This window comes from Vibrio sp. 10N (assembly GCF_036245475.1).
Taxonomy (GTDB): Bacteria; Pseudomonadota; Gammaproteobacteria; order Enterobacterales; family Vibrionaceae; genus Vibrio.
In genome coordinates this window covers 1,557,130-1,614,800 of the sequence record NZ_BTPM01000001.1, presented here as the reverse complement: position 1 = coordinate 1,614,800, position 57,671 = coordinate 1,557,130, and the positions used below count along the sequence as shown (strand labels likewise).

The window sequence follows — 57,671 nt, the reverse complement described above, 5'->3', positions numbered from 1 at the left end:
GTCGATGATCGGGTGGTGGGTAGAAAACACAAAGATCCCCCCCATTTTCAAGACACGTTGAACTTCTTTAAAAAACGGCACCAAATCTTCTAAGTAGTGAATCATCAGCGGACAAACAACGACATCATACTGATTAGCATTTTCGTTGGGCAATCCTTCGGTCAAGTCTTGCGAGTAACTTGTGACAGCGTCACCAATACGACGTTGGGTCAACTCTACCATTTCTTCTGATAAATCAATCGCTGTGACAGTCGCGCCTTGCTTAGTGAAGAGTTCCGCATAAATACCAGGGCCACAGCCCAAATCCAGCACACGTTTATTACTCACTTCTCCAACAAGCGCAAGTGTAGAGGGACGCTCGTACAGTGCATTATAGGCGTTGTTTTCAATCGCTTCGGCATACTTGTCCGCATGCTTGGTGTACATCTCACCCATCAGAGGCTCCTAGTTTCACTTCTATCAATGGCGGTAATCGTGAGCAATCTACCCCGCACACTCTGGACCGTCAATGACTCAAATACGATATTACTCAAACTTAACGGCGCCACACCAGACGAAGCATATCCTTATGTTGAATACCTTGTTCAAAGATTGGCTCATCATAGTTATCGAGAAAGAAATCTTTCACAATACTGTCGACTCGAAAGCCATGTTTTTGATAGAAAGATAGCTGATAACCAAACGTGCCCGTACCAAGTTCAACTTGCTTGATCCCAGTTTCAGCGAGCATTTTCAGGGTCTCATCTAACAGCACGCCACCAAACCCCCTGCCTTGATATTCACTGTAAACGGCGATATTAAACAGCTCTGCGGTCTGACGGCTGTTATCAACTTCCACTAACAGCGCCGCAACAATCTTATCTTGTAAAAAGGCCGCATAAGCCTGACAACGCTGACGATAGACATTGATAGCGGCTTCTTCAGGGTCGGCAATCAGCAATATGTCCAACGGTAACTCATCTTGCTTCAATGCTTTAACTTCAAACATATTTTCAATCATCAACGGAGTTCTTTTTCCATCAAATAGTTTTGTAACAACACACCACGAATATTCGCTTCATTTTCCCTTACGACATGAAAACCGAAATGAAGATAAAACGGTTTCGCAGTGACACTAACAAATGAGTAAAGCTTAGATATCCCCAACTCGCTCGCTTTAAGATGGATGGCGTTCATTAACGCACGTCCGACACCTTGCCCCTGCGCTTGATAATGACAATAGAAGTGATCGATGAGGCCATCGGGTTGGAGGTCACTATAACCTAAGATACTTTCGCCATCTGTGGCCACCAAAGGCTGTTTCGAAACGATATAACGCTCAAACACCTCAGTTTTCATATCTAACGGCGCCCATCCATCAATCTGTATCTCATTGTAATCTTTGCAGTTTACAGTGCGAATTGTTTTCTGATAGAGAGCATGTAGCGACCTAGCATCATTGTTTATCGCTGGTCTAATAAATATCTTAGTCAAAAGAACCCCCTAGTGGATGGTGTATATCGACACACTGCAGCATCAACATGTCACTAGCGTCTGTGTGGTCACTATATGGTAACCAATTGAAATATAGCTTGTTGTGTACTAGATATTAAGACTCATAGATAACGTCAAGCGGAAGCTATTATGCCCGAAAACAACAAAAAAGTTCTTGTGCTTTACGCTCACCCTTCCCAACGCCGCTCTGAGGTCAACGCTCCCATGTTCCGAGACGCAGCTTCAGTGAAAGGGGTTACTGCAGTAGATCTCTATTACGAGTACCCTACCTACAACATCAATATCGATAAAGAGCAACAGCGCCTTATCGACCATGACGTGATTATTTTTCAGTTCCCACTCTATTGGTATTCGACGCCATCGATTCTAAAAGAGTGGCAAGATTTAGTCCTTGAATACGGGTTTGCATATGGGCAAGAAGGCACCGCGTTACACGGGAAAACGTTCTTGTGTGCCATTTCTGCTGGAGGTAAAGCAGACGCATATCAAACCGATGGTTACAACCATTTTACTATCCGAGAATTACTTCAACCGCTCGAACAAACCGCAACCTTAACAGGAATGACCTATTTACCGCCATTTTGCCTGTTTGGGTCTCGTACAGCACAAGAAGAACGCAGAATACCCGATCATAGGGAGCGTTGGCGCGAGCTACTCACTCTGTTGGTCGCGGGAGATTTCGACATACATCGCGCTATGCCAATGGAAAAGCTCAATCACTACTGGCCACAAGAACAAACCACTAAATCTGATGAGGGCGCGTCATGACCGAGTATTTTTTGCAGGCTTTTGTTTATCTCATCGCCGCTGTCATCGCTGTACCAATAGCCAAGCGATTGGGTCTAGGCTCAGTCCTCGGCTACTTGATTGCCGGGGTCGTCATCGGTCCCATTATCGGGCTAGTTGGCGAGGAAACCACGGCGATACAGCACTTTGCTGAGTTCGGTGTGGTCATGATGCTATTTCTAGTCGGCCTTGAACTGGAGCCAAAAATGCTCTGGGGTATGCGACATAAGCTTGTAGGGCTTGGCGGGATTCAGGTTGGCGGCACGGCAGCTGCGGTTATGGCAATTGCCCTACTATTGGGCCAAACCTGGAGCATTGCCCTAACCATAGGCCTCATTTTTGCCTTGTCTTCGACCGCTATCGTACTGCAAACATTCCATGAAAAGGGGTTAGCGAAAACCGAGGGGGGTCAAAGCTCATTCTCTGTCTTGCTATTTCAAGATATTGCCGTTATTCCAATGCTCGCTTTCATTCCCCTTCTGGCCATTCCTGAATTGGTTGAACAAGCACAAAACGCCGTCGATCAAGCCGCAGAACATCACGAACAACTCAGTTTGGTAGCAGGTTTACCCGGATGGGCATACGGTCTTGTCATCACAGCATCCATCGCTGTGGTTGTGATTGGCGGACACTTTTTGAGCCGCCCACTGTTTCGTTTTGTCGCCTCATCAGGGCTACGTGAAATCTTTACCGCCACCGCACTAATGTTGGTTATTGGTATTGCTGCCCTTATGAGTTTAGTCGGTCTTTCTCCTGCACTTGGGACATTTCTGGCGGGCGTCGTACTGGCAAACAGTGAGTTCAGACACGAACTTGAATCTAACATTGATCCGTTCAAAGGTCTGTTGCTAGGGCTTTTCTTTATCACTGTTGGCGCTGGTATCAACTTTGGTATTTTGTTCAATGATTTCTTTGTTATCATTGGCCTCACCCTTGGCGTCATGTTGCTCAAAGCGTCTGTACTCTACGTGTTAGCCATGATATTCAAAATCCGAAATAGCGCCCGCTGGCTGTTCACCTTGAGCTTGGCTCAGGCTGGTGAGTTTGGTTTTGTACTATTAAGTTTCTCGGTACAAAACCATGTTCTGCCGAACGACATTGCTCAAACGCTTTCTTTGGTTGTGGCATTGTCCATGTTCCTAACGCCAGGGCTATTTATCCTATTTGATAAGGTCATCCTTCCCCGCTACGAGAAGCAAAGTAACGATCGAGAAGCAGACACCGTTGACGAACGCGGTAGCGTACTAATTGCCGGTATGGGCCGCTTTGGACAAATTGTAAACCGACTGCTTGTTGCCAACGATGTGCGTACCGTTGCCTTGGATGTGCGAGCAGATCAAGTTGATAATATGCGTCAGATTGGCACTAAAGCTTTTTTTGGTGATGCGGCCAAACCCGACATTTTACATACCGCAGGCATTGAAGAGGTGAAACTGCTCGTCGTTGCTATCGACAATCAAGAAGCCAGTATCGAGCTTGTAAAATACGTTAAACATACGTACCCTCACGTAAAAATTCTCGCCAGAGCGTTTGACCGTGGGCACGGCTATCAACTCAGACAAGCTGGGGCTGACTATATTGAGTCCGAGACCTACCACTCCGCTCTTGAACTTGGCGCCAAAACGATGAACTGTTTAGGGTTCCATCCTTTCTTTGTGGAACAACAGAAAACCACATATAAAGTGATAGAAGATAAACAGTCAGACAAGCTCTATGATGGCTGGAAAGGCGGTGCTGAGGGTGAGCGCTTCGACAATAATTACCGAGATCTTTTCATCGAGTTGGAAAGCCTTATCAAAGACGCGATGAAAATCGATCGCAACGATAAACATTCTCGTGAGCGTGGCTGGACACCACCGCCCAAGGGCTATGCAGATAAGTTCGACGAATAACATTACGAGTGAGTGAGCCTTTTTGGCGCAGAATTCAGCAACTCATAGCGACAAAAGGACGGGCGCATCGCCCGTCTTTGCTATTTCTAACCCTCTCCTCTGGCAACAAGCTTAATACAACAAAGAGAACAACGTGGATAAAGAATCAAAACAGCTAGCCAAACAACTGTTTAACATGACACTACCTATGGTGCTGGGTGTGCTATCACTGATGAGCTTTCAATTGGTCGACAGTGCATTTATAGGCCAACTCGGTGTGTTACCTTTGGCAGCACAAGGTTTCACGTTACCAATGCAAATGGTCATTATCGGTATTCAAGTGGGCCTTGGGATCGCCACCACAGCGATCATTTCTCGCGCTCTCGGTGCCAACCAAGCTGAGTATGCAAAACAATTAGGCGGCTTAATACTGATATTTGGCAGTGTGGCTGTTGCCATTATCGGTTTGCTGATTTGGCTTGTTCGCCACCCTATCCTCGCATTGTTAAGTGCACCGGACTCCGTCTACCCAGTTATTGATAGCTATTGGCCCTATTGGTTACTAAGCTCTTGGGTTGGGGCGGTACTCTATTTTTATTACAGTGTTTGCCGCGCCAATGGCAACACGGTATTGCCTGGCATGATGATGGTCGTCACTAGCCTCATCAACTTAGCGCTGGATCCTTTGTTCATTTTTACGTTTGATTTGGGCATTAATGGTGCGGCTATCGCCACCGTTGTGGCCTTTAGCATAGGTATTACCGTTGTAGCGCCTAAAGTCGTGTCAAAAAATTGGGCATCATTTTATTGGTCTAACATCCATATTGGCGAAAGTCTGCGCTCTATTTGGAACATCATGGCGCCAGCAATGGTCAGCCAGCTTCTGCCACCTTTATCGTCAATGCTGGCTACAAAATTACTCGCGACCTTCGGCACCGCCGCCGTCGCTGCGTGGGCACTCGGCTCACGTTATGAGTTTTTTGCTATTGTGACCGTCCTTGCCCTCACCATGTCAATGCCGCCTATGGTAGGCAAGTTACTTGGTGCTAAAAATCTCCAAGATATTAAGAAGCTGGTCAATATCGCCGTTGGTTATATTCTCGGGTTTCAGCTTTTAGTTGCTATTGTTACTTGGCTTTTTGCCCCACAACTCTCTTCACTGATGACCAGTGAGAATAATGTGTCTCAAATCTTAACTTACCATCTGGTTTTGGTGCCATTCAGTTTAGGGCCACTTGGCGTGTGTATGCTCATGGTGTCCATCTCAAATGCGCTTGGTAAAGCAAAAACGGCGCTGACCATTTCCACCCTACGATTATTCGCGTTTTTCTTGCCTTGTTTGTGGCTCGGTGCACAGTTTGGGGGAATACAAGGGCTCTTTTATGGCGCGCTAATAGGGAATGTTCTAGCTGGGCTAAGTGCATGGTTTACATACAGTTACTCGGTTAAACAGCTAGAGAAAACATTAAATAAGTAACACCTTGCACCCAAACAGGTAACGGTAACGGCTTTGTCAAACGCCCTCTCCTTTGCTAGGTTTAAAATACGTAGTGAAAGGAGAGGTGCAATTAATGAAAATAAACATTCAGACCCATCACGTTTCTATCGGCGACGAGTCACGTCAAGAAATCGAAAGTAAATTCGATAAAATTGCTTCACACTTCCCGCAGCTCATTAGCAGCGACATCATCATCAGAAAAGAGCACGGCCAGCACGAGGTCGAAGTGTTTACTAATTACGAAGGCGTTCGAGTGTCCGCCAAAGCCTCCCATGACATCATGTACCCCGCAATTGCAGCATCTTTAAAGAAACTGGAAACCGGTTTACGTAACCGCAAAGGACAACTGAAAACTGGTGTTCATAGCTAGGACAATGAATGTTATGGCGCTGTTTACAGCCCACCAAGTATTCCATAGCCGACGCTTCGTCGGCTTTTTTAGGTCCGAATGTAAGGCATTTTTATCAAGTGGCGCAAAATGGTAATTGATTAATTTTCCATCAGCTAGCATACGCGCACTTTTCGGTGTTGCCTATATGAGGAAAATAACCTATGACCTATCGTGAACTACAACATACAGACAGTTACAAACTATTTATGGGTGCTTTTGAACTGCTCAGCGTGACTTTTCAATTTACATACTCAGTCATCAAGTCCCTATCTAAAGCCAGCTTCTGGCTCATTAAAAAGACCTACCTTTGGGTCGCAAAGTGCTGAGCATACTTGTCTGTAAAGCACCATTTATCGCATTACTTTTAGTAATGCATTGTGCAAATATTTGTAGTGACTAACATCACACTTTTTTATTGAATAAAACTCTATCTGACACTAATATCTGCGCCCTAATACTGACAGGGCAAACCCTAGGCAGGTTTCATCACTCCCTAATGTTTACGAGATATTTGAGAAATGTTATCCAAATTTCCATTAGCAAAGCTGACCTTTTTGATCGCTATTCTGACCGCAGTTGGTCAAATGACACAAACCATGTATGTCCCATCCATTGGGCAAATGGCACAAGAATTTCGAGTTGATCCAGCGATGCTACAAGCCGTCATGGCCTGCTATTTAATTCCTTATGGCTTATCGCAATTTGTCTATGGTCCACTATCCGATAAGCTAGGTCGTAAGCCAATTATTCTTGTTGGATTGGCTATCTACCTCATTGGTGCAGTCATCAGTTTGTTTGCTCATTCGTTCGAGCTATTTCTGCTAGGTAGCTTCATTCAGGGTGCCGGTATTGGTAGTGGCGGCGCAATGTCGCGAACCTTATCCCGTGACTGTTTTTCAGGAGAAGAACTGCACAGAGCAAATAGCATCATTAGTATGTGTGTCATTTTTTCACCACTGCTAGCACCGGTGCTAGGTGGCGTATTTACCGAAACTCTAGGTTGGCGCTCAAGTTATTTGTTCTTAACCTTATTTGCGGTTGCCGTGGTCATTGTTATGGCATCTAAACTCATGGAGACACTGCCCGAAGATCGCCGAAGCAAAAGTTCGGCCATGGAAAATTATCGCTTTGTTTTGTCCGATCGCCGCTTTCAAGGCTACGTTATTTGTCTAGTCGCCACCTTCGCTGGTGTCGCGGTATTTGAAGCGGCTGCCGGGGTCTTATTTGGTGGCGTTCTGAAGTTGTCCGCGCTGACAGTCAGTATCCTGTTTGTGATGCCAATCCCAGGCTACTTGCTTGGCGCTGGCTTCTCATCCATGCTGGCGAAACGCTATGGCACGTCAACAGCTTTCAAATTTGGGCTGGCAGCGATCGTCCTCGGCTCCATTGTAGTTTTATTACCGGGACTTCAAGGCGCTACCGATGCATGGACATTGACCTTCGGCTCTACCGTCTATTTCTTAGGGGCGGGAGTGCTGTTCCCGGCTGCGACCACTGGCGCGTTAACACCCTTTCCTAATCATGCGGGAACAGGTGGTGCCGTGCTGGGTGGCATGCAAAACTTGGGAGCCGGACTCGCAACACTGAGCGCATCAGTCATACCAGCCACCAGTCAGTTACCTCTTGGTGTTATCATGCTGATCATGGCGCTATTAGCAATGTTTGGCCTCCATATCGCTAACCGAGACAGAGGTCACGACAACAGTAATGATGCTGTTATGGTCTGACCCATTCGTTGACAGAATAACCTCACAAGGCGGCGCTCATGTCGCCTTTTTGCTTCTCAAAAAACACTCAACTCGACATATTATTGCGATTCCATACCATTTCTCGACGGCTATTTTGTTTTCAACTGGTTAACATTGCAATATGGCATACAGCGGCTAGAATGGTGGCTCGCCTCTACCCAAAAATACCAAGGAAGGAGTCACTGGAGTTGAGAGTTCGCTGTATGCATCACCTTGTTGTCATTGTTATCTCCACTGCTCTAGTCGTCATAAATGCCTTTCAAAGTGCACATGCCGCCAGCACGGAAAATAAAACCTTTCTTGTCTCTGCCCATGAGCGAGACTTCTTAGCGAGGTTTATTTTTTCGACCATAGAAAAACAGTCTAATTTTCACTTCGAGTATGTTGACGTACCTGACTTTAGTCAGCGATTGGCCGCGGTAGAGCAAGGTAAGCTCGACTTTGTTGCCAATGTCACCTTCACTAAAGCACGCTCCCAACGTTTTATTTTCTCAGCGCCAATTAATATCGAGCCTACTTATTTATTTACGAAATACGGAGAAAGCTTTGACCAGCTATCTGTCGTGGGTACAACAATGGGGACAGCATTCAATGATATTATTCAACGCTACTATCCCGAAAAACGAGTATTGAGCTTTAACAATAACGACGTCGCGTTTGAAAGTATTCATAGCGGTGATATCGAAGGCTATATCGGTACGTTTTTGCAACTCGAGTGGTTTCTAAATGCTGGTTTTAAAGCCACGCTGATTAATGACAAAGTTTCGATACCGCCCGTATCTATCATTACAAACAAACCTGAGAATGCGCCTTTGCTGGCAAAATTCAGCCGTATCGTTTCTCAAGAATCAGTTCAAAAGCAGATACGCAGCTATATCGAAAGCTACATCACTAACATTGCCATTAAGCAACTAAAAAACGATATAGAGTCCTCAGGCCTTAACCTGAGCGCCCCTATCGAAATTCACCTCAACCACAGAAAACCCTATGTTTTCCAAACTCAAAACGGCGAAGTACAAGGTGTCGCCGTTGAACTCACTGAGGAAATCTGCCGCTTAAGCTCACTGCAATGCAAATTCGTCTACGAGCCCAACAAACCGTGGGCTGAGTCTTTGCAAAAGCTGATGCTTGCTGAATACGAAGTGATGACACCTATTGCCGACCTCAGACATCGCAAAAAACATATGATTTTCAGTCGACCATTTGCGTCCATAGATGGCGTTATCGCCAAACGGGTTGGCTTTAAGGAAGAGGTATATCGACATATTTCTGAGCTTTTTGCTGAACGTGTTGGGGTTGTGGAAAATGATGTGTTCGCCACTATCACCAGACGATTACTCCCTAACAAGGAACTGGTATATTTCAAAGATACCGAGGCGCTAGTTCGCGGCTTAATCGGCAACAAAATTGATTACGCGGTGACCAATCGTGTGACACTTAATACCTTGCTCTACGAGCAAGTGTTATCTGAAATTACCGAAGATCATTACTTTAAGCCATTTTATCAATCTCGTCTGAGCTTTGGTTTTCCGAAAACAGAAAGAGGTGAGACATTGGCTAGGCTGTTTAATCGAACCTTAGATTTTGTCGATACCGAAGCCGTTCACCAAAAGTATCAGCCACCAGCAAACTGGAGAGAGTTAAACAAAAAAGATTTGGATAAGAAGCGCTTGAATATCATCAATGTACTGCTTGGCTTATTCATACTGGTGACTATCTCGTTCGGTTATCTCACAAACCACAGAGCCAATCATGACGCGCTGACAAAACTTAAAAACCGCTACGCCTTGAACCGAATTCGTAAACAGTCTTTGGGTAAAGACAATGGTCTTATCTATATTGACCTTAATGGATTCAAGCAAATCAATGACACATACGGACATACTGTCGGCGATCAGGTATTACGCTGCTACGCCAAACTCCTGCGACAAACCGTTAAAGGCACCAGTTATCGTATCGGCGGTGATGAATTTGTGGCTATCACACCACTAAGTAAAAACCAATTGTCCGAGCTGCTGCCAAAGCTTGAGAGTTTTGAGTTCAAGCTACGTGAACAAGACAAAGTGCTTCAACTTCACGCAGCAGTTGGAGTTTTCTTGCCAGATAGCAGTGAGCTCAGTATCAAACAGCTACTCATCTACACCGACTTTGCTATGTATGAAGCCAAACGAAACAAAGATCTCCGCAGTGTCGTCGTCGACAAAGTCAAACTGGCCGAATTAATCAAAGCAAACCGTGCCCACAACGCGGCTTAAAGGCTTAGATGCTCACACAAAACCAAAAAGGAGGCGAAATTGCCTCCTTTTCTTTTGACTCTAAACTTCAAATCTGCCCACGAGCTGATCAAGCCTAGATATTGAGTTCTGCATTAGCGATGTTCGGCGCGCCAGCTGTTTGGATTGGTACTGTAGCGAAGTGGTAGACTCCGCGGCGAGCTCCGCTGTCTTTGAGTTGGTATTACTCATATCAGCAAGCCCCGTGATGGCATCAAACAACGAGTTCACCGATTGCTGCAACTGCTCATTTTGCTTTGACGTATCTGCCAAATAGGCATTACTTTCGACATTTTCGATCCCAGCCCGCATGGTATTCACCGCCTTTTCAGACTGCTGTCTGAGCTGTTCCATTAAATCTCCAATATCTTTTGCTGCAGTAGCAGTTCGATCCGCTAAGGTTCTTACTTCATCTGCCACCACGGAAAATCCTCTACCATGCTCTCCTGCTCGCGCCGCTTCTATCGCTGCATTGAGTGCTAAAAGATTAGTTTGAGCCGTAATGTCAGTAATCAATGTGACGATGTCACTGATCTTTTCCATTTCATTATTAACATCATTCACGCTGGCTGAAGAAGATTGAACGATACCTTTAATATTCTCTGCACTGTTACGAGCAGTTTCATATTCTTGATGAGCACGCTCTACCGATTCTGTCATTAGCCCATGCATTTCTCTGGCATTGTCATTTGCAGAACGAATTCCCCCGACCTGCTTGTCCGAGAGATCGATAAGCTGTGAGATTGACTCAGAGGTATCTTCACTCGACTTAGATAAACGCTGACTGCAACGAAACATAGACTCTGAGACGTTGTTGACTTCGCGACTTGCAAACACTAATTCTGATACCACAGTTTCTAGATTATCGATGAAGCTATTGGTCCAGCGCCCCAGATCCCCAGTTTCATCGGCTTTAAACTTTGACGCATCCAAGCGCTGTTTAAGATTTCCATCCCCTTCCGCCAGTACTTTCATCACACCAGTCATTTGCTCTAAGCTTCGCGATAAAGGTTTTGCCGTGCGAGAACGAAACAATAGCGTTAATCCACAAGCAGATAAAAAGGACGCACCAGCACTCGCGTAGGGATCCCAGCTGAAGAAATGCTGAAGAGCAACAGGCAGTAAAGTCACTAACATTGCCGAGGTCATGAAACGACGAGTTAAGCGACCGACAAGTGAGCGATGTCGATGCACTTCCTCAAGATCGGATTCACACATCATGCCCCATTTATCAATAGAGCCAGGCAATTGGAACGTGACCCCTTTACCGATGACAGGTATATGCCGGTAGTCAGAGTAGCCCGGATAATCGACATAAACATTACTGCCATTTCTTATGGTCTCACGTACTCCGGGGTGCAGCTGATTGGTTGCAGGATCGTTGAACACCACCTCAAATTCGGTGTGATGACGAATTTTCACCGTGCCCCAGTCCGTTTGAACACCTTGCTTTAGGTTTTCGCCATGAGAAAACGTGTTGTCCTCAAATCGTGAACGCGACAAGGCTACACCTTGAGCAATCGATGGTTCGAAATTTGACTCCACCATAAACAAGTAGTTATCCCCTGACTCGCTATAAATATGCCCCGCTTCACGTTGAATTAGATCCCCCAGCACATCGTTAGGCACTCGTCCACATAGCACAGGGGAATCAGGTTGATTGCAATCAAGGGGTTGATAAAACATCAATGTCACTGCGTCATGAAACTTTGACGATGATGGTCCAACATCTAAGGTTCTTGGGTCTACATACGGGCCGTGTAAAAATGGCTGGGCTCTGCCACGTTCCAACGCCTTTGATAGCGTCACTTTCTGTCCGTTGTGACCTCGATAACTTGAGTGACTCACCGTACCATGGTTATCGACCAAAAATAGCTCAGAAAAATCTTTGCTGCGTCTAAGCAATAAGTTTAACGCCTCTTCCTGTTCTTCGGATGTTTTCGAAGAAAGGTAAAATGCGGCATCTTCAAGAAATTGCCACTGATTGAGCGTCCAAGTTTCTAAAAGCTTGACGCGTGTGTGTGCGATACTCTCAAACGTTTGCTCAAGCTCTCCAACACGAGAGCGATTGGCAAAGCAAGCAAGCCCCATTGCTATTTTCCCTGTTGTTCCAAACCATGGCAGCCAGCGTTTTTCAGTTGTTGTTAAATTCATGTCCAGTCCTTTGAATCTAGTTTGTTGATAATAAAGCAATTTATATACCCACATCTCGTAAGGTTTAAAGCCTCATAAATCACGGGATTGAAGGAATAAACACGACTCTAAACCACAAACGAACATCACAGAGCACCAAAGCCGTGCAATACGAGCACCAAAGTAGGGATGCGCCCCAACCTAGAGCAATTCACAACTGCTAACAGAAAATAGGCTGATGTAACGCTCTGATCTTGCTTACGAATAACAATAGAAAGGATGGAAATAGTACAATGTAGGCGCCCTCTCAATGCCCCATTAGGAGACCACATGACTGAAAATCGCAAAGCCAGCCAAATTGTTTCCACTCTCTCTACTGTCCTTGCTGTCGGTTTAGCCGTTTACCTTGGTTCACTGATTAAATCTGTCGATACCATCGAAGAGAAACTTAGTCACCAAGCGCGGCATGTCGAACGCACAACTTTAGCTGCCAATAGCGATGCGGAGCTCAGCAGTTACGTGCCGGCGTACTCCCATATCTATACCGATGGCGGAAAAGCGGTATTACTCGAGACAACATTGGTGGTGAGAAATACCGACCCAAATCAAAGTATTCATATCCATAGCATTGATTATTTCGATACAGATGGAAATCTGGTTAGGCAGTTTCTAGAAAAAGGCTATGTGCTAGAACCACTGTCTAGTTCTGAATATCTGGTGGAAAAACGCGAAGTGAGTGGTGGGGTTGGTGCAAACTTTATCGTCAATTGGTCAAACCCAGCGGATGCATCGCAACCAATCTTCGAAGCAGTGATGATAGGCTCCGGTCACGGTAAAGACATCTCTTTCACCAGCCGAGCGATGCACTAAACCGACACAGCCCATTCCGAAGTTCGAAATGGGCTGTTATTTTATCTACTAGATAACCAAAAATTAATGTGTTTGCTCGTTCAGGTACGCTTGCAATGAGATATTAGTCCACTCACGCATTTTGGTTAAGTAGGATGCTTGTGAGTCTAGAATTTGTTTTGCGAGTTCATCCTCGGAAGCTTGCTGCTTCAGAAGTTCACCATTAGCCTGTTTTAAAGCGTTAATGACCTCTGGTGGGAAGCTGCGTACTTTAATATCTGGGTATTCCGAGCTCATTTTCGACCAGCTATTCGCATTTTCATGTAATGCTTGAGTATACATATCAAACGCAGCGACACGGAATGAGGTTTCTAGAATCGTTTTTAGATCGTCCGGCAACTCCTGCCACACTTTTTTGTTCACTAAGAATTGGGTTTCCGAGCCCGGCTCATGCCACGCGGTGTAGTAATAAGGCGCAATTTTCTGAAAGCCCATACGTAAGTCAAAAGCGGGTCCCACCCATTCCAAAGCGTCGATAGTGCCACGTTCAAGGGACGTATACAGTTCCCCTGGTGCTATGTTGGTTGGTTTAGCCCCTACTTGGGCTAACACTTCACCCGCGAAGCCTGGAATACGCATCTTTAACCCTTTCAGATCTTCAATGGTATTGATCTCTTTTTTAAACCAACCGCCCATCTGAATGTCGGAGTTACCGCCTGGAAATGACAACAGATTGTGCGGTGAGTAAACTTGCTGCATCAGCTCTAGACCACCACCATGATAAAACCATGAATACTGCTCCATGGTCGTCATGCCGAAGGGCATCGATGAGAAATAGAGAGTGTTGGGGACCTTCCCTTTCCAATAATACGAGCTTGAATGCCCGAGGTCGTACTGACCCGATTTCACCATATCAAAAACACCCAGTGGTGCTTTGTGTTTGTTGGCCGAATCAATGCGAATAATCAAACGACCATTGGACATTTCTTTGGCGAGCTTGGCCATATTCTTACTCGCATCGCCTAAAATGGGCGTGTTCGGTCCCCAAGTTTCAGCGAGTTTAAGTCGGTAGACTTTGTCGTCAGCTTGAACATGAGCTGCGACAATCGTTGTCAGGGTAGCGACGATGAGGGTACTGATTCGACGAATGGTTTTTTGTAATTCCATTTCTTAGATTCCTATGTACGTGATTGGATAGCTCACCAACAATGGATGTAAAGAGTTTGTATGTCAAAGTGTTACCATTTCATCAACCTATCAACGAGCGGCCAATGTGTCTAAAAATTAACCAAAGCACCCTATTTTATCCTTCTCGACGCATATGACCTTTATTTAACTCCATCCTAACCATCAGTAAAAATATTCCATTCTGTTTAACAAAGTGATAGTTCTGTCACGAAATCTCTGTTATTAATAGCCAAATTGTTCAATATTCTAAAAAGTATCATTATGGACTGGGCGACACTGTCAATTTTCATCCCTACCTTTTTCTTCGTTTCTATTACACCCGGAATGTGCATGACACTGGCCCTCACTATGGGCATGAGCATAGGTTATCGACGCACATTGTGGATGATGGTCGGTGAGCTTCTTGGCGTTGCGGTAGTTGCACTCGCAGCCATTTTGGGGATCGCTGCGGTGATGTTGAAATACCCGGAAGTGTTCACCGTTTTTAAAGCGATAGGGGCAACTTACCTATTTTATCTCGGTGTTCAGATGTGGCGCTCACGCGGCAAACTCGCCATTACATCCGAGGTTGAGCAAACGTCACGCCATAACGATTGGGATCTTGTCGTTCAGGGTTTTGTCACTGCCATCGCCAATCCTAAAGGCTGGGCGTTCATGATTTCACTACTTCCCCCTTTTATTGATCAATCAAAACCGATGGTTGGCCAAGTTTCAATGATGCTGGCTATCATATTGGTCAGTGAATTTGTCTGTATGACCATCTATGCAACAGGTGGTAAAGGTCTCAAGCGCACCTTAGGTAATGCGAACAACGTGCGAACCATGAACCGCATCGCAGGCACACTGATGTGTGGCGTTGGTGTTTGGCTATTTCTAGGATAAAAAAGCGGGCTCCAATATGGAGCCCGTTTGCTTTATTGGGTAACCCCTGCAATGACTGCGGGATCGCCTGTCACTACTGGCATAGAACCAATGTCTGCACTCCCCGTTACTGACGTTGGCACTGCGACCGCTGGGTCTTGGAGCGTCAAGCTGCTGCACTCAGAGCTGGCTAATGGCTTCATCAACTCTTCAATTTCACGTGCTTTAATCACATATTGATTGCTGCCTCCCATTGCTACACCGTCACGGATTGAAAATGCCGCACGATAGTGGTCATTTTCACCATTTCTAATGCTTGGAAGTCCCCAAAGATCACCATTGCCCCCATAGTTGATCATGAAGGTTTGGTTTTCATAGTCACCAGCATCACCGCTACGGTCATTATTGCTGGTGTGTACATAGCTAAACTGAATCGGACGATCGAAACTGACAATATCCCCAGACTCATCTCGCACGGTCGTTAATCGATTCCATTCATTGATTCCGGTTTCCCATACATAAAACTCTTGCACAACGCTAGGATCGTAAATCTCCCATGGATTGGAAATGGACTCCGTCGATAAGACCATAGGGCCCGTTCTAAGTCCCCAGTGGTGAGGACTAGACTCTAACGTCGATGAAGTAACCGATGAGTCAAACCGAACCGCTTCGCCACTGGTTACGCTGACCAATGTCAGCGCATTTTCACCATTAATCGAAAAAGTGAATTCATAAGCGCTACCATGCTCTGTTTCGAAAGGACTGTTTTCCCCCCAATACTGAGCAACATGCTCGGCATCGATTGTACCGATCGGACAATTGTCGTAGCAGGTCAGTGTTATCGTTCCATTGTTAGGAAGCGCTGCATCACCGCTTTGTGACCCATCAATGAAGGTTTGTTGATAGTAAGTAATGCTATCTTCTCCACTCAAATACTTAACCTCGCCACCAAGCTGCTCGGAGTACATGTAAAGGCTGTCGTGGTCGCTGAGCGTGATTACAATCGGTGTGTCTAACTGGCTAACAGTGGGACCATCATCCCCCCATTTGAGTTTGCCTACTTTAACGAACTGCTGGTTGTTATAATTCACTACCCACTGATCAAACTCACTATCTTGGTAAATCGCATCATCCCAATAGTGAAAATCAATCCCACTTAACTCAGTCAGCGCTAACGCGTTGACCGTATTTTTAATCAGCCGTCCGGGAGCCGTCACTATCGTTAATGACTCTTGCTGTTCATCATTCTCCCTGACAACAGTGTCACCATTACTAAACTGTTCACCACTCTCGGTCCAAAGCCCCCAATAACCAACGAAACCATAACTGTCGTTGCTACCGTCATCGTTGGAATCATAGCGGATTGGGAAACCACTATTGAGCTCAATCGCTGCCCCCGAAGATGCATCAAATAAGTCATATCGATGAACATGGGCGGTGAGCTCAGTTCGGCTTAAACACTGAGTTCCAGTGGAATGATCACCTGACTTATAGGGCAGATCATCAAAGTCACCGTCAGTATTCTGTACTAACACTCGGCTCTCGTTAAACGCAAGAGCAAACGTTCGACCTCCAGACCCATGCGCGCCTGAATATTCCATGCCCGTCAATGCTACGCCGCTAGTTCGATCTTCAGACATGACCACACTGGCACATTGTTTATAGTTTTCGCTGCCGCCATGACTGCCTTGTTCAAACAAAGTAAATCCAATTTGTCCGTCAAGATTGGAGATAGTCTTCACCTCTCCTCCCCCTGATTGATTGTTTTGCTCAAAATTATCAAAGAAGTCAAAGTTGAAGGTAAAGTCACCGAATGGGTTAGTGTCGGTGGCTCCATCACGAATCGTCGCTTTAAACTTGATAGCTTGCTCCCCTTGTTCGTCTTGTCCCATTTCAGGTAGCCAAACGCTAACAACTAATGGATCCGCATCGGATTCTCGTTCTACAGTACTTACTGCTTTCATCAGTTGCGTTTGATTGCTGGCACCTGATGATTGACCGCTATCACCGGATTTATCGTCATCAAAACAAATGGATTCATCCGCCAGAACCAAATATGGTCCTTGATTAGCAAATTCCACACTATTGAACTGCGCAGTAAAACAGAGAATGCTGTTGACCAACTCAATAGGCTCTAACGCTTCATTCCATACATGGGTGCGTTGCTCTGCAAGCGTATAGTCTGTGTCCGCATCATCATAAGCAGCATGTGTAGTAAGAGGCGCCATGGCCAACACAAGAGGAATTAATTTAGTCATTTTCATTAGTCACTACCTCCAATTGTTCAGGCAGCGAAAGCTGAGAGGTAGGAATGGTTTGAGTTTGCGGTTGATCACCTGAGCTCGAATCTCCACCACTTCCATTACAACCGAAGAGTAGTCCTAGAGCTAAGGTAGCGATTACTGCTTGGATATGAAGTCGAATCATATCTCCTCCTTGTCATTTAATAACGAAAGTAATTCGCGCCAACTAACCTTACTTATAACGTGGTTATTGGTAACCTAGGATATTTGAACGAAGGTTTATAGAACATAATTCTATATATAAATCGCTTTTTCTTATAAACCACAGAATATGTATGGATTATGTAGGTAAGTTACATGATGTGTAATTAAAGAACCCGTATGTGACAACGCGTATATATCACTTCGGCCCTACCTGACCTCCCTTATCTAAACTCCGTATAGTTTGAGCTCACTTCTATGCCACTGTCGATTACTTGCTCAGCTGACCTACCCCTTTAGGGTAGTTTAATTCCGTAATTGATTTACATCATGTATTAATTTGCTTTCACAAATAACAATGCAGGCAGACTTGAAGAACTAACACTTAGGTATAATCATGAGCAAGATGAAGCTTGTCGTCGTAGGAAACGGCATGGTTGGTCATCGCTATCTCGAGGACTTAGTCGAGAAGGCAGATATGGCCGACTATGAAGTGACTGTCTTCTGCGAAGAACCCCGCGTTGCGTACGACCGTGTACACCTTTCCTCTTATTTTTCACACCACACCGCTGACGAGCTTTCTCTCGTCAAAGAAGGTTTTTACCAAAAGCACGGCATTAACGTCTTAATTGGCGAGCGCGCTATCAATATCAACCGTGAAAACCACATCGTTTACTCCAGCACTGGTCGTGAAATCAAATACGACAAACTCATCCTCGCTACTGGCTCCTTCCCATTTGTACCACCTATCAAAGGCCACGAAAGCAAAGACTGCTTTGTTTACCGTACGATCGAAGATCTGAAAGCTATCGAAGCAACCGCTAAGAAAAGTAAAAGCGGCGTTGTTATCGGTGGTGGTCTACTAGGTCTTGAAGCCGCTGGTGCACTAAAAGCACTAGGTGTAGAAACTCACGTGGTTGAGTTCGCACCAAAGCTAATGGCTGAGCAGCTCGACCAAGCTGGCGGTAACCAGCTCCGTTCAAAAATTGAAAGCATGGGCGTGAACGTTCACACCAGCAAGAACACGCTAGAAATTGCGCCTGAAGGCAAAACAGCACGTAACGTGATGCGCTTTGCTGACGGTACTGAGCTAGAGACTGACTTCATCGTGTTCTCTGCAGGTATCCGCCCGCAAGACAAACTGGCTCGCGAAATGAAGCTAGATATCGCACCTCGTGGCGGTATTGCTATCAACGACTTCTGCCAAACGTCAGATGAGAACATCTACGCCATTGGTGAGTGTGCGTCTTGGAACGAAATGTTCTACGGTCTGGTGGCTCCAGGCTACAAGATGGCGACGGTTGCGGTTGACCACATCGTTGGTAACGACAGCAAGTTCGAAGGTGCGGACATGTCAGCGAAGCTTAAGCTTCTTGGCGTGAAAGTAGGCTCAATTGGTGACGCTAACGGTCGCACTCCTGGCTGTAAGAGCTACGTTTACCAAAACGAAGAGCAAGAAGTGTATAAGCGTCTTATCGTTTCTGAGGATAACAAGAAGCTTCTTGGTGCAGTAATGGTTGGCGACACGTCCGACTACGGCGACCTACTTCAGCTAATGCTGAACGAAATCGACCTACCAGAGCACCCAGATGCACTTATTCTTCCAGCACACGCTGGTGCTGAAAAGCCAACACTAGGTGCAGATTCGCTTCCTGAGTCAGCGGTTATCTGTTCTTGCTTTGACGTAACAAAAGGCAAGATTGCAGAGGCGGTTGCTCAGGGTCACCACACCATTGGCGACATTAAAGCGGTCACTGGTGCAGGCACTGGCTGTGGTGGTTGTATCCCTCTTGTGACGTCAGTTCTGAATGCTGAACTTGCTAAGTCTGGTATCGAAGTTAAAAACGATGTATGTGAGCACTTTGCTTACTCTCGTCAAGAGCTGTTCCATCTAGTACGTATCGGTGAGATCAAGACGTTCGAAGAGCTGCTTGAGAAACACGGTACAGGCTACGGCTGTGAAGTATGTAAGCCACTAGCAGGCTCTATCCTCGCGTCTTGCTGGGGTGACCACATCCTTAAGCCTGAGCTAGTGAAGCTACACGATACCAACGATAACTTCCTAGGTAACATCCAAAAAGACGGTACTTACTCTGTTATCCCACGCATGGCTGGCGGTGAAGTCACACCACAAGCGCTAAAAGTACTGGCTGAAGTGGCTGCAGAATACAACCTTTACACTAAGGTGACGGGTGCACAACGTATCGGTCTATTCGGCGCGCAAAAAGACGACCTTCCAGCTATCTGGAAGAAGCTGATTGAAGCAGGTTACGAGACAGGTCAAGCGTACGCGAAAGCGCTACGTATGGCGAAAACGTGTGTAGGCTCTACTTGGTGTCGTTACGGCGTTCAAGACTCTGTTGGTCTAGGCTCTCGCATCGAGAACCGCTACAAAGGTATCCGAACTCCTCATAAGATGAAGTTTGGTGTGTCTGGCTGTACTCGTGAGTGTGCGGAAGCACAAGGTAAAGATCTTGGCATCATCGCAACTGACGCAGGTTGGAACATGTACGTGTGTGGTAACGGCGGTATGAAACCTCGTCACGCAGACCTACTCGCTTCTGATCTAGACGAAGCAACGCTAATTCAATACATCGACCGCTTCATGATGTTCTATATCCGTACGGCTGCGCCACTACAACGCACCTCAGTTTGGATGGAAAACATGGAAGGTGGTGTGGACTACCTACGTGAAGTTATCGTTGAAGACAAACTTGGTATCAACGAGCAACTTGAAGCTGACGTACAGCGTCTCGTGGGCGATTACAGCTGTGAGTGGAAGAACACGATTGAAGACGAATCTCAGCTTACGCGCTTTGCTCACTTCATTAACAGTGACCTGCGTGATGACAATGTGGTTTTCGTTCAAGAGCGTGACCAGCACCGTCCAGCGACATTCACTGAGAAACACCCTGAAGCGAAAGGCGACATCCTACACGTTGAGCTGGAGAAGTAATCATGGCATTTCAAAAAGTATGTGACATCCAAGATATCGTCCCAGGCACCGGTGTTTGTGCATTGATTGACGGTCAGCAAGTCGCGGTATTCCGCCCAAGTGCGGCAGAAGAAGTTCGCGCTATCAGCAACATGGACCCGTTCTATCAATCTAACGTGCTATCACGTGGTTTGATTGTTGAACACCAAGGTGAGCTTTGGGTTGCAAGCCCGCTTAAGAAGCAGCGCTTTAACCTAACGACTGGCGCATGTATGGAAGACGAGCGCTTTAACGTAAAGGCTTTCAAAGCTCGCGTGACTAAGGGTGCTGTAGAGATTTCTGCATAAAGTATTTGCCGTCATTGCCATCGCACTTTGGCCTTGGTCGCTAGTATAGGCTCTGCAAAACCCGTCATCCTCGTAAAAACGAGGATCTCATGAAGCGAGTGACTCGCTGTAGAAGATCCCCTTTTTCAAGGGGATGACGGAAGTAAAGAGGGTGACGATGGTTGATTCGATGACGCAAATACTCAAAGAGAATGAATAGCCTATAGGGGTTAGCCACCCTAGCCCCTATCACTATTCAATCTTAACTTTTTATTTTTACACTTTGTTGGAGAGACATGATGTCTACTGATTTTAAACCTGCACAATTCGTTCAAACTATGATCGACGTTGGTGAAGCGAAGACCAAAACCAGCACACGCGATCTACTTTTGCGCGGCACAATGGCTGGTATCATTCTGTCGTTAGCGGTAGTTGTTGCTATCACGACCATCGTTCAAACAGGCATGGGCGTTGTGGGCGCACTCGTGTTCCCTGTTGGCTTCGTTATTCTTAGCGTAATGGGTTATGACCTTGTAACCGGTGTTTTCGGTCTTGCACCTTTAGCCAAATTTGAAAACCGCCCGGGTATCACTTGGGGTCGTATCATGCGCTGCTGGGGTCTAGTGGGCCTTGGTAACCTTATCGGTTCATTGATTGTTGCTTACCTTGTGGCTGTATCACTAACAGGTAACTTCTCTCTTGAGCTAAACGCAGTAGCGAAGAAGTTCATCGCGGTTTCTACGGCTCGTAGCCTTGGTTTTGAGAACATGGGTATGGACGGATGGATCACCTGTTTCGTTCGCGGCATCTTCTGTAACCTAATGGTTTGTCTAGGCGTAATCGGTAACATGACAGCACGCACTGTGGCAGGTCGTGTCGCGATGATGTGGTTCCCAATCTTCATCTTCTTCGCACTAGTATTTGAGCACACAGTAGTAAACATGTTCCTATTCCCACTAGGCATGATTCTAGGTGCTGATTTTGGTATCGCGACTTGGTTGAACTTCAACCTTATCCCTACCATCCTAGGTAACATCGTTGGCGGTCTAATCATGACTTGTATCCCGCTTTACCTAACTCACGCTAAAACTGCACCTTCAATCTCTGCTGAAACAGAAGAACACGTGCAAGCTGAAGCAGCTCTAAGCGCGAAGTAATATCGATATGGCCTCACCCACCGGGTGAGGCCATATACCTCTTTGGTTATAAAAAGTCGTACTGCCGAGTATTACTCTTTATACCCAAATTTTGATTTGATAGGCGTAGCTTATGACCACCAATCACACATCTTTAAATGCCGGCTTTGTTTCATTGGTCGGTGCGGGGCCTGGAGACCCTGATCTTTTGACAGTGAAAGGATATCGCGTGATTCAGTCTGCGGATGTAGTCGTTTTCGATAGGCTCGTATCCAGAGATATCCTTTCGCTGGCAAAACCCGATGCAGAGATGATTTACGTGGGTAAGAAGCTCGACTATCACTGTGTACCGCAAGAACAGATCAACCAGATCTTGGTAGAAAAGGCCAAAGAAGGCCACAAAGTCGTCCGCCTTAAAGGTGGCGATTCATTTATCTTTGGCCGTGGCGGTGAAGAGCTAGAAACGCTGGCCGAAAACGGCATCAACTTCGAAGTGGTTCCGGGTATCACCGCAGCTGCTGGAGCAACAGCCTATGCAGGCATTCCCCTGACCCACCGTGACCACGCACAAAGCGTGCAGTTTATTACCGGCCATGTGCAAAAAGATGGCCGTGAAATCGAATGGGGCTCACTTGCTCAGTCTAACAACACGCTCGTGTTCTATATGGGTCTAAAACAAAGTGGACGCATCACCGATAAACTGATCACTCATGGTCTAGATGAAAATACACCCTGTGCGGTCATCGAAAATGGCACACGTAAAGAGCAGCGTGTTTTTCAGGGATCACTGAACACGCTTCCACACATGGCCAGCGAAGCACAAAGTCCTGCGCTTATTGTGGTAGGCAGTGTGACTCAACTGCACGATAAACTAAAATGGTTTAGCTAAACTTCACAAGCCAGCGAACATCGCTGGCTTTTCTATACACCTTCTCCCATAAGGCTCCGAGCCTCTTTTGGTAGCGTGTCTCACTTCTGCTATACGCTGACAGAATGCTTTCCCAATATGGAATAGTTCTGACATATCCTTACTAAACTTAACTAACCTGTACACGCTTGACGTGTCCCTAAACTTGCAAAGGTAGGTTAGTAATGAAAGTACTCGTCTCATTGGCTCTTGGAGCTTTAATCCCCCTTTCTGCTGCACAAGCAGATATCACAATCAAAGGCGATCGCATGGAAATTAGTGATGATTGCCGACAAATCGAAGGAGACGTGATGACATTGCGTTCCGAAGATTGTGATGAGCGCTCGAAAGGAGGCAATAAAGGTAAGGGAGAAAACCGAAGCATTCATGGCGACGACAACCCTGGTAAAGGGCACGATAGAAACAAAAATAACAAAGGCAAAAACCGCGACAAAGACGATGATTAGTCTTGGTGTTTTGCTCGCAGTGTAAATAAGGAATGAGTTATGAATTATTTAAAGCTTACCGCTATTGCAAGCGTAGTATCACTTGCTCTTGTTGGGTGTGGCGGAGATTCAAGTTCTCCAGCAGCAACGACGCCTGTTACGCTTAGCGTTACAGACGCTCCTGTGGATGAAGTCAAAGAGGTCGTGGTGACCTTCGGCACCGTTGCGCTATTGCCGCAAGATAGTGGCTCACCAATCGTCTATGACGTGTACTTAACGGACGATGAAGGCAACCCTGTTGATGAGAATGGTGACCCCATTCCTGACGGGGAAGACCCAGTACCACTGAGCGTCAACCTGCTCGACTATCAAGGTAGTAAGGTCATGCCGCTGATTAAAGATGAAGTCGTGACTGTAGGTAACTATAAACTGTGCGTGTTCGCTAACGATGGTGATCATCCGACCCACCCTTCCTACGTTATTGAAGACGACAATACCAAACGCGAGCTGTCAGTAAAAGGGGATGGCGCTTGCCCACAAGGCGTAGGCAAAATAGACAACACGGGTGTGCTGTACTTTAATAATTCGTTTGCGGTAAATCCGCAAAACAACGACTTTGCAGTAGAGTTTGACCTACGACGAGGCCTAAAAAATACCTCAACGTTCCCAGATTACAGCATTCAACGTACCTCGGTCACTCTGATTAATACCGCTGTGACTGGCAATATCGAAGGCACAGTAGCAACTGCGACGTTCAACGCTTGTAACGATCCAGCAGATGCCAATGCAGCGCAAGCTGTGTATTTGTATGAAAGCGGTACTACACAAGAAAACATGGCGCCTATTGGAGGAACCGATACCGTTAAACCTCTGACCTCTGCGAGCGTTAGTTATAATGAAACGCAGCAAGTCTACGAATTCTCATTTGGTTTCCTAGACCCAGGTAGCTACAACCTTGGGTACACTTGTACAGCTCAGCATGATGATGGTGAAGAAGACTCTGATCCAGTAGCGGCTGGCTTCGCGATTTACGAAGCTAAGAGTGATGTAACAGTAACGGGTAATCAAGACACTATCGTAGCGTTTGGGGAATAAGTTTCTTTAAATGCTCTAAGCGAGCTTGGTTCTAAATCAAGCTCGCGATATTGTTAATGACTTGTTTGTTTAAGCTTATAAAAATTGACGATATCAACCGCTATTTGAGACGAACTTTCGCCTTTCACTCGGGTATCATCACCATCCAGAATCACTTCTAAATTTTCTCTGTCACAGCGTAAACTCACCACCGAACGATCATCACCACGTCGATGTGTGGCGCATCCCGCTGGCTCTGGATGCTCCAAAGGAAGATAGCTACCCAGAGTATCGCCATAACAGGACTTACCTTTAATTCCATTAACAGTAGAAGTAATGAGGTCTGTTTGTTGTAATGTAGCCGATATATTTGCCCTAACATTATCCCACACGACAAATGCAGGCACTTTCGCCACGGCCATTGCTCCGTCGTTATTTAATTCGCGTTCAGTAACGGCAGACATTGCACGGTGATCGCTCACTACGACTACCATCCAATTTTCTTTCGCTATCTTATGAACAAAATCGGCAATGATTTTATCCGAATACTCGAAGGCAAGTTTTTCAGAAAACACGACATCATCATTTGAAGGTACCGCATAAGGAGAGTGAGTCGTAACATTTTCAATCACGACAAAGTGCTTACCCGAGAGCTGCGAGATTTCGTCATAAGCGCGCTCAAATAGAATGTCGTCCCTCACGGATTCAAACAAGTAGCGTCTATGCTCGTTTGAAAAATCATTCTCACCCAAAAGTCTCTGAAAGCCGATATCTTCCAACCACTGCCCTTTCCCTGCGAAGTCCAAGCTGCCCGACGTATAAAAATGCGTCTGATAGCCCAAAGCGTTTACCTCTTCGATCAATGAATGTGAATAGTGGATCTTGGACAAATCATTGGTTCCGTCGAGCTTTCCTATTGGAGAGTCGGCAAGTAATGGCTCCCCAACAAACAAGGCATACAAACCATCTTCAGTCGAAAAGCCATTCGCATAAAAGTTAGTCAACGCAATATTGTTTTGTGCAAGTCGATCAAGGTTTGGCGTCCATCCATGTCCGCTTCCAAAGTATTCACTATGATAATTTGACCAAGACTCCACCAAAATAACGACGACTTTTTCAGGCTCGATTGGTGGAATAAGTTCACAGTGCACTTGAGGCACATAAGACATATTCCGAGCGAAGGACTCTGTGTAGTTGCCAAAGGCTAATTTGTTAAAGTTGACCTCTACAAAGTTGGTATAAAAAACATGCCTAACTGATTTTGGAGTGACCTGAGAGGCTAATAAAAGGCCTATAGCGATGGCCGTCAATGTCAATGACGTCTTTTTAGTAATGTAGACAGCCTTAGCTGTTGCGCATTTAACAACTAGGTACAGCGCCAACAATATAATTGCATAATAAGACCATCCGGTACCCGCCATCGCCAAATGGACCTGTGCCCCATACTTTATGACATCACTATAATAAAGCCGAGTCTGAAACGCTGATATGACATAGCAATCAATCACATAAAGTACAAAAACAATAAAGAATATCGAACGGGAGATCCAGTTAAAGGGCCATGACCTATGGTTAAAAACTAGATAAAAGATCACCGATGCCAACACAAGAACACCGTCATTAAGCGCTAACCGAATAAAACTCTCGTGATCATCAATATATAAAGCACTGCCTAAGCTAAAGACTTTAAATAGATAAGCAAAAACAAAAATGAAAATAGGAAACATAGTAATTAATGTCTGTAAGCCCAATTAGCAACAACAAGGTTAGTCAGTGTTAATGCGTTCAACATGCGAACACTTTAAAAGGAGTAGTATCGGAAAAAAGCAGGCGCCCATCCTTGGGCACACCACTTTGCTGCTACGAGTTACTTTTAACGCGAGTAAGACTAGTTGTTGGAAATGATCACCTCTTTATTGCGCACTTCCGCAAGAGCACGTTCAAGGTTTTCGTTGGCTAACTCATAGTATGAGGGCTTAGCATCTATCGCCTGCTGAAAGTATGGAATGGCACGTTCTGGTTTCCCTTTAAGCATCAAGAAATAGCCGACGTTATTTAACGCCTCTGGTTTTTCAAGGTGGCGGCTAAACATATTCAGGGCTCGGTTCTCATAGCCTTGAGCCAGGTAAATTAACGCCATATTATTTTGCGCTTTCTCATTTTCCGGTTCACGTTTTAACGCTTTTTGAGTATATGACTGGGCTTTACTGTAGTCACCAGACATATAGAAAGAATAACCTTGGTTAATCAATATCTTGGTCGAGCTAGGGGATATTTGATACGCTTTTTCGTATAGCGCTCTTGCTACTTCATAGTCATTGTCCACGTCCGCGAGAATGCCTAGCCCCATAAATGCCAAAGAAGGTGACTGGCTATCCACCAGAAGACTGTCTACTTTGGTTTTAGTTACGGCATCAAAATCTATTGTGTTAGTGGAACTCTGGCGTACCTGATCGGCATTGACCGCCCTCAAGAAGTAGCTCTCAGCTTCTTCTACTCGTCCAGTTCGGGCATACAAATTACCCAGTTGCTGGTGCGCCATCACATGATCTGGGTTATCTTTTACCGATAGCAAGAAGGCTTGCTCGGCAAGGTCATTATTGCCCCTAGAGAGATGGATCTGGCCGATGGTAAAAAGCGTTTGATCCTTATAGGTCTCTGTACCAAACGAAAGCGAGCGAATGTATTCGTACAATGCCAAATCGACGTTATCAGATGCAAGTGCTGCATCACCGCGCTGTATCGCCTCAACCTCTGTTTCTGGAGGCGGGTCTTGCGTCAATGTCTCAATCGGACGACCTGAATAGAGTGACGTGTCGTACGTTGGCTCTTTTGAGCCACTTGCACAGGCCTGAAGCCCCAAAACGACCACCACTAACGACAGTATCTTAAATCCTTTCATAACGTATCCTTACTCGAAAGCTTTAATAATATTAAGGACGGCAGGGCCAACAGCAACAATAAAGAAACAAGGCCAAATAAATAACACCATTGGGAACATCATTTTTGTTGGGATCTTGGCCGCTAGCTCCTCCGCAGCCTGATTTCGTTTGTCTCGATAATCTTCAGTATAGTCACGAAGTGTCGCTGACAAGCTACCACCTATTCTTGAGGCATGAGACAACATGCTCACCAAGCCCCCCAGTTCGTACAAACCCGTTCTCACCACCAGATCATTGAATGCCTGAGGCAGTTCCACACCGGCCTTTACTTTTATACACACCGTTTCTAATTCATCCGCTAATTCTGGGTGTGCAATATAGGTTTCGTTGGCCACGCGCTTCATTGCCGCCATAAAGCCCAAACCAGACTCGGTACAAACAACCAGCAAATCAAGCGCATCAGGTACACCTGCGCGGATTTTTCGCTGTCTCTTTTTAACCATTCTGTCGAGGACCATATTAGGAAGAAACAATCCGCCAAGTACGCTTATCGCAATAATCAAGTTAAGCTGGCTAAAGTCACCCAGTGTTAAGTAAAAGCTCCCTGCTAGTACAACGCCAATGACAAACGAAAAGATTTTAATCGCGTAGAAATTTCCAAGCGCACTTTTTTCATGCAAGCCTGCATGCATCAGTTGATGTCGTATGCTTTCCTTTTCCTTCGAGTTACCTGGAACATACAAAGGAGATAAAGACTCTAAAGTATCCCGAACTCGACTCGACTGCCTTTTCATCTCAGGCTCAGCCAAATTCTCCACTCGACGCTCTACCCCAGACTTAACACCAAACATTACGAAACCTAAGGTAAATACTGCTAACGTCACAGCAAGTAATACTCCGCCGAGCAAAAACCATTCTCGGGCGATGTTAAGGTTGTCTACCTGTTGTAATATCGCTTCCATGCTACACCTCGATGTTTATGATCTTTCTCATCCATAAGGCACCCAGCATCAAACTCACTACACCACCAGCAATGACTTTTAAGCCTCTCGGGTCGGTATAGAGCGGTTCGACTAACTCTGCATTCACCGCCATCAACCCCATAAATAGTGCGAACGGCGAAAGCACCAATATCCACGCAGACATGCGGCTTTCTGCAGACAGCGTGCGTATCTTACGAGACAATTTAAAACGTGCACGGAGCACCTCTGAAACCTTTTGCAGATTTTCTGCCAAGTTACCACCTGTGTCTTTTTGTAGGAGCACAGCCGAAGAAAATGCCAGCATAGAGACAGTCGGTACCCGGTCTGCCATATTTAGTATGGAGATTTTAATGTCGTAACCAAAGCTCAGCAGGTTAAACGTGTTTTTGAACTCCTCCCCTGCAGGGGCTGGTAGCTCTTCCCCAACTTCTTTAAAGGTTTGCGCAAGTGGCTGACCTGCTTGAAGCATACGCCGCATGATATCTAGGGCCTCTGGTAACTGTTCTTCGAATTTAATCAAACGCTGAGTTATCTTCCAGTTAACAAAAAACACCACGCCAATCACTAAAAATACAGCGCCAATCACGCCGAAGTACCACGGTTTATTTAAAACAGGAACGACAATGATGAGTGCGAGACAACCCAAAAGCGTTCTCATTACGATGTCCCCGAGCCCAACGCGAAAACCCGCTAACTCTGTCATCTTTTGTAAGTTGGCAAAATATGGGATCGCAACCAACTTCCTGTCGAGAGGAGACAACTGCTTGTGATAGTGCTCTTTGAGTAAACTAACGCTCTCCGCATCCAGTTCGCTTTTCGTTCGTTCCAGTCTTTTGGTTAGCTCTTTGTGTTTCGCTCTTTGACCCGCAGCGGGCAAAATCAACGCTTGGGAAATCAAAAAGACCGCAACAAAGAGCAGCAAAAAGAACATCGTCGCATCAAAGTTCATGTTACTTATCCTCTTTACTACTTAGCTCATTGAACAACTCAAATGGAAGGTCGATACCACGTTTGATCAGCGAGTTATGGCAATCAGGAACCACGCCGGTTGCAGTATAATGCCCCACCACATTCCCCATTTTGTCGACACCTTCACGATTAAATTTAAAAATCTCGGACATGGTGATAACTTCCCCTTCCATACCGTTGATCTCTTGGATGCTTACCATACGGCGCTTACCGTCTTCTTGCCGTTCCATTTGAACTACAAGATGGATAGCTGAGGCAATCTGGGCTCTCAAGTTTTTGGTTGAAATGTTCCAACCTGCCATCGCAAACATGTTTTCTACCCGACTCAATGCATCACGAGGAGAATTCGCGTGAATCGTTGCCAAAGAGCCATCATGACCAGTGTTCATCGCTGACAGCATGTCCACGGCCTCACTACCCCTAACCTCCCCCACAACAATTCTGTCGGGGCGCATACGCAGCGAGTTTTTTACCAATTCACGCTGAGTGATCTCACCTTTGCCTTCTAAGTTAGCTGGACGTGTCTCCAAACGGATAACATGTGGTTGTTGTAGTTGTAGCTCGGCAGAGTCTTCTATAGTGATGATCCGTTCATTAGACGGAATATAACCAGAGAAAATATTCAATGTGGTCGTTTTACCAGAACCTGTACCGCCTGAGATTAGGATGTTAAGTTCGCCTCTAACCGCTCCTTTGATAAACTTAGCCATCTGCGGTGATACTGAATTGAGTTCCAAAAGGTTATCCATCGTCAACCGATCAACAGCGAAACGACGAATGGATACCGATGCTCCATCTATCGCAAGTGGTGGGATAATAGCATTCACACGAGAGCCATCCTGAAGGCGCGCATCAACCATTGGTGAGGCCTCATCAATACGACGGCCAACTAAGCTCACTATTCGATCGATAATATTGCGTAGGTGGCGGTCGTCTAGGAAGGTGTAAGGGGTTTTTTCAAGTTTGCCTCGTCTTTCCACGTAGACACTTTTAGGACCATTAACCAATATGTCCGATACAGTAGTATCTTTAAGCAAAGGTTCAAGGGGGCCGAGACCAAACACTTCGTCTTCGATTTGCATTAAGACACGTTTACGACCTTCATGACTAAGCGGGTGCTCATTATCATCGTTCATCAACGTCTGTATCGCATCGTGCAGTTCACGTTTCGCGGTCTCTTCATCTAGACTAGACAACAATCCCAAATCTACCGTTTCGAGCAGTTTCTTGTGAAAGTAATGCTTAACTTCCAGGTCTTGTTCTAACTGTCTTCTGGCCTCTTCGACAGCACGAGTTTTGATCAGCTCTTGTTCGTCTACGTCAGATGAAGCCTCTTCTTTCGGTATGTCCTCCGCTATGACTTCATTTCTGACCTCATCGTTTTTAATGCCGGCCGCTCTTTTCTCAAAATCTGGATTGAAGTTTTTCCTTTTAAAGAACATAACCCCTCCTTGGTCATTGTGTTAGCCGTATGGCTTGGTTAGCTAAATATCTTCGATAACCAACCACTTGGCGCTGTCTCAACTTTCCCTAGTGACACACTCAATTTAGCGATTGCTTTGCTAAGCGCACTTTTCTTTTTAAAATCAATGACAGGCCTACCCAAGTTGGCACTTTCTGTTGCGACCTTGTAGTCGTTAGGGATGTTGTGTATCTCATAGTCTGGCAAGGTTTTATCTATATCAGCCAGAGTAATCGCTTGTTTGCTTGAGTATCGATTAACGATGACTTCAATGGCTTCTGTTGTCAGGCCATACTCGTATTTCAGGCTCTTACTAAGCTGACTGGCATTTTTCAAAGACATGTAGTTTTGTTGTACTACCAAAAACAACTTGGTGGCAGGGGTAATCAGAGGTGCAAACGTCGGCTCTACCCCTCTCGAGAAATCGATAATGATGTATTTGTAGAACTGCCTAAACAGCGGCACTATTTTCTGAATTTTCTCCGCTTTTTCCGCCGCATTTGCTCCTTGGCCTTTACCAAAACCGAGAATATGAAGGCGCTTTTGATACTTAGTTACAATGCCATTGATGGAGGACTCATCCAACTCCCCCATTACCTCTAGGGCGTCAAACATGGTATATCTTGGTGTGAGATCCAAATACTCTGGAACAGTCCCAAACTGAGTGTCAATATCGATCAAGAGCACTTCGTTTGGAAAGGACTCCGCAAGCTGGAGTGCGACATTAATCGCCATTGTTGACGCACCGTTTCCCCCTTTAGTATTTAAAAAGATGAACAGCTCTCCCATGTCCCGATTCACTATCTTTTGCTCTGCCATGTTTTGTAATATCGGTAACAAATCCCCCATACTGGCATGTTCTGATAGAAAATCCGACGCCCCAATCCTGAGTGCGACTCTCAACATGGCGGTATCTGAATCATCACCAAACACAATCAGCGAAGCATCGGAGTCTTTGAACGGCAAATCGTAATCATGCAATTCTGCTACCTTTGTGGCCCAATCAAGTTTCCCCTCAACAAATATCGCGTCGGGCGCATGCAAAGTTCTTAATGCATCGGGACTCACCAAATTGAGAGATACAGGCTCACACACGGTATTCTTACTTTTCTTCAACTCTTCAGTAATGTGTGTTTTGAACCCATCGGTTGCATACAATACCCATATATTGAGATTGGTGCGAAGCGCATAAGTGACACTGTCACTTAGATTCTTGTTAATTGGTACTGGCTCACCCATATTGTCACTCCTAACAATCTTCTATCGTTCCGTTGGTGGATCCTGTATTGGGCCTAACGATCCCTAAACTCTCTACTGGTAGCAATGTTTTAAAACTGGGTACATCTATTGCCCCTCCATCACCAATAAATGAAAGCAGAGGAAAAAATTGAAACTGAAACCCTGAAATTTCTGCACTGACATAGCGTATTTGCGACATGATGGCCGCTTGGGCGCCGGATGAAAGGCCACTAAAACCCGCCACCGATACTGTACTACCTCCAGAATCGACGTAATCAATCACAAGGTTCTCTGCCGCAAAGCCGCTTGGGCGATTTTCTATCACTTCTGGCATACTTGGAATGTCAGCCTGATCGGTGATCGCACACACGGTTGCTAATCGTGCCGCCTTTCTAGTCATCTCGTTTAGCATTTGCATCGAAAACATGTAGCGCCCGACCTCAAATGCAAAAAATACCAACACCAATAAGCCCCAGGCGATCACCGTAAACTCAATGATGGTCATGCCTGATTGTTTTTTTGCCATATTCATAATCCAGCCTCCATTACTGCTGAAGCTGAAAAGTTAATACTCATGTCATTGCCTAAAAAAGGCAGAGTTGCGAAAGTCGGTACATAGTCAAACGTCGCCGTAACCGTCACCAATTCATCGCTGAGGGAGACCGAGACATTTTCCGTAGTCAGCCCATCCAGAACTGCAGTTCCGGAATCCACATTGGCACCGTATACCACCACATTCTGGATCTCTGTCGTCGGCGCAATTTGGTTTGTTGTCGCTGTGCCGTAGATGGCTGTCACGGCATAGCGAGCGCCATTACGAACCGCTTTGTTGAGGGCTTGATATTCAACAAGCAAATTGCCTAGCTCAAGGCATATGGTCATGAACACAATAAGCAACGGTGTCATCATGACAAACTCGATCGCGGCCAGTCCTCTCTGCTTGGACTTACGAATTAAATGGCGCATATCAAGCCTCCCCGCTCAATGGATCTTTATAGAGCTGAATTTTGAAGATACCTTCTGCACTTGGGGTGGTTCCAGTTGAACCATTAGTCACCGTGCAGTCCTCTAAAAACTCTCCATATACACCTTGTTTTGCACCATTGTTATCTGGTGCCTGCTGAATCAAGAAAAAGCAGCCAATCGCTGTAATCGGCAAGGTGTCCGTACCACCACTAGCGCCTGTACAGTCCACCATAGGCACAGGGAGGATTCTTCGTCCCGCTTCTCCGGCGGTGCAGCTCCCAGATGCCGTTCCATCACAGCCAGCAGAGCCCACTTCGTAGTCGGCATATAGAAAAGAGTTGTCGTACACCACGTTACCATCAGCATCGGTGGTTGCGGGTGTACCAGGTTCTTGGACATACACATCAGGTGGATACTCTTCTGGAGACGTACCACCACCAGAATAGACCCCAAACCTAGTATTTAGTCCTTGTCCAACCGGACCTACTGATGCGCCCGGCTTGGTTTGTGCTGAGTTCGTTATATCAATACATTGATCATAGCCACCGGCCAACGCACTCCGCACAGTCGATGCACCAGAGCCAAAATCAAGTAATTGGAAGTTACCTGGCCCCATTTCTGTGGAGTTCTGATCCGCTACTTTCAGTTCGTAGACCTGTTGGAAGTTATATCCTAAAAAGTCATTGGGCCCACTGGACGTATCCGCACAAACCGCCATCGGCACGACATTGCAAGCATAAATAAGCGTTGAGCTTGGTCCTGCTACCGCGGCAGCGCCGGACTCTTTATCGACTCCAAAGTAACCTAGAAAATACGATGTTAAGGGAACGTCGGTAACGGAAACACGAACATAAGTATCACCACTACTGTCGTAACTACTTGAGAAATCCTGCGGGTCATTAGAAAACGTGATTGTGATGGATTCTGCTGGTATCACTACTTCCGTATTTCCCTCCGCAGCAAACATCGCACTAATCGTTGAGATAGCCGTTGCCTCTGCCACCGTATCGGTTTCTCCAGCACTTACTTTTACAGCAGCAGCTAATGCCGCTGCATCCACACCATTTTGCAGCCGAGTTTTGTTAAGCAATGCATGGTTGACATCCACTGCCAACGCAGTAAAAAACAAAAAGACCGCGAGTATCATGGTTATCAAGATCGTCGTTATACCCGACTGTCTCGCGATCCTAGTACTTGTATTGCATAACATAACTGCCTCCCAGCCTTAATTTCGGCTTGAACCACTCCGATTTTGTATGGCGAGGTTTCTTCCCATCACTTTCTCTGCCTTACCGTCGTATGCAGATTGCCCAGTGTAATCATCATAAGCAGCCTGCATGCGAGCCCCAGTACCATCAGGCACCACACCCAAATTTTTTGCGGTGGCCTCATGATCGTATGTTTGTTCATGTTTCAATTTAGCCACAGAGTATCCAAGCGGCTTATCGTTGGCGCAACCAATTAGCATGACACCAAGCACACCAACTAATAGAGTATATCTATTCATGTTAAATCCTTATAAATCATGACCAAATGAGCCTTCCGAACCACCACTTGTGGCGGGTATAGCGGTCGCCGAAGTGGGTTCGTATGCTTTGGATGCATCTTCCATATCTGCTATGTAGGAGCTTTGACCCAGCAGGTAATATTCCAGATCATTGGGTTTTACAAATGCATCGGTTGGCAACAGAATTTTGCTTCGGTCTACTGGTTGCGCCAATCTCGGCGTCACTAAAATCACCAACTCAGTTTCACCAGACACGAACTCTTGGCTATTGAACAGTTGCCCCAACACTGGGATGTCACCCACTCCTGGCAGCTTACTGGATATGTCTCGTACGTTTTCACTGAGTAAACCAGCAATACCTATCGTTTGGCCATCAGCAAGCTCAAGCGTTGAAGCTGCTGTGCGCTTGGTAATCGGCGGTATCACGTAGGTCGCATTCGTCTCGATAGGATCAATAGTGAGAGACCCTGAATTCGCGATTTCACTGACATCCACCGACAGCACTAAATTGATTTTTTGATCAGATAAAATGGTAGGAACAAACTTGAGGCCAACACCGTACTCTTTATAGGCGATGGCGATACCATCTCTATCTGGTACAGGAATTGGGAACTCCCCACCTGCTAAGAACTCCGCCTTAGAACCGCTCAGTGCGGTTAAGTTTGGCTCGGCCAGTACTTTAGCGACACCATTCTGGCGAGCAATATCTAAAGCGAGAGTGAATAACGTATTGCCATCCAAAAACGTTGCAAGCAAGCCGGTTTCATCGATGTTTGGTGCGTTAAAGACGGGACCGACGACACCACCTACATCATCGATAATTGCGCCTCCACTGGTTGCGCCCCAACCAAAATTGCCGTTTTGATTAAAGAAATGAAAATCAGAATCGAAGCGTCTTACTAAGCTTCTTTGCACTTCTGCTACCGTCACCTCAAGCATCACCTGTTGCGCACCACCAATTGACATCAAATTGATAACGCTAGTGTTGTCGACCACTTCATCTTCAGACGACGTTTTATCATCCGCTACTTCACCAGCAGTGAAAGTTTCGGCGATTTTGACCGCCATGTTCATCACTGATTGGCTACTAACTTGGCCACTTAACACCAGCTTGTCTTGCGAACTGTGCACTTCAATAGTTTCATTAGGTAGGAATTCGAACAGTTTCGATTTCACGCCATTTAAATCGTGAGTCACCTCAATGTTGATTGACTCAATCAATCTGCCACGGCTATCCCAAGCCATTAAGTTAGTTGCCCCTAAACGCTTGCCGATCAAAAAGACTTCGTTAGAACGCAGCATCACAATATCTAACACTTCAGGGTCTCCAAGCGACACGCGTTTTGCCTTACCCGCTAAAATGACGTTGGTTGATTTATGGTGTGGCACCTTGACCACTTTCCCACTCTGAGTTGCTGCATAAACATTGGAATAAAGACCTACACAAAAATACAAACTCGCACAGGAAAGCAGCATTAAAATCCTTTTCATAACGACCCCTTAATCCCTAACTCTGATGTTTGAAGACTCGGTACCTTTAATGATAGTCACGCTAGGTGGCGCAACGTATCTTGTTTTCGCGACAGGCAGATCTTTTTGCAGTGGATTTCGCAGCGCGAGTTGAACTTCTCCTTCGCTTTGCGCCGTCATCAGCTTTTCGGCTTCTTTCGGTGTCACTTCAAGAGTCACGGCTCTCACAATGACCGGCTTGTTGTCATTGGTTCGTGCTGTTTGGTCTACAGCAAGCACCTTGATGTTTTTAAGTACAGTGGTGGAGCGCGCTTTGGTCTTGGAAATTTTACGCGTGTTGATGATGTCAACTTTGTTGCCAGGCAATAGGAAACCTGCCACACCAATAACATCATTAACCCTAATCGTTACTGCTCGCTTATCCTCACCAATGACAGCTGCTAGCGTGGACCCTTCTCCAGGTAATGCTACCCGCTCTCGGTGGACAACTTCGCCCTGATACAGCTTGGCTTTGGTTACTTTGCCTATGACGTCATCTACATTTCCAAAGTGGGTCTCTTCATTTTTCCACTCTTTTTCCAGCAACTTAACTGACACATGTTTGCCTTCGACTACAGTACCCGCGAGTAAATCTTGTTCAACGAATACCACTGGCTCTCGTTCAACGACCTCTTGCACGACTTCGGGTTGGACCTGATCATCCATCCACTTTTTCGCGAAAAAAACCGCTGCCAGGCCAATAACAATTGACACTAGCATCAACATAAAAACCTGTGATTTATTCATGATTTATTTCTCCCACTCCATCGGAAGTAAAATAAAGCCGCCAAGCAGCATCCAACACATTATTAGTTATGATATTTTCTCTCTCCTCAAAACTAATAATATCTCTACAAATCCCAATAATATCCTTGGGAATACATGGATAAAACGGCACTTTAAAATGATTATGTAGAAACAGTAGGTATTTCAATGCAGAAGGTGATGACTGCATATTATTTTTATTAAACATAGTCTCCACCAAATCAACATAATCGTCCTCTAACAGCGGCTGAAACTCCACTTTATAGCCTAGTCTTCTTAAAAAAGCGGGATCCGCTATCTCCATAGGATTAAGGTTAGTCGAAAAAGCCATTGTGAGCACAAAAGGAATAGTGATTTGTTGGCCGCTAGGTAATACCAAATGATCGACAGAATATTCCATCGGTACTATCCATCGATTCAGTAGCGCGTCGACCGAAACTTTTTGTCGTCCTAAATCATCAATAATCAACAACCCATTATTAGCTAGCATTTGTAAAGGGGCTAACCAAACGCGGTTGTGCTCTGAATGGTTCACTTCCAACATGTCTAAAGTTAACTCCCCGCCAACTTGAATATTTGGACGTTCACACAATGCCCAACGACGATCGTATTGCTGCTCAAGCAACACAGTACGAGCGGCAGAATTATTATCAACACGAGTATGATGGTGACCGGAAAACACTTTGATGATATTGCCAGACGTATAAACAGCATATGGGACATATACCGAAGTATCGAAAGCATTTAGAAGCTGTGCGGCCACAAAACTCTTACCTGTACCCGAGTGTCCATAAAGCAAAATCGCTCTGCCCGAGTTAATCGCAGGCCCCAGAAACGGGACTAACGAATCGGAGCCATGTACATCTTTTAGTGCATGCTCTACTTGCTCTCGGTTGATATTGCGTCTTCTGATATCCTGACAGGACACAACATACTCATAATCTTCAAGTGATACTGGTGCAGGCCCAACATAGGCATCTTTAAGAAATGCAATATCAGCTTCTTGCAATCCACTATTAGACAACCCATAAAGCACATGCTGTTTGCTATTGACCGTGCTAGACACAGAGTGCTTTTGATAGACCTCGATCAACGAACGTTTACGCAGGGTCAACATCAGATCATCTACAAGCTGCGTAGCAAGCGCCATCTTTTCAGAAAGGTGTACAATATCTGCTTTCACCTCATGCGCCAGATGCTTAAGAAGTAGATTTTCTAATACCGCAACAGGTACGTTGGTATCGCTCAAACTGGTTGGTACAACTGGAGGGTCAATTTGAGCTGTGAGCTGAGGTCGGTTTGTTGCTGACGTAAACGCGTTCATCGGACACTCCTTGTTCCTATTAGCTGAAATATGGCAATACGATCAATCCAGAAACAATGGCTGGTGCAAAAGGCACTTTGATAACGATAGGATTGACGGTTTTAGATCTTTGGATTCGACCGTAGACATTGCTGGTTATATAACTGTTGATAGATTCACGAAATGTGGTATTTGATTGAGATAAACGCTCAAGTAAAAAAAAGATGCTAATAACTCCCCCACAAAACACAGAAGAGATGTAGAAGTTACCAACATTGGAATATCCAAGCCACATAGACAATACCGCTATCAACTTGACATCACCCGCTGCAAAAACACCCAAACCATAGAGCACTAAACCGATAGCTAACGCAAACGCCGCTCCACCAATACTCGACAGTGCTTGTTCAGTGCCAAACCCTTCATTCGAGAGCAAAGACAGAAACACTATGAGTGCCAACAGCACTATGAGCTTGTTAGGAATTTTTTGCTCTCGGAGATCGTAGACAACGATAAGAAATAGCAGGGTCCATATAGCTAAGTTCATGACTCACATTCCCTTATTTTAGATAAACAGCGGGCGGTGATATCACCGCCCGTTTACGAAAAGCCGCTGCTTGAGTACTACGTTTAGAGTGCGACTCCTCGTAACGCGACGTTTTACGTTATTGTTTACGCACCGCCGCTCTCTGCATCTCCGATAGTATTACTTACTGCTGTAGCAAGTGCATCCCACGCGCCGCTTCCGCCCAATGCCAAAATAATAAGCGCTCCGCCAAGAACATACTCTACAACTGAAAGACCATCTTCTTCCTTGATAAAACGTGTAATAAAAGTTTTAAGTGATGACATGACTAATCTCCTTTATGATTGATTGCCGTTCAACGCAATTTCAGATTAGGAGATGGGCGTATGGAAATGTTAGGACAATTCTGATTAATTATTGGATTATTTTATCCCAATTAAAATACAAAAAAACACCATGGCCAACTAATTAAATTAGCAACAGAATAAGCCATAAGTTTATGCATCCAAGCTAAATAAAATAAAGAATAAACTAAAATACTAATCCCCCCACAGCTCGATGATAATTTCTTGCTATAACAAGCAGACTTCTGGACTAACTTAACTGGCTAACATTTGAGACTAAAACTATAAAACAACCACTTAGCATGAGACAGCGTTTCAACAGTGAGATTTAAAGCTGCTTAGCTAGGACTTTTTGGTCAATAAATTGAATTCTGAGAGTGGACAACTATGCTAAGTGAAAGGTTTAGTGAAGTTGTCGCATAAGTGAGAGTGGATTTATGGTGTACTGGTTAGGCAAATCAAGCTTGTTTCTGCCAGAAAATGTTCGCAGACTCGTTACAGAGAACTACTCCCCTAATGATATTGGAGATGATGTTTCCTACTTGACAGAGGCGCATGTAAAATATGCCTTCTTGTATCTAGATAGTAATGTCGACGAAACGCTATTTATCCGTAGTGTAAGAATTTGCAAGAACTTAGGCCGAGCTTTAGTGGTGGTTCATCATACAGGCACGCCCGACTCCTTTATAGACGACAACATGGTATTTGCCCATATTCCAGTTGACGCTAAAAATGTCACCAAAGCCTTTGCCAGTCTTGATGTAAAACTGAGAGCTTATGGCCTAAATACTGTCAGTGACGCCCCATCTCGTCGCACCGTCGATACAGAAGCAGACCAACCTTTAGACAATATGAGTGACAAAGAGCAACTCGTATCGAAAATGCTTACTTACATTGATGACAATTTAGTCAAAAATCTCAAAGAAAAAGACGTGGCGGAGCATTGCAACCTTTCGGTCACCTACTTTTCTAAAACCTTTCATCGTCATTTAGGGGTGAATTTTCGTGACTACGTGATCAACAAAAAACTTTCTTTGGCAAAAGATCTACTTAAGCAAGATATGCGTTGCCAGGTCTCTGTGGTCGCATATCAATGTGGATTTAATGATGTGTCTTATTTTTCTCGTATGTTCAAAAAGCGCGTCGGGATGAGCCCAGGAACCTATAGAAACTTTGGCGGAAAAATCGAAGTCCCCATTGGTAAATCCAAACAACCTTAACATGCGCCGTCTAACTATTAGAACTCGTCTCCAGACGGCCTAGTCTCTTAATCAGTCTGTTTAATACCCATTACTCCGATAATGAATGCACTACAGAAAGTCTGTATACCGCAAGTAATAAACGTCATGGAGAGCACAATTAAACGACTTAGCTCGGGGGAAGGCAACTCACCGAAGTCAACGAGGTACCATTGGAAAACACACCACATCATTACCAGTCCACCAACGACTCCAGTTACTAAGCCAATCAAAGCCCCCACTTCTAAAGTGATCTTATCGAGCCAGTGTTTGTAACTCGGCATAGGCAAAAAGCCTTTTTTTAGGGCATATTTTCTAACCACTAACCCTAAAGAAGCACACTGAAAACCAACAAGGAGACTCAGACAGCCCGCAAAAAAGGTTTTGTTTTCAAATTCAACACCCATGACTGTAATAGGACCAGAAAACAGACTGACGATCGTAAGAGCTCCGAACAGAAGCAACAAACAAGCTGGATAGAAGAACAACCAATTGGGTGAATACATGAATAGGAAACACAAGTGCCGCCAACCGTCTCGCCAAGTACGTAAGTGAGGTGAACGAGTGCGTCCATCTGGATGCAGTTTGGTGGGCACTTCGTCTATCTTCAGCTCAGCGAGCGAGCTTCGCACTACCATTTCACTCGCAAACTCCATACCCGTCGTATTAAGGTGTAACTGATTAATGCTGTGTCGATTAAAACCACGCAGGCCACAGTGAAAATCTCCACAGGAAATGTTAAAAAAGACCCGTCCGATCATACTCAGTACTGGGTTTCCCAAATATTTATGTAAAAATGGCATGGCCCCTGGTTCAATTCCGCCTTTGAAACGGTTGCCCATGACGAGTTCGGCACCTGAGCGTAAGCTATCCACAAAACCGTCAAGTTCACTAAAGTCGTAACTATCATCGGCATCACCCATTATGATATAGCGACTTCTTGCCTGCTTTATCCCCCCCAACAGTGCAGCACCGTATCCTTTCTCTTTGACATCAATAACTCTTGCCCCGAGGTCGGTTGCAATCTTTTGTGAACCGTCACTGCTTCCGTTGTCCGCAATCAGTACCTCTCCGCTAATGCCTCGCGACTCAATAAAGCTCAGCGCTTTTTTAATGCAGATGGCTAGAGTTTCAGCCTCATTCAGGCACGGCATGAGTACTGTTAGCTCTTTTTCGACCTGTTCATCGTCTTTCATTGTGCTTTTCCTTCCATGGTCCATCGCAGCAACACGATTTCGAACACTGTTCACGGGAGATGTGGGTTCACGCGATATAGGCGTTGCCCAGATGCGGATGTAGCAACGGGAATGAGCCAAATGGGTGGCATTTCATTGAGTAATCGCTGTAATAAACTGTCTGGCGTCATCACGCGGCCAAAATAAGGGATCTGCTTGTCATTGACGTCCAGATAGAGATAACTAATGCCCTCTTTCACCACTGCCGAATGCGCCCAAAGCAAATCTTCAGTCAACATAACCTGCATATAGAGAAGGTTCCCACGAACATTCCTGTGGTATGGCGCAGCAATGATCGCATGGTCGGTCATGCTAAGCAGTTGAGCTCCTGCTTCCATCGGTGCAAACACTTTTGCAGGTTCGATCGGTTGCTGTTTGATAAAAGCGATACCGTCCGAGTATCGGGTTTCCACTTTCGCACTTGTGTTCGTTGGCTGTTGCGTCATTAAGAATGTCGCATAAGCCATCACCATCGGTGACAGCAATAAAACTGGGATCAGCCGAATTATCGGAACCTTGATGTGTTGAAGCACTGCCGCTGCCAAAAGGCTTTGCAAGGGTAACGCCAATAGTGCAGAAAAATAGATGGTTCGCATTTGCCAAAATAATGCGGGAATAAGGGAGACTGCAAACATCATCCAGAGGAGTTTTTGAGAGTGCGTTTTCAGAAAACCGATACTTAAAATAGGCGCCAATAAAGTCACTAAGTACGCGGCAATGAAAAAGCTCTGACTGTATGACCATGCGCTAGGATGGAATGCTACCACTAGCGGTTTAGCTTCTGTTACATGTTCAAGCCACAAAGTACTTAGTAACGTTGGGTATCCTTGATAAGGAGACGCCAATGGTTCAGGGTTAAAATAGTAAAAGACAGGAATCACAACCAGTGACGTTGCCACTAATACTAAGACAGTCGGTCGATACGAAGTAACCAGTAACACAAGCCATGCGGCTAAGAAATACCCTAGAAGCGGCAATGAAATCACATCATACAATGGTGCCGTTAGCTGCGCCGGAGGAAATAGCACCACTAACCCTATGCTGCCGAGCAAGAAAATAGACAAAGCCGCTTCACGTAACCAAGTAATTTTATGCGGCGCCTTGATCACTTCATTCAACGTGATACCAGCTAACATGAGCACAAAAAACGGCAAAACTTCCAACCCAATCAGCAACGAAACCGATACGGTGCCACTCACCACCAGCACATAAGCTGATTTGGATATATGCGGCGAAAACACTGCCAGAGTAAAAAGTGTAAATAACAGCAGTTGGATATTGTGATGATCAATCTGGCCAGGGAAACATTTTAGTGCTGCGAGCGAGGTTACGGTAAAAAAGCACGACAGCATGACTGAAGAGCGCCCAACAATATTTTCTGTGATCGCAGCAACCAGTATGATCATTACCATCAGATAAACGACTGGCACAATTGCTATTGCAAGTTGAAGTGCTAACTCTGAGTCCACTACCAAGTAAAACAGGTAATAGAACGCCAATATTGGCAAATCAGGAAGGCGTGACCAATGGATTATTTGACCATCTTGAGGATTGAACTTATCTAGAGGCAGCAGCCACAGCGAAGGAGACTGGATATACACTTGCAATTGATGCAAGCGCATAAAGTTATCATTATCGCCCAGCTGCCAAGCAGCTACATTCGGCCAATGTCTGAACAACAGCGCTGCTGCAACACAGATGGCGAATGCCATCACTGTCCATTGTGATTGATGTTTGGAGAACAATTTCGATTCTTGCACTCAGCTGTCCCTGCTAATCCCGCAACAAAGGCCTCAAGGCCTACCTTGAGACTAGTCGAGTATGTCGTGAGTTCAAGTCTCTATTTTGAAACACATTTCTAATTTTTCACCCGCAAAAGTCACACAAAAAAGGCCCCAACACTAGCTAGTATTGAGGCCTTTAAACAGTAATAGAGATTGGAAAGAGTGACTAGTTTGTCATACTCACCATGCAAATGAAGCGATTGGTATCGAAAGTCTTATCGAATACGTCTTTTTTCTGCGCAGAATAAACCGTGCCCTCGTCAGTCCAATAGTCACCCGGCTTGAGATCTGCATACAACTCTAGATACTTGTACGCCGCCTTCGTTGGCAACTTAGACGATAATTTTTGCTCACAATACTGTGTCGCATCGTCACGACTTAGAAATACCTCGGCGGATTTGTTGTTGCCACGATAGACGGGATATAAATAGGTAAACACTTCATCTTTATATACAACGGTATTCGAAAACGTGCCCACTTCCTGTTTTGGTGACTTCTTCACCTTAGCGGTTTGTGGATCATTCAATACTTTCTTGGTGATCTGTGCCGCTTCATTCTTTTTAGCGCTCTTTGTAGTGACAGCAGCTGGCTTGGCTGCCGCTTTCTTTTGAGTTTTCTTCGCGAATGGGAAGAAGTAATCACCGTCGTTTTTCAAATTCAGACGCAGTGATTGTGTTTTACCGTTGTTCACGGCTTTTACGTTGTAAACGCCTACGTAGTTGCCGGACAATTCAATCACATCACCACTGCCGACTTTCTCGTCATTGATATAATAATCGGTCGTTGCCGAATTCGAGCGAAATACGAAGCGAATTTTATCTAGATTAAGAGCTTTACGTATTTCACCTTCTAGGTTGGAGTTAAAGGCATTTTTATACTCGGCAGAAACGGTATACGTTAGGTCACCATTCAGTTTTTGTGTCGCATCAACCACTTTGTATGACGTCAAGTTGATGCGCTCAGAGCCACCCTTTTCAAGCGCAAACGCGTTTTTCATATACGGCAAATTACGGTTCACACAGGCAGATAAACTCTCGGTGACCTTACATTCAAGCTTGCCTGAGTAGTCTTCTCGATGAACTTCATTCGCTTCTTTCAAATGACGATCTTTAATGCTGCGATATAGCGCCAATAACTGGTCATTTTTGTCACGCTCAATTTGCGTCACACTGGCTTGATTAGAAGCGATGGTTTTATTGAGTTCTTTAAGCTTGGTTTCAGCATCGGCTAACTCAGTATTGAGTTTGTTAATGGAGGTCGATACGCCGCGTAAAGCTAAAGCAATACCTTCATCGTATTCACCCTGCAAAAGTTTCTCTTGAAAAACTTGAGAGTCAGCTTTGATGATATCAAGACTATTCAGCAGTTTAATTTTATTGGCTTCAATACTTGAAGAGGTCTTGTTGTAAAGAGAGATGGTGTCATCTAGGCCAACTTCGTTATAGCGAGTCGAATATTCACTGTTAATGGTGTCTAACTTCGTTTGCTCAGTACTATTAACCAGCTCAGAAGCCCAAGCGCCTGACATCACCGTCACGCTCGCTAACGTGATCCATGTTTTCGCTCTCAAGTGTGGTAATAATTTTTCTAGATTCACAACAACCTCATAATCCTTCTTAACCGCCTGAACATTTCCATATGCGGCTTATTTTTATAAAATGAAGGGTTTCTTACTGATATAATTTTCTATTCTATCAAAGCCCCATAGCAGTGTCGCTACAATGAGGCGTAATTGTGTGATCTTATTCATCAATTAAGAGGGAGTTCAAGAATTGCGTGAAGCCCCTCATTAATTCTCCGATACAGCATAGATCTCAGCACGGCGATTTTGAGCGCGATTCTCAGCACTATTATTCGGGACCAATGGCTCGCTTTCGCCTAATGACTTAACAGTAATACTGTCTCGCTCGATACCTTGAAACAGCAAAACATCGTGCACCGATAGAGCACGGCGTAGCCCCAACCCTTGGTTGTATTGCGCAGAGCCTTGGCTGTCGGTGTGCCCTTCTATTATTAGGTCATAGGCGGCCTCTGACAGCTTGGCACTGGTTTTGTTTAGCGAAGTTCTCGCCATGGGAGTTAACCCGTCACTATCAAAGGCAAAGTTTACACGCACCACTGGATTGTCTGTACCCGCTTGAATGACTGACATAACAGACGTGCAATCCTTACTATCAAATACCACGCTGCTTTGCTTTGCCAACATTGAGGCAAACTCATCACTAAATCCAGACTGCTCAATACTGAGCTTGCCTTCCCTGTGCTGAGCGATAGCCCTTACATCAGAGACAGATACCGAGTACTGCTGTTCACCCGCACTATTTTGACAATATACCTGGAACTGCTCTTCGCTAGCATGGCTACTCATCGCAATAACGGATAGCGCGGCGGCGCTCATTAAATATTTCATGATTTCTCCTAGTACAACTTGGTTACGCCGCTGCTCTTGGAGCCTTTGCGGATTAGCTCTTCTATTTTTTCTATAAGTTCATCGAGGTTTTTAACGTCGATAATGTCTTCATCTTTATCAGCTACACAATTCTGAAACCCCAAACTGTTGGTGGCATCGTCATCAATGCCAATAACACCAATATAGAGGCCCGGTATCTCCTCCCTGGCTTTATCGCAAATCCCTTTTTTATTGCCGCCAGGTTTAACTAATTTGTTCAAAATTCCGTTGTTTGGACTTTCTTGGCCGTCACTCAGTATGAGCAACATCTTTATTTTTTTATTGTAGATTTCTTGGACATCTTCATCATCGCTGTTTGGGTTTCCCTTCGCCAACAATTGAATACCTCGAATGATGCCTTGAAAAGCAGCCGTGCTACCACCAGCCCACATATCGTCAACATCTGAAAGGTTTTGTACATTATTTGTCAGTTCAATGTTTCTAAACTGGCTACCAGAGCCACTTCCAAATCCTGAGTAGAGAGTATTATTGTCAACACGATAGAACGTTGTTACCGAAGGAAAATGGTTAGTCATCACATCGTCAATCGTCATATCAAAGTCAACATAGTTGTAATTTTCAGTGTGATAGCGGTAGCCGTTCCACCATAAACCCATCACATCTCTAAGGCGCTTTGCCTCGTTGTGTTCTTTTTTTGTTTCATTCGGGCAGTCGTCTTTATCATCAGCACAATTTCGGATAGACCACTCACGATAGTTCCGCCACTTATTCCAATCTACTTTTTCGTAGGGTTTCTTAGTGCCACCATCTCTAATATCTGAGCGATAACGCAACTGGCTTACCGCATAGACATGATCATCACTACCTGTTTCACGAGTACGAATATTGTAAGGTATGAAAGCAATTCGATTTTTAACTTTGTCAGCTTGTTCACTTTGTTCTTCATTGCACTGTTCAACTTCACCATTTATCGCGAGGTCTGAGTCTTTCTTACTACATAATATTCGTGATGAAATAGATGAAATTGCCAGGGTCAAATCATCAATTTTTCTTTCACCTTCTGAGCAGTAATTAGTACTCCCCCAACACCAATTCATTGAACCTGAAAAATCGGAAACAAAGGCGATATCAATATTGTTATCACCCAAATACGCCGGATACTTACGTGCTAACGAATAACCTGCTAAGTCCTGAGTGTCATCAAAAGAGGGAATAAAAGAGCTCACAAACCATGAATCATGGGTCGTAGTCGCATTGACTGTGTACTGAGTATACTCGTCCTGATCCTTATCCAAGTCTTGATCTTGAACGAATCTTGTCGTGGTTACAGAGCTCGACTTAATATCTCGAACATAGTTTTCCACGTAGCGCTTAGCCAATGCTTGTGAATCGCTCTCAACGTCTTCAATCGTCACCGCTATTGCTGCTGCCTCAGCGGCATCACGCAATCGACTCGTTTCTTGAACATATCGCGTCCCTTCAACCGCCCAGAAGGTAAACCCCATGATCGGCACCAACGTCAGCCCCATCCAAATCGCTGCTGCGCCAGATTGTCTATTCAGGTTAGGTCTTGATTGAGCCCTTTTTTTCGGCTTAACGGTCATGCTACCTCCCTGGCATTATCGACGAGGAGGTCAGACGAATGTCTGCATCCTCACCCGATGAAAATGCTTCAAACCAAGAGTGGTGTTCCTCGCATAGAGTGACACGGTATATCGGATACGATAGTCCCTTCTCAATGGGAACTAATGCCTGATAGTTACTCAACGAGTCTGTTCGACATCCAAGTGACGAGAACTTGGGACTACGATGCGTCACCACGCTTTCACCAATCACGTAAGACTCAATTTGCAGCGCGACATTCTCTACGGAACTATCCAGCATTCGACTTGCGACGGCAGTTAAATCAGCCAAGTCTTGCTGTGACACTTGCAAATTCGTTCTACCTGCAATATCAGCCTCAAAATAGCGAGAGCGCTCTTTGATGACGTTGACCAGTGCAAAGCTTGAACGATCCAACTTTGCTCGTACCAGCAACTTGTGACTGAGATCAGTAGCGAACAGATATATGGCGCATAAACCAATCAATACGAACCCAAGTTCAATCGCGAAAGCCCCTTTTTGACTTCGCAGGGAAGTAAAGCGAGTAACGTTAGTCCGTCTCATCTTCCCATCCCTCGTGTTCTAGGTTCAAAACCATGGTGCGTGAAATATCGATTTGCTTAGCACCGAAAACTGGGATAATCGGTGTGTACTCATAGGTAACGGTGATTTCTGCTAGATCGTAGTTAAACGTGAGATCTTGCTTTGAATAACCAACGTTATTGACAAAGTCTGAGTAGCTGGGGAAATACTTGCCATCAATCGAGAACTTATCGTCATCAATAATAAAGCTCCAAAGGTTATCCTGATTGGCAATCAAGGTTTGAAACCGCGTCTCGTACTGCTCGTGTACACCACTACCTTGATAGATCTTGGTATTACGTATCGTTTCACGCAGCGCATACTCGGTCATGTTTATCACGTAAATGCGGTAGCAAACTTCAAAGATCGCAAACGTCGAAAACATCAGCACAATTGCACCCAAGGAAAATTCAACGGCAGTCGCACCACGCTGTTTCCTAAATCCAACCATATCAGCTCTCTTCGCCGTTAAGCTGCTGGGCGATCAGTGTGAGCTCCGCGTAACTGTATTCATCACTCAACAGCTTTTTGGCCGCATCAATTTGGTCTGCCTTGATAAGTGCGATAGCGAGATTGGCTCGCACGACCTTATTCTCAGGTGCGTCAGCAATGATTGGTGCGAGAGTTTGGATAGCGCGTTTGTAATCTTGCTGTGCGATGTAAAGCATGGCGATGTTATTTTTGACTGCGACATCGTCATAGCCTTTAAGCCTCGCTTGGTTGAACTGCGCTTTCGCGTTATCAAAGTCATTCTCTTTGCTGTACGCCACCCCAAGCAGCACATGAATTTTTCCGGAGGTATTTCCCGCTTTAAGCGACGCCGAATAGGCTTCAATCGCCTCTGTAACCTTGTCTTGAGCAACCAAAACCTGTCCACGCAACTGATACAAGCTTGCGGACTGAGCGCCTTGCTCTATCAAATGGTCAACATAAAAGCTCGCCGATTCGATATCGCCTTTATTAAAGTATGCCCACGCCAATTTTTCTACTGTCGAGACAGAATTGTCCCCAGCTTCGAGCTTGGTCTTATAGTGGTTAATCAAACCGTCATAGTTATCTACTTTCTCCATACCCGCGACGGTGGCCGCTTCACTTTGAACAAGATCAGCTGAAGATTGGCAACCAACAAGGGCGAGAGTCATCAAGAGCAGCAAACCACATTTTTGTAATCCGTTCACATCAACTCCCTAGCGATATCGACATCTGCATAATCCCCGGTGCAAGGATCAGCACGACAATGGGGAACATAATAAATAAGATCAGTGGCACACTCATTTTGGCGGCGAGTTTACCCACCTTCTCTTCAACGGTTAGAATTTGCACTTTACGAATATCTTCCGCGAGATCACTCATCACTTGGGCAACGGAGGTGCCGTATTGCAAGTTTTGAATCACAGTTAATACAAAACTTCGAACTGCAGGAGTAGGTAATCGTTGACCCAAATCATTGAGCGCTTTTTCTAAGCCGTGGATGCGAGCCGCATCCGACGTGCGTCTGATTTGGTAACACAAATCTTTATCGAACATCTCTAGCTCATCCGCTAAATACGCTAAGCTGGCTTCAATCGTCATGCCTGTCTGTACACACACTGACATCATGTCGAGTAAATAAGGTAATTTGGCTGACGTCCGACCAATCAACATTTTGCTTCGCAATGAGAGAACTAAGTCCGGTACAACAATTACGCCCACTAACGAGAGCAACGCACTAAGAAGTTTGTTGGTGCTGGAAAGATCGCTAAACGCCACAAGAGCAAGCAGTACCGCCAAAATAAGAAACTTGAGCGGAAAGTAATATTTAGCCCACTCTTTGTTGTAATAACCCGCCTCGATTAACTTCTGTTCAAGCTCTTTTCGGTGCTCTTTACCAAAGCGAACCATAAAGTGTTTGATCTTCGTCGTACCGGATTGGGTCTGAATACCAACTAAACTGTCCATTTTTTGACGACGTCGCTCCGCTCGCAACGATTCAGCGATGACCACAAGAATGCAACCAAAGAATACCGTGACCGAAATGAGTAACATCATGCCCTAACCCCCCGCACTAGCAGCCAGATAATGGTTAATCCAATCATTTCACTGATCAGGACGTAATAAAGAATCACTCGTCCATCTGGGTCATAGAGAACAAAATCAACGTTGCCTGGGTTGATGTAATTGAGCAGCACCGTAAAGGCCACGGGAATGGCCGCTACAATCTTGGCTGAAATCCTAGCTTCCGAAGTCATTGCCATTTTTTTCTTTTCAAGCGTTCGAGCATCCACCAGTACGCGAATAAGCCTAGCTAATACCCCTTTAAGTTGGCCACCACGTGAAAGGTTGGCTCGCAAAGTAATGGTAAAAAACAAGAACTCTGGGTACGGATAATTTTTGCAAGATCGCATCAATACGGTTTCCGGCGTTTCACCCATTTTGAGGCGGTCAGCCATCAACTTAAACTCTCGACCAATAGCGTTATCCATAGTCTCGCCTACATAGCTAATCGCTTGCATCAAGCTGTCACCAGCGGTGACAGCACTCATCAATATATTGAGAGCATCTGGGAAGCTGTTTTCAAATTCTGAACGGCGGCGTGAAAGTAAGAAACGATAGCCAACCACCAAAAATACCGCTACCGCTGCGCTAATAAGCAACGGATTCTTTTGATGCAAAAACACCACCAATACATACCAAGATGCGGTCACCGCGCCAATTGTGTAGAGGGCGATATAAAGCGTCGAACGTGGTCCTAAGATCATCAAGGTTGGTGAAATCGACTCTCTTAGCTTTTGCAATTTGTGTTTTTGAGACAATGAGCGAATATTGATCGCACTAACACTCTCAGCGTCCTGACGATCAACCTGAAAGTACTGATCCAGCTTGCTTTTTTTACTGCTTCGATTGAGCAGTAATGCTAGGGCGAACAAAATAAGTGAAATCCAAAGCATATTAGCGCCCCGTAAACGACGCCATCAAGTCTTTGTATAATCCAAAGAATTGTGCCTTTTTCACAAGCTCAGAGCGCTGCATGATGCCGTTGGTCACATACTCACCTTTAACCGCTTCACCATATTCACTGTCGTCATAGCGAAAGCGATATATTTCTTCCATCACCACGCTGTCACCTTCCAAACCGACAATCTCCGAAATACTGGTAATTTTTCGGCTACCATCTCGGAGGCGATTTACCTGAACCACCAATTGCACAGCACTCACAATCGTCCGACGAATGGCTTCTAAAGGCTGATTTAGGTTCGCCATCATCACCATCGATTCCACACGGGCAATAGCATCTCGTGGGGTGTTGGCGTGCAACGTAGACATGGAGCCATCGTGGCCCGTGTTCATTGCCTGAAGCATCTCGAACGCTTCTGCACCACGACACTCGCCAAGAATGATGCGATCCGGACGCATACGCAGGGCGTTAATTACCAAATCTCGCTGAGTCACTTCACCTGTCTGTTCGATACTAGAGGTGCGCGTTTCTAACCTCACCAAGTTAGGTTGCTGGAGCCGAAGTTCCGCGGCATCTTCTATGGTAACAATACGTTCGTCTTCAGCAATATACTGTGACAACGCATTCAGTAGTGTCGTTTTACCCGAACCGGTACCGCCTGAGATAAGTACATTCATACGGCAACGAGAGGCGATCATTAGCACTCTCGCCATATCCATCGACATGGAGCCAAACTCTATTAAATCTTCAAACCCGATATTCTGCTCTCGGAACTTACGAATCGAGACAGAGGTGCCATCCAAGGCAATTGGCGGTATGACGATGTTGACACGGCTACCATCTTCTAAACGTGCATCTACCGTTGGAGAGAGTTCGTCAACACGACGACCAACACGTGAGGCAATACGTTTTGCAATCGCAAGCAACTGCTCCTCGTTTACAAAGGTCAGATCCGATTTATGTACTTTACCGTGACGTTCATAAAAGATGTTGTTAGGCCCGTTCACCATGATATCGGTGATCGACTGGTCTTCTACCAATGGTTGCAAAGGCCCAAGGCCAAACAGCTCATCAATTAAACTTTTGACGAGACCCGTTTTCATCATTGAGGTGATCGGTCGCTGGTAGCCCGTCGCCAGCAAATCAACGGCGCTTTGAATCTGTGACTCAAGCTCTTTGCGGCTCATCTTTTGAACCGCTTCCGGATCCAGTGCTTCAAAAATCTGCCCGCGGAAGGCGAGATACATCTCTTTGTTGGAACTCATTTCGCGCCTACCTTACCTAACCAGCGATTAAGTCGCGGTACGGAAATAGGCTGGCCGTTAATATGTTTCACTAAGTGATCGAGTGAACGACTCATATGACGGTCATGTTTATGGGCACGCTTACCGTCAATGATGATGTGCGACAGGTTTTTACAGAATGCGATTTCCAAACTCGGTTCTTGGCCGAGATAGCGTTTAAGATCGCTCTTGTCCATCACATAGGCGGCCTCTGGGCGATGGTAGTTCACGACGGTTATGATACGCAATCTTGATGACAGGGTTAGCTGTAAGTTCTCTACCTTGTCGATAAGACGCTTAGCGTTGCGCACTGCTGAAACAGAAGCATCCAATACCAAGACCACCACGTCGAATCCATCGAGTAACATTTGTGGCTCGACTGGGAAGCTGACACTACCGGAGTAGTCTTCGATGATGAAGTTCGCATTACGCGACAGTAAATCACACAAACTTTGGCTGTAATTTAAGATTTCTGTTTGGCTCATATCACCATCTAGAGCCAGCAAGCGTAAGTTTTTCCGAGCAGTGTGAAGGTAACTGAGCGCCCCTTCTTCGTCCATTTCATGTAGTGGTGCGGTAAACTCATCGATCATTCTTGGCTTAAACTCCTTTAGTGCTAGAAGAACATCGATATCACTGTCTATATACTGATGGTCCACGAGAATCGTGTCGGTACCCTGAGTCGAAAGCAGCGAACTCAGTTCGGTGGCAATAAACGATGTGCCTACCCCTCCCTTAGCGCCAACCACTGCTACACGTTTCGCTTTGCGCGCTTTACTTACCCCAGAGAAGTTTTTGAGGTTATTGTTTACGTGCGTTAAAAAGTCCGCAAACTCTTGCTTGTTTACTGGCCAAAATACGTAGTAAAAGCCCATTTCTTTCAATGAACGCAGTGTGGAGATGGCATCCTCTTTTCCAATAACCACCACCCCTTTATGGGTTGGTAGCTTACTGGCAAAGTTTTTCGCATCTTCAACGACATTATCCGATTCGTTCAACTCGAGAATAACGATATGGCTGCTGTGCTGCTCTGTCAGTTTGGCATGACCTTTAACAGTTCTAACGCAATGTGGATCATTCCAGCCTTCAAAGCGGAATACTTCTTGAACGAGATTCAGACACTCACTTGATTGGTAGAACAAAGTACAACCTGCGACACCGGTTTGATTCTTCGGTTCAGGTTTGACTTTGGTGCTCAGTGCTTTCGTTAAATCAAACACGATTACTCTCCCACTAAGCGCGACTTGTACGCGACTTGTTTTAGGCGCATAGTTTCAACAAAGCAGTCGGGCTGCGCGATTTCTTGTTGAAGCTGCGCTGGTTGGCAAGTTTGGGTTTTAAGTTGACGAACAGCAACTGAGATTCGAATATTGGCAATCATGTCTTGCTCTTGACGATATTGAACGCGAGACGGTGTTACGGCCAACGTTGGAAACTGTTTAAACGCCATTTCTGCTAGCTGACGATCTGCCGTTGATTTGTAAGCGACCACATAAGCGGCTTCTTTATCAAGAGATTCTGAAAGCGCAATCAACTGCTCCATCTTTTGCTGAGACTCGCTGCGATTTTTAATGACGTAATCAACACGGTGCACTTCTTGATACACCAGCGCTTCTGCACCATTGCCGTTGAAGTAACGCTCTGTAGTACATCCCGTAATACCGGTTAGTAACAGAACAAATGCCAAGGCCAACGGTTTCAAGTTGACTTGCATCATTGGATAAACCCTCCCTGCTCGACCAGTCGAATTGTCGCGTTCGAAGGTTGCATGTAACCTTCTGTATCCGCGAGATTTAACCAGCGCATCAGCGTCGACGTTTTACGGATATAAGGCAGTTGTACATCGGTCGAACGCATAGGCTCAACAAGGTTGACCGTCGCTACGATGATAAGCTCAGTACGTCGTCTTTCTGTCACAGATTTACGAAACGCAGCGCCTAGGACAGGGATATCTCCAACCAATGGGATCTTTTGCATCTTTTCAAAATCTGCGCTGCTCATTAGGCCACCTAAGATAAAGCTGTCACCGTCGGCAAGTTCAACCGTGGTCATTGCTCGCCTAGAGGTAAGCTGCGGTACTTCAATGCCTGCCGCTTTTACATACTTCTCCACTTCAGATACTTCTGGAAATAACTGCATGCGGATCTTGTTTTGATTGAGCACTTTTGCCGTCAAATCGAGGCGAATACCAAACTCTTTGAACGTTATGTTAATACTGCTGTTACTTGAAACGACTACAGGCACTTCACCACCAACCAGAAAACTGGCCGATTCACCCGACAATACTGTTAGGTTTGGCTCTGCTAATATCTGCGCAATATCGTCGTTTCCTAGCGCGGTAATCAAAGTGCCAATATCCGCTGCTTCAAATTGGTTGAATACGAACTCACCAACACTACTTCCGACCGACGCCCAGTCCACACCGACGGTTTGCGAGAATGACTCGGTGACTTGAGCGACTGAAATCTTTACATTTACTTGCTGCACAGTTGTCACTTCAATGCGCTCGATGATGCCTTCCCAGGTCATGTTTCGCGCAAAAATCATGCTCTCCGGCTCTTCAAGGTCACCACCTGTCGTTTTAAACGTCAGCTTTTGAGTTTCATCCCAACGCTCGGTCTTTTCTCGGCCAAGTAGCGTCGCGACCATGCGGTAGATATCATCGCGCTCCTGCTCTGACTCCACCACACCACTTACAGCGACTTGTGAACCTATCGACTCAACTTTTATGTTGGTATTTGGAAAGTGAAACTTAAGTTGGCGACGTACTTCCGATAGATTGAGATCAACAATGATGCGATCGGAAATTAACACATCATCCGTTGTGCCATAGACAATTAGCCGCGATTGACCGACTTTACTAGCAAACACCACCAAGGTGTCGTCACTGATCACTTTGTAGTCGGCAACCGTCGGATCGCTGATAAACACCTTGCCTATTGGCGAATCCAGCTTGATGTGTTCACCTTCACCAAGAGTAATGTATCGTTCTGCTGCACTTGCAAAAGGCGCAGCAAATAAGACCATAAGTGAGCTTAGGCACCACTGCGCTATCCATTTTTTAGTCTGGCTAAACTTCATTACAGTGCCTCTCCTGACATTGAAGTTTTGCCTCGAAGCTCTTCAATTCCCACGTAATTATCCATAATGTTACGAACCTCGACATAGGTCGATTGGCGATAGGTTTGACTGCGGTAGATTTCAATATGCATAGTACGTTGTGCTAGCGCCAATCTAGGTAAATCATCGGGCTTGACTTCAATGACTACAGTGGTAAAACCCAGCTCCTTAGTCGGTGCTCTAGCGGTCACCAATTTGTCATCAGCGTTGTCGATATTGAGTACCTTGACCTGTTTTAAAAACATATTGGCGTTAACGCCTTTAAAACTTCTTGGCTTGTCTGTGTTGGCCGCAAGATTGTTATTCGGTGAGCTCACCGTCAAAATATCAATGTAGGTGCCTGGACGGATGTAATCATTGATTAGGTTTTTATCACTGACTTGCAGCGGGTATGGCGTCATACCTTCCGTGACAAGTAAATCGATGTACCCTGGCTTCCCCACTTTCACCTGATATTCTGGAAGCACGATAGTGCCTATCTCTAATGCACGATTGGTTAGGGTTGAGGGTGAAAAATCTATATGAGTATCTTGTTTGACGCCATGTGCCAGAGCCTGACTCATGGGCAGTTGTACTTTTATAACCTGTTCAGTTTGAATGGGCGTGCCTTTGGCAATATCAGAACTGACTCGCCATACTGAGACGTGCTCTTCGACAGGTTGCACTGGGACAACCTCTGCTTGTGCTTGTGGTGTAGATTTCTGGCTCAGCATGTCACGAAGCCCAATAGCTCCAACAACCAAAGCCAATACCGCAATCAGCAGCACCAACCTAGAACGCATGTTCGTTTCCCCCGAGGTGTTTATAGAAGGGTTAAGCTTGAATTAACTGTGGCACTTGATACACCACAATTACCAAACCAAAGCCCGAGCTAATGGCAACGCCATACGGGATGCCAACTTGACGTTGTTTTCTATTTGGAAACCAGTAGTTCAGCGCCAGATAACACAATGAGACCAAGCCGCCGGCCAATCCGGTCAACATGGCTGCTATAGGCAATTGACTTAATGGCAGTGCCAAGGCCAATATACTTGCAAACTTAATGTCTCCAGCGCCTATCCAACGTCGCCAAAACAAAAAAAGTCCAACAAGCAAAACCACAAATCCGGAGGTTAAATACACCTCACTTTTTATCAACAATGTACATTGCAATAGCAATAAACTAAGGACACTGAAGTTTGTGATTTGCCGAGAGCGAATGTCTAGGATAGATATATAAATACATAGGCAAGCAAATAAAAATAAATAAAGCATTGCTAGTTTATTATTCACATTTTCTAAGTTGGAGAGACCTTATAAAACAGAGTAGTCGCGTAAGGCTAAGCCTACTCTACTCTGCTCTATTTATAAGCTCACGCTACTCATGACTTTGTTGTGGCAGCTGTTGTCAGAGCAGTGGCGATCGAGGTAAACGTAGTCTTCAATGTAGCCAAGAAGCCTGTTGTGCCCGTTTGGGAAAAGATTACACCCAGCGCAACCGCCATCGCTACACCAATCAAACCATATTCAATTGCTGTAACACCGCGCTCATCACGCTTAAATTCGTTTAGAAGCGTCACTGCGTTTACATAAAGCTTAGTCATCATATTTTTATTCCTTTGAACGTTATTCAACAATAAGCACGCTATATTCTAAATTATGCTCAAAATATCAAGAAAATAGCTGCTATCGATTTTATCGATAGCCTGCTCAAAGAAACCCCTTGTTTACAACTCTAACAATGCACCAACTCTAGTGTCGCACCACTCATTGTAAGTGTTTACTTTTTCAACATTAACTAGTCAAGTGGGCAATTCCTGCCCGTACGCCCAAGTCATTAATGTGGCACAGATCACACTTACAAATGGTATAATTACACTTGTTACCGAGTCTTATTCTGAGAGAGAAATGACTGAGCGCACAAAACCGCTCACAATTCACTCAATGAGACCCGGCCTATTTGTCGTCGTGTTTATTAAATCCAAGCTAACACTCTCAAGGGACTGCTATTGTAAATCACCCCATAGCAAGCTAATGTATGGACATAAATACAAATTACATAACTATAAATAATTAAACGGCATAAAGGTTGGTCAATTTATGAAGCTGCAGTTCGATAACATTGCTTCGTTTGTTGCAGTGGTTGAGGCGGGGTCTTTTAGTTCAGCAGCACGCAAGCTGGGAAAATCTCAATCTACAGTCAGCACCGCAATTCAAAATTTAGAGTCTGATCTAGGCTTTAATCTTTTTATCAGGCAAAACGCAAAAGTAACATTGACAGACAAAGGCAAACGTTTATTTCACCTTTCTACACCAGTGGTATGCAAATATCGTGATCTACTGACTACGGTCAGTCAAATGAGTCAAACAGAGCAGATTGTGTTCCGAGTCGGCATCGATCCACTGGTGTATAACAATAATGTTAAACAAGCCCTGTTCCAATTTTCAGAAGCGTTTCCCGATATCGATTTAGAAGTGGTGACTAAGCCAAGTTTTGTGCTGAGTAACTATATTAGCGAAGGAAAAATCGACCTCGCTTTAGGTAATCCATACCACAAGACTGACAATGATTTTAATATGGATGAGCTATTTAGCGTCAATTGTTGGTGGGTGGGAAGCCAACCACTGCTAAAAAATCCGCAAACCGCCCCCCGCGTATTATTAATGGATGGCTTTGATGAGCTACTC

At 45.3% G+C, this 57,671-nt stretch carries 55 protein-coding genes (2 of these 55 only partly in view); 16 read left to right on the top strand and 39 right to left on the bottom strand.

Translation table 11 applies throughout. The features are described 5' to 3' along the window. The 3 genes from AAA946_RS07515 to AAA946_RS07505 form a co-directional block, all read right to left on the bottom strand. Window positions 1-438, bottom strand: the 5' portion of a protein-coding gene (locus AAA946_RS07515) for a class I SAM-dependent DNA methyltransferase (RefSeq protein WP_338165794.1). It extends 261 nt beyond the left edge of the window; 438 of the gene's 699 nt are visible here — the first part of the coding sequence; it begins with the start codon at window positions 436-438; the stop codon falls past the left edge of the window. A gap of 97 nt (window positions 439-535) precedes the next feature. Then, a complete protein-coding gene (locus AAA946_RS07510; protein WP_338164301.1) occupies window positions 536-1,000 on the bottom strand; it encodes a GNAT family N-acetyltransferase in 465 nt (154 codons plus the stop codon). Further along, window positions 1,000-1,473 carry a GNAT family N-acetyltransferase gene (locus tag AAA946_RS07505; RefSeq protein ID WP_338164300.1) on the bottom strand — a complete coding sequence of 158 codons (474 nt, stop codon included), beginning with the start codon at window positions 1,471-1,473 and terminating at the stop codon, window positions 1,000-1,002. Before AAA946_RS07505 ends, AAA946_RS07510 begins: the two co-directional genes overlap by 1 nt. Window positions 1,474-1,623: 150 nt before the next feature. Here AAA946_RS07505 and AAA946_RS07500 point away from each other — a divergent pair, with 150 nt between their 5' ends. The 6 genes from AAA946_RS07500 (at window position 1,624) to AAA946_RS07475 (ending at window position 10,043) form a co-directional block, all read left to right on the top strand. Next, the gene (locus AAA946_RS07500) at window positions 1,624-2,262 is read left to right on the top strand and encodes an NAD(P)H-dependent oxidoreductase (RefSeq protein WP_338164299.1); all 639 of its coding nucleotides are present in this window, start codon (window positions 1,624-1,626) and stop codon (window positions 2,260-2,262) included. Then, a complete protein-coding gene (locus AAA946_RS07495) occupies window positions 2,259-4,172 on the top strand; it encodes a monovalent cation:proton antiporter-2 (CPA2) family protein (protein WP_338164298.1) in 1,914 nt (637 codons plus the stop codon). The genes AAA946_RS07500 and AAA946_RS07495 overlap by 4 nt, the downstream gene beginning before the upstream one ends. A 175-nt stretch (window positions 4,173-4,347) precedes the next feature. Further along, window positions 4,348-5,628: an MATE family efflux transporter gene (locus AAA946_RS07490; RefSeq protein WP_338165793.1), complete on the top strand. Its 1,281-nt coding sequence runs from the start codon at window positions 4,348-4,350 to the stop codon at window positions 5,626-5,628. 94 nt (window positions 5,629-5,722) lie between these two features. Next, on the top strand, window positions 5,723-6,019 hold the full coding sequence (hpf, locus tag AAA946_RS07485) for a ribosome hibernation-promoting factor, HPF/YfiA family (protein WP_338164297.1): 297 nt from the start codon (window positions 5,723-5,725) through the stop codon (window positions 6,017-6,019). Between the two features lie 539 nt (window positions 6,020-6,558). Beyond that, window positions 6,559-7,767, top strand: a complete 1,209-nt coding sequence (emrD, locus tag AAA946_RS07480; protein WP_338164296.1) for a multidrug efflux MFS transporter EmrD — start codon at window positions 6,559-6,561, stop codon at window positions 7,765-7,767. A gap of 224 nt (window positions 7,768-7,991) precedes the next feature. Continuing rightward, window positions 7,992-10,043: a GGDEF domain-containing protein gene (locus AAA946_RS07475; RefSeq protein WP_338164295.1), complete on the top strand. Its 2,052-nt coding sequence runs from the start codon at window positions 7,992-7,994 to the stop codon at window positions 10,041-10,043. A gap of 60 nt (window positions 10,044-10,103) precedes the next feature. Here the strand turns inward: AAA946_RS07475 and AAA946_RS07470 are convergent, their stop codons facing one another. Then, complete coding sequence (locus AAA946_RS07470) at window positions 10,104-12,215, bottom strand: methyl-accepting chemotaxis protein (RefSeq protein ID WP_338164294.1); 2,112 nt, start codon at window positions 12,213-12,215, stop codon at window positions 10,104-10,106. Between the two features lie 309 nt (window positions 12,216-12,524). Here AAA946_RS07470 and AAA946_RS07465 point away from each other — a divergent pair, with 309 nt between their 5' ends. Continuing rightward, window positions 12,525-13,064, top strand: a complete 540-nt coding sequence (locus AAA946_RS07465; protein WP_338164293.1) for a DUF3124 domain-containing protein — start codon at window positions 12,525-12,527, stop codon at window positions 13,062-13,064. Window positions 13,065-13,127: 63 nt separating this feature from the next. Here AAA946_RS07465 and AAA946_RS07460 read toward each other — a convergent pair whose 3' ends face one another. Then, window positions 13,128-14,210, bottom strand: a complete 1,083-nt coding sequence (locus tag AAA946_RS07460) for a TRAP transporter substrate-binding protein (protein WP_338164292.1) — start codon at window positions 14,208-14,210, stop codon at window positions 13,128-13,130. Window positions 14,211-14,492: 282 nt separating this feature from the next. Between AAA946_RS07460 and AAA946_RS07455 the strand changes: the two genes are divergently transcribed. After that, a complete protein-coding gene (locus AAA946_RS07455) occupies window positions 14,493-15,113 on the top strand; it encodes a LysE family translocator (protein WP_338164291.1) in 621 nt (206 codons plus the stop codon). 32 nt (window positions 15,114-15,145) lie between these two features. On the opposite strand, the gene AAA946_RS07450 is transcribed toward AAA946_RS07455, so the two are convergent. After that, window positions 15,146-17,356, bottom strand: coding sequence for a hypothetical protein (locus tag AAA946_RS07450; protein WP_338164290.1), 2,211 nt, complete (start codon window positions 17,354-17,356; stop codon window positions 15,146-15,148). Continuing rightward, window positions 17,343-17,519, bottom strand: coding sequence for a hypothetical protein (locus AAA946_RS07445; RefSeq protein ID WP_338164289.1), 177 nt, complete (start codon window positions 17,517-17,519; stop codon window positions 17,343-17,345). The genes AAA946_RS07450 and AAA946_RS07445 overlap by 14 nt, the downstream gene beginning before the upstream one ends. Window positions 17,520-17,933: 414 nt before the next feature. Here AAA946_RS07445 and nirB point away from each other — a divergent pair, with 414 nt between their 5' ends. From nirB to AAA946_RS07415, 6 genes are all read left to right on the top strand, one after another. Next, complete coding sequence (gene nirB / locus AAA946_RS07440; protein WP_338164288.1) at window positions 17,934-20,492, top strand: nitrite reductase large subunit NirB; 2,559 nt, start codon at window positions 17,934-17,936, stop codon at window positions 20,490-20,492. A gap of 2 nt (window positions 20,493-20,494) precedes the next feature. Further along, window positions 20,495-20,818 (top strand): nitrite reductase small subunit NirD, encoded by a 324-nt coding sequence (nirD, locus tag AAA946_RS07435; protein ID WP_338164287.1) that lies wholly within the window; start codon window positions 20,495-20,497, stop codon window positions 20,816-20,818. Between the two features lie 278 nt (window positions 20,819-21,096). Beyond that, on the top strand, window positions 21,097-21,954 hold the full coding sequence (locus AAA946_RS07430) for a formate/nitrite transporter family protein (RefSeq protein ID WP_338165792.1): 858 nt from the start codon (window positions 21,097-21,099) through the stop codon (window positions 21,952-21,954). A gap of 112 nt (window positions 21,955-22,066) precedes the next feature. Next, window positions 22,067-22,822, top strand: a complete 756-nt coding sequence (gene cobA / locus AAA946_RS07425) for a uroporphyrinogen-III C-methyltransferase (RefSeq protein WP_338164286.1) — start codon at window positions 22,067-22,069, stop codon at window positions 22,820-22,822. A 203-nt stretch (window positions 22,823-23,025) separates the two neighbouring features. Next, the gene (locus AAA946_RS07420; RefSeq protein ID WP_338164285.1) at window positions 23,026-23,307 is read left to right on the top strand and encodes a CG2 omega domain protein; all 282 of its coding nucleotides are present in this window, start codon (window positions 23,026-23,028) and stop codon (window positions 23,305-23,307) included. 39 nt (window positions 23,308-23,346) lie between these two features. Continuing rightward, a complete protein-coding gene (locus AAA946_RS07415; RefSeq protein WP_338164284.1) occupies window positions 23,347-24,381 on the top strand; it encodes a DUF4382 domain-containing protein in 1,035 nt (344 codons plus the stop codon). 53 nt (window positions 24,382-24,434) lie between these two features. On the opposite strand, the gene AAA946_RS07410 is transcribed toward AAA946_RS07415, so the two are convergent. The 15 genes from AAA946_RS07410 to AAA946_RS07340 form a co-directional block, all read right to left on the bottom strand. Next, window positions 24,435-26,087, bottom strand: a complete 1,653-nt coding sequence (locus tag AAA946_RS07410; RefSeq protein WP_338164283.1) for an LTA synthase family protein — start codon at window positions 26,085-26,087, stop codon at window positions 24,435-24,437. Window positions 26,088-26,248: 161 nt separating this feature from the next. Next, window positions 26,249-27,262, bottom strand: a complete 1,014-nt coding sequence (locus tag AAA946_RS07405; RefSeq protein WP_338164282.1) for a tetratricopeptide repeat protein — start codon at window positions 27,260-27,262, stop codon at window positions 26,249-26,251. Between the two features lie 9 nt (window positions 27,263-27,271). Beyond that, on the bottom strand, window positions 27,272-28,204 hold the full coding sequence (locus tag AAA946_RS07400) for a type II secretion system F family protein (RefSeq protein ID WP_338164281.1): 933 nt from the start codon (window positions 28,202-28,204) through the stop codon (window positions 27,272-27,274). Window position 28,205: 1 nt separating this feature from the next. After that, window positions 28,206-29,174 carry a type II secretion system F family protein gene (locus AAA946_RS07395; protein ID WP_338164280.1) on the bottom strand — a complete coding sequence of 323 codons (969 nt, stop codon included), beginning with the start codon at window positions 29,172-29,174 and terminating at the stop codon, window positions 28,206-28,208. 1 nt (window position 29,175) lies between these two features. Then, window positions 29,176-30,636 carry a CpaF family protein gene (locus AAA946_RS07390; protein ID WP_338164279.1) on the bottom strand — a complete coding sequence of 487 codons (1,461 nt, stop codon included), beginning with the start codon at window positions 30,634-30,636 and terminating at the stop codon, window positions 29,176-29,178. Window positions 30,637-30,674: 38 nt separating this feature from the next. Beyond that, the gene (locus AAA946_RS07385; RefSeq protein WP_338164278.1) at window positions 30,675-31,895 is read right to left on the bottom strand and encodes an AAA family ATPase; all 1,221 of its coding nucleotides are present in this window, start codon (window positions 31,893-31,895) and stop codon (window positions 30,675-30,677) included. Window positions 31,896-31,905: 10 nt separating this feature from the next. Then, complete coding sequence (locus AAA946_RS07380; RefSeq protein WP_338164277.1) at window positions 31,906-32,427, bottom strand: TadE family protein; 522 nt, start codon at window positions 32,425-32,427, stop codon at window positions 31,906-31,908. Continuing rightward, on the bottom strand, window positions 32,424-32,861 hold the full coding sequence (locus AAA946_RS07375; RefSeq protein ID WP_338164276.1) for a TadE/TadG family type IV pilus assembly protein: 438 nt from the start codon (window positions 32,859-32,861) through the stop codon (window positions 32,424-32,426). The genes AAA946_RS07380 and AAA946_RS07375 overlap by 4 nt, the downstream gene beginning before the upstream one ends. Window position 32,862: 1 nt before the next feature. Then, window positions 32,863-34,071, bottom strand: coding sequence for a pilus assembly protein TadG-related protein (locus AAA946_RS07370; protein WP_338164275.1), 1,209 nt, complete (start codon window positions 34,069-34,071; stop codon window positions 32,863-32,865). A 15-nt stretch (window positions 34,072-34,086) separates the two neighbouring features. After that, window positions 34,087-34,368 carry a hypothetical protein gene (locus AAA946_RS07365; RefSeq protein WP_445206064.1) on the bottom strand — a complete coding sequence of 94 codons (282 nt, stop codon included), beginning with the start codon at window positions 34,366-34,368 and terminating at the stop codon, window positions 34,087-34,089. A 9-nt stretch (window positions 34,369-34,377) separates the two neighbouring features. Then, window positions 34,378-35,859 (bottom strand): type II and III secretion system protein family protein, encoded by a 1,482-nt coding sequence (locus tag AAA946_RS07360; protein ID WP_338164274.1) that lies wholly within the window; start codon window positions 35,857-35,859, stop codon window positions 34,378-34,380. A gap of 9 nt (window positions 35,860-35,868) precedes the next feature. After that, window positions 35,869-36,624: a Flp pilus assembly protein CpaB gene (gene cpaB / locus AAA946_RS07355; RefSeq protein WP_338164273.1), complete on the bottom strand. Its 756-nt coding sequence runs from the start codon at window positions 36,622-36,624 to the stop codon at window positions 35,869-35,871. Beyond that, window positions 36,617-37,966, bottom strand: a complete 1,350-nt coding sequence (locus tag AAA946_RS07350) for an AAA family ATPase (RefSeq protein WP_338164272.1) — start codon at window positions 37,964-37,966, stop codon at window positions 36,617-36,619. Before AAA946_RS07350 ends, cpaB (AAA946_RS07355) begins: the two co-directional genes overlap by 8 nt. 19 nt (window positions 37,967-37,985) lie before the next feature. Then, window positions 37,986-38,492, bottom strand: coding sequence for an A24 family peptidase (locus AAA946_RS07345; RefSeq protein ID WP_338164271.1), 507 nt, complete (start codon window positions 38,490-38,492; stop codon window positions 37,986-37,988). A 125-nt stretch (window positions 38,493-38,617) separates the two neighbouring features. Further along, on the bottom strand, window positions 38,618-38,797 hold the full coding sequence (locus AAA946_RS07340) for a Flp family type IVb pilin (RefSeq protein ID WP_338164270.1): 180 nt from the start codon (window positions 38,795-38,797) through the stop codon (window positions 38,618-38,620). Between the two features lie 455 nt (window positions 38,798-39,252). Here AAA946_RS07340 and AAA946_RS07335 point away from each other — a divergent pair, with 455 nt between their 5' ends. Further along, on the top strand, window positions 39,253-40,035 hold the full coding sequence (locus tag AAA946_RS07335; RefSeq protein ID WP_338164269.1) for a helix-turn-helix domain-containing protein: 783 nt from the start codon (window positions 39,253-39,255) through the stop codon (window positions 40,033-40,035). A 47-nt stretch (window positions 40,036-40,082) separates the two neighbouring features. On the opposite strand, the gene AAA946_RS07330 is transcribed toward AAA946_RS07335, so the two are convergent. The 17 genes from AAA946_RS07330 to AAA946_RS07250 form a co-directional block, all read right to left on the bottom strand. After that, a complete protein-coding gene (locus AAA946_RS07330; RefSeq protein ID WP_338164268.1) occupies window positions 40,083-41,249 on the bottom strand; it encodes a glycosyltransferase family 2 protein in 1,167 nt (388 codons plus the stop codon). 50 nt (window positions 41,250-41,299) lie between these two features. Further along, complete coding sequence (locus tag AAA946_RS07325; RefSeq protein WP_338164267.1) at window positions 41,300-43,048, bottom strand: hypothetical protein; 1,749 nt, start codon at window positions 43,046-43,048, stop codon at window positions 41,300-41,302. 190 nt (window positions 43,049-43,238) lie between these two features. Next, the gene (locus AAA946_RS07320; protein WP_338164266.1) at window positions 43,239-44,669 is read right to left on the bottom strand and encodes a hypothetical protein; all 1,431 of its coding nucleotides are present in this window, start codon (window positions 44,667-44,669) and stop codon (window positions 43,239-43,241) included. 192 nt (window positions 44,670-44,861) lie between these two features. Next, window positions 44,862-45,482, bottom strand: coding sequence for an OmpA family protein (locus AAA946_RS07315; protein ID WP_338164265.1), 621 nt, complete (start codon window positions 45,480-45,482; stop codon window positions 44,862-44,864). Window positions 45,483-45,490: 8 nt separating this feature from the next. Further along, a complete protein-coding gene (locus AAA946_RS07310; RefSeq protein WP_338164264.1) occupies window positions 45,491-47,086 on the bottom strand; it encodes a pilus assembly protein TadG-related protein in 1,596 nt (531 codons plus the stop codon). Window position 47,087: 1 nt separating this feature from the next. After that, window positions 47,088-47,648, bottom strand: a complete 561-nt coding sequence (gene tadF / locus AAA946_RS07305; RefSeq protein ID WP_338164263.1) for a tight adherence pilus pseudopilin TadF — start codon at window positions 47,646-47,648, stop codon at window positions 47,088-47,090. Further along, window positions 47,635-48,117 carry a TadE/TadG family type IV pilus assembly protein gene (locus AAA946_RS07300; protein ID WP_338164262.1) on the bottom strand — a complete coding sequence of 161 codons (483 nt, stop codon included), beginning with the start codon at window positions 48,115-48,117 and terminating at the stop codon, window positions 47,635-47,637. The genes tadF and AAA946_RS07300 overlap by 14 nt, the downstream gene beginning before the upstream one ends. 1 nt (window position 48,118) lies before the next feature. Next, the gene (locus tag AAA946_RS07295; RefSeq protein ID WP_445206097.1) at window positions 48,119-48,808 is read right to left on the bottom strand and encodes a tetratricopeptide repeat protein; all 690 of its coding nucleotides are present in this window, start codon (window positions 48,806-48,808) and stop codon (window positions 48,119-48,121) included. A 37-nt stretch (window positions 48,809-48,845) separates the two neighbouring features. Then, window positions 48,846-49,694 carry a type II secretion system F family protein gene (locus tag AAA946_RS07290; protein WP_338164260.1) on the bottom strand — a complete coding sequence of 283 codons (849 nt, stop codon included), beginning with the start codon at window positions 49,692-49,694 and terminating at the stop codon, window positions 48,846-48,848. Then, window positions 49,691-50,593, bottom strand: a complete 903-nt coding sequence (locus AAA946_RS07285; RefSeq protein ID WP_338164259.1) for a type II secretion system F family protein — start codon at window positions 50,591-50,593, stop codon at window positions 49,691-49,693. Before AAA946_RS07285 ends, AAA946_RS07290 begins: the two co-directional genes overlap by 4 nt. A gap of 1 nt (window position 50,594) precedes the next feature. After that, window positions 50,595-51,866: a CpaF family protein gene (locus AAA946_RS07280; protein WP_338164258.1), complete on the bottom strand. Its 1,272-nt coding sequence runs from the start codon at window positions 51,864-51,866 to the stop codon at window positions 50,595-50,597. Continuing rightward, window positions 51,863-53,104, bottom strand: coding sequence for an AAA family ATPase (locus AAA946_RS07275; protein ID WP_338164257.1), 1,242 nt, complete (start codon window positions 53,102-53,104; stop codon window positions 51,863-51,865). Before AAA946_RS07275 ends, AAA946_RS07280 begins: the two co-directional genes overlap by 4 nt. Before the next feature lie 2 nt (window positions 53,105-53,106). Further along, entirely contained in the window at window positions 53,107-53,601 is a 495-nt protein-coding gene (locus tag AAA946_RS07270; RefSeq protein ID WP_338164256.1) for a hypothetical protein, read from the bottom strand. Further along, entirely contained in the window at window positions 53,598-54,911 is a 1,314-nt protein-coding gene (locus AAA946_RS07265; RefSeq protein ID WP_445206096.1) for a type II and III secretion system protein family protein, read from the bottom strand. The genes AAA946_RS07270 and AAA946_RS07265 overlap by 4 nt, the downstream gene beginning before the upstream one ends. A gap of 53 nt (window positions 54,912-54,964) precedes the next feature. Beyond that, the gene (cpaB, locus tag AAA946_RS07260) at window positions 54,965-55,786 is read right to left on the bottom strand and encodes a Flp pilus assembly protein CpaB (protein ID WP_338164254.1); all 822 of its coding nucleotides are present in this window, start codon (window positions 55,784-55,786) and stop codon (window positions 54,965-54,967) included. Between the two features lie 31 nt (window positions 55,787-55,817). After that, the gene (locus tag AAA946_RS07255; RefSeq protein ID WP_338164253.1) at window positions 55,818-56,276 is read right to left on the bottom strand and encodes an A24 family peptidase; all 459 of its coding nucleotides are present in this window, start codon (window positions 56,274-56,276) and stop codon (window positions 55,818-55,820) included. Window positions 56,277-56,365: 89 nt separating this feature from the next. Then, window positions 56,366-56,590 carry a Flp family type IVb pilin gene (locus AAA946_RS07250; protein WP_338164252.1) on the bottom strand — a complete coding sequence of 75 codons (225 nt, stop codon included), beginning with the start codon at window positions 56,588-56,590 and terminating at the stop codon, window positions 56,366-56,368. Window positions 56,591-57,083: 493 nt separating this feature from the next. On the opposite strand from AAA946_RS07250, the gene AAA946_RS07245 reads away from it, so the two are divergent. After that, on the top strand, window positions 57,084-57,671 hold the 5' portion of the coding sequence (locus AAA946_RS07245; RefSeq protein ID WP_338164251.1) for a LysR family transcriptional regulator. Its footprint extends 300 nt past the window's final position; only the first 588 of its 888 coding nucleotides appear in the window; it begins with the start codon at window positions 57,084-57,086; the stop codon falls past the right edge of the window.

Coding starts and splice junctions, on each gene's coding strand:
- AAA946_RS07310 (WP_338164264.1), bottom strand. CDS start 47,086: ATGACCGTTAAGCCGAAAAAAAGGGCTCAATCAAGACCTAACCTGAAT.
- nirD (WP_338164287.1), top strand. CDS start 20,495: ATGGCATTTCAAAAAGTATGTGACATCCAAGATATCGTCCCAGGCACC.
- AAA946_RS07350 (WP_338164272.1), bottom strand. CDS start 37,966: ATGAACGCGTTTACGTCAGCAACAAACCGACCTCAGCTCACAGCTCAA.
- AAA946_RS07400 (WP_338164281.1), bottom strand. CDS start 28,204: ATGGAAGCGATATTACAACAGGTAGACAACCTTAACATCGCCCGAGAA.
- AAA946_RS07280 (WP_338164258.1), bottom strand. CDS start 51,866: ATGAGTTCCAACAAAGAGATGTATCTCGCCTTCCGCGGGCAGATTTTT.
- AAA946_RS07335 (WP_338164269.1), top strand. CDS start 39,253: ATGGTGTACTGGTTAGGCAAATCAAGCTTGTTTCTGCCAGAAAATGTT.
- AAA946_RS07270 (WP_338164256.1), bottom strand. CDS start 53,601: ATGATGCAAGTCAACTTGAAACCGTTGGCCTTGGCATTTGTTCTGTTA.
- AAA946_RS07500 (WP_338164299.1), top strand. CDS start 1,624: ATGCCCGAAAACAACAAAAAAGTTCTTGTGCTTTACGCTCACCCTTCC.
- AAA946_RS07370 (WP_338164275.1), bottom strand. CDS start 34,071: ATGTTATGCAATACAAGTACTAGGATCGCGAGACAGTCGGGTATAACG.
- AAA946_RS07470 (WP_338164294.1), bottom strand. CDS start 12,215: ATGAATTTAACAACAACTGAAAAACGCTGGCTGCCATGGTTTGGAACA.
- AAA946_RS07490 (WP_338165793.1), top strand. CDS start 4,348: ATGACACTACCTATGGTGCTGGGTGTGCTATCACTGATGAGCTTTCAA.
- AAA946_RS07510 (WP_338164301.1), bottom strand. CDS start 1,000: ATGATTGAAAATATGTTTGAAGTTAAAGCATTGAAGCAAGATGAGTTA.
- emrD (WP_338164296.1), top strand. CDS start 6,559: ATGTTATCCAAATTTCCATTAGCAAAGCTGACCTTTTTGATCGCTATT.
- AAA946_RS07375 (WP_338164276.1), bottom strand. CDS start 32,861: ATGCGCCATTTAATTCGTAAGTCCAAGCAGAGAGGACTGGCCGCGATC.
- AAA946_RS07475 (WP_338164295.1), top strand. CDS start 7,992: ATGCATCACCTTGTTGTCATTGTTATCTCCACTGCTCTAGTCGTCATA.
- cobA (WP_338164286.1), top strand. CDS start 22,067: ATGACCACCAATCACACATCTTTAAATGCCGGCTTTGTTTCATTGGTC.
- AAA946_RS07415 (WP_338164284.1), top strand. CDS start 23,347: ATGAATTATTTAAAGCTTACCGCTATTGCAAGCGTAGTATCACTTGCT.
- AAA946_RS07365 (WP_445206064.1), bottom strand. CDS start 34,368: ATGAATAGATATACTCTATTAGTTGGTGTGCTTGGTGTCATGCTAATT.
- AAA946_RS07460 (WP_338164292.1), bottom strand. CDS start 14,210: ATGGAATTACAAAAAACCATTCGTCGAATCAGTACCCTCATCGTCGCT.
- AAA946_RS07380 (WP_338164277.1), bottom strand. CDS start 32,427: ATGAATATGGCAAAAAAACAATCAGGCATGACCATCATTGAGTTTACG.
- cpaB (WP_338164254.1), bottom strand. CDS start 55,786: ATGCGTTCTAGGTTGGTGCTGCTGATTGCGGTATTGGCTTTGGTTGTT.
- cpaB (WP_338164273.1), bottom strand. CDS start 36,624: ATGAATAAATCACAGGTTTTTATGTTGATGCTAGTGTCAATTGTTATT.
- AAA946_RS07300 (WP_338164262.1), bottom strand. CDS start 48,117: ATGGTTGGATTTAGGAAACAGCGTGGTGCGACTGCCGTTGAATTTTCC.
- AAA946_RS07285 (WP_338164259.1), bottom strand. CDS start 50,593: ATGCTTTGGATTTCACTTATTTTGTTCGCCCTAGCATTACTGCTCAAT.
- AAA946_RS07445 (WP_338164289.1), bottom strand. CDS start 17,519: ATGATTCGACTTCATATCCAAGCAGTAATCGCTACCTTAGCTCTAGGA.
- AAA946_RS07395 (WP_338164280.1), bottom strand. CDS start 29,174: ATGAACTTTGATGCGACGATGTTCTTTTTGCTGCTCTTTGTTGCGGTC.
- AAA946_RS07455 (WP_338164291.1), top strand. CDS start 14,493: ATGGACTGGGCGACACTGTCAATTTTCATCCCTACCTTTTTCTTCGTT.
- AAA946_RS07360 (WP_338164274.1), bottom strand. CDS start 35,859: ATGAAAAGGATTTTAATGCTGCTTTCCTGTGCGAGTTTGTATTTTTGT.
- AAA946_RS07345 (WP_338164271.1), bottom strand. CDS start 38,492: ATGAACTTAGCTATATGGACCCTGCTATTTCTTATCGTTGTCTACGAT.
- AAA946_RS07410 (WP_338164283.1), bottom strand. CDS start 26,087: ATGTTTCCTATTTTCATTTTTGTTTTTGCTTATCTATTTAAAGTCTTT.
- AAA946_RS07385 (WP_338164278.1), bottom strand. CDS start 31,895: ATGGGTGAGCCAGTACCAATTAACAAGAATCTAAGTGACAGTGTCACT.
- tadF (WP_338164263.1), bottom strand. CDS start 47,648: ATGAGACGGACTAACGTTACTCGCTTTACTTCCCTGCGAAGTCAAAAA.
- AAA946_RS07405 (WP_338164282.1), bottom strand. CDS start 27,262: ATGAAAGGATTTAAGATACTGTCGTTAGTGGTGGTCGTTTTGGGGCTT.
- AAA946_RS07295 (WP_445206097.1), bottom strand. CDS start 48,808: ATGACTCTCGCCCTTGTTGGTTGCCAATCTTCAGCTGATCTTGTTCAA.
- AAA946_RS07250 (WP_338164252.1), bottom strand. CDS start 56,590: ATGATGACTAAGCTTTATGTAAACGCAGTGACGCTTCTAAACGAATTT.
- AAA946_RS07430 (WP_338165792.1), top strand. CDS start 21,097: ATGTCTACTGATTTTAAACCTGCACAATTCGTTCAAACTATGATCGAC.
- AAA946_RS07450 (WP_338164290.1), bottom strand. CDS start 17,356: ATGAAAATGACTAAATTAATTCCTCTTGTGTTGGCCATGGCGCCTCTT.
- AAA946_RS07330 (WP_338164268.1), bottom strand. CDS start 41,249: ATGAAAGACGATGAACAGGTCGAAAAAGAGCTAACAGTACTCATGCCG.
- AAA946_RS07265 (WP_445206096.1), bottom strand. CDS start 54,911: ATGGTCTTATTTGCTGCGCCTTTTGCAAGTGCAGCAGAACGATACATT.
- AAA946_RS07465 (WP_338164293.1), top strand. CDS start 12,525: ATGACTGAAAATCGCAAAGCCAGCCAAATTGTTTCCACTCTCTCTACT.
- AAA946_RS07340 (WP_338164270.1), bottom strand. CDS start 38,797: ATGTCATCACTTAAAACTTTTATTACACGTTTTATCAAGGAAGAAGAT.
- hpf (WP_338164297.1), top strand. CDS start 5,723: ATGAAAATAAACATTCAGACCCATCACGTTTCTATCGGCGACGAGTCA.
- AAA946_RS07390 (WP_338164279.1), bottom strand. CDS start 30,636: ATGTTCTTTAAAAGGAAAAACTTCAATCCAGATTTTGAGAAAAGAGCG.
- AAA946_RS07290 (WP_338164260.1), bottom strand. CDS start 49,694: ATGATGTTACTCATTTCGGTCACGGTATTCTTTGGTTGCATTCTTGTG.
- AAA946_RS07420 (WP_338164285.1), top strand. CDS start 23,026: ATGAAAGTACTCGTCTCATTGGCTCTTGGAGCTTTAATCCCCCTTTCT.
- AAA946_RS07315 (WP_338164265.1), bottom strand. CDS start 45,482: ATGAAATATTTAATGAGCGCCGCCGCGCTATCCGTTATTGCGATGAGT.
- nirB (WP_338164288.1), top strand. CDS start 17,934: ATGAGCAAGATGAAGCTTGTCGTCGTAGGAAACGGCATGGTTGGTCAT.
- AAA946_RS07495 (WP_338164298.1), top strand. CDS start 2,259: ATGACCGAGTATTTTTTGCAGGCTTTTGTTTATCTCATCGCCGCTGTC.